The sequence below is a fragment of the Streptomyces sp. NPDC127114 genome (assembly GCF_042677525.1).
GTDB lineage: Bacteria > Actinomycetota > Actinomycetes > Streptomycetales > Streptomycetaceae > Streptomyces.
In genome coordinates this window covers 1-55,893 of record NZ_JBHXTJ010000003.1, presented here as the reverse complement: position 1 = coordinate 55,893, position 55,893 = coordinate 1, and the positions used below count along the sequence as shown (strand labels likewise).

Annotated in this window: 54 protein-coding genes (1 of these 54 only partly in view); 33 read left to right on the top strand and 21 right to left on the bottom strand. The window is 73.1% G+C overall.

The window, feature by feature from the left end; genetic code table 11:
* The 3 genes in view from ACFVGS_RS04070 to ACFVGS_RS04060 are tightly spaced (at most 53 nt apart) and all read left to right on the top strand, a layout consistent with a single transcriptional unit that may run on beyond the window.
* Positions 1–748: the 3' portion of an MFS transporter gene (locus tag ACFVGS_RS04070; protein WP_385690153.1), read on the top strand. Its footprint begins 656 nt before the window's first position; the window shows 748 of its 1,404 coding nt (coding positions 657–1,404); the start codon falls outside the window, past its left edge; the stop codon is at positions 746–748.
* The gene (locus tag ACFVGS_RS04065) at positions 729–1,649 is read left to right on the top strand and encodes a 4'-phosphopantetheinyl transferase family protein (RefSeq protein ID WP_385690150.1); all 921 of its coding nucleotides are present in this window, start codon (positions 729–731) and stop codon (positions 1,647–1,649) included. The genes ACFVGS_RS04070 and ACFVGS_RS04065 overlap by 20 nt, the downstream gene beginning before the upstream one ends.
* A 53-nt stretch (positions 1,650–1,702) precedes the next feature.
* The gene (locus tag ACFVGS_RS04060; RefSeq protein WP_384408552.1) at positions 1,703–2,392 is read left to right on the top strand and encodes a pyridoxamine 5'-phosphate oxidase family protein; all 690 of its coding nucleotides are present in this window, start codon (positions 1,703–1,705) and stop codon (positions 2,390–2,392) included.
* Between the two features lie 65 nt (positions 2,393–2,457).
* On the opposite strand, the gene ACFVGS_RS04055 is transcribed toward ACFVGS_RS04060, so the two are convergent.
* Together ACFVGS_RS04055 and ACFVGS_RS04050 are read right to left on the bottom strand one after the other, a co-directional pair.
* Positions 2,458–3,309, bottom strand: a complete 852-nt coding sequence (locus ACFVGS_RS04055; protein ID WP_385690147.1) for a sigma factor-like helix-turn-helix DNA-binding protein — start codon at positions 3,307–3,309, stop codon at positions 2,458–2,460.
* A gap of 4 nt (positions 3,310–3,313) precedes the next feature.
* Positions 3,314–3,715: a DUF6479 family protein gene (locus tag ACFVGS_RS04050; RefSeq protein WP_385690144.1), complete on the bottom strand. Its 402-nt coding sequence runs from the start codon at positions 3,713–3,715 to the stop codon at positions 3,314–3,316.
* A 156-nt stretch (positions 3,716–3,871) separates the two neighbouring features.
* Between ACFVGS_RS04050 and ACFVGS_RS04045 the strand changes: the two genes are divergently transcribed.
* Together ACFVGS_RS04045 and ACFVGS_RS04040 are read left to right on the top strand one after the other, a co-directional pair.
* Complete coding sequence (locus ACFVGS_RS04045) at positions 3,872–4,381, top strand: SigE family RNA polymerase sigma factor (protein WP_384408548.1); 510 nt, start codon at positions 3,872–3,874, stop codon at positions 4,379–4,381.
* 67 nt (positions 4,382–4,448) lie between these two features.
* A complete protein-coding gene (locus tag ACFVGS_RS04040; RefSeq protein WP_385690141.1) occupies positions 4,449–5,732 on the top strand; it encodes a hypothetical protein in 1,284 nt (427 codons plus the stop codon).
* Between the two features lie 60 nt (positions 5,733–5,792).
* On the opposite strand, the gene ACFVGS_RS04035 is transcribed toward ACFVGS_RS04040, so the two are convergent.
* The gene (locus ACFVGS_RS04035; protein WP_384408544.1) at positions 5,793–7,517 is read right to left on the bottom strand and encodes a bifunctional 3'-5' exonuclease/DNA polymerase; all 1,725 of its coding nucleotides are present in this window, start codon (positions 7,515–7,517) and stop codon (positions 5,793–5,795) included.
* A gap of 163 nt (positions 7,518–7,680) precedes the next feature.
* Positions 7,681–8,952 (bottom strand): LuxR C-terminal-related transcriptional regulator, encoded by a 1,272-nt coding sequence (locus ACFVGS_RS04030; protein WP_385690138.1) that lies wholly within the window; start codon positions 8,950–8,952, stop codon positions 7,681–7,683.
* Positions 8,953–9,121: 169 nt separating this feature from the next.
* Here ACFVGS_RS04030 and ACFVGS_RS04025 point away from each other — a divergent pair, with 169 nt between their 5' ends.
* Both ACFVGS_RS04025 and ACFVGS_RS04020 read left to right on the top strand, forming a co-directional pair.
* Complete coding sequence (locus ACFVGS_RS04025; protein WP_385690135.1) at positions 9,122–10,045, top strand: NADP-dependent oxidoreductase; 924 nt, start codon at positions 9,122–9,124, stop codon at positions 10,043–10,045.
* Positions 10,046–10,417: 372 nt separating this feature from the next.
* Entirely contained in the window at positions 10,418–10,873 is a 456-nt protein-coding gene (locus tag ACFVGS_RS04020) for a DUF4265 domain-containing protein (protein WP_385690616.1), read from the top strand.
* A 69-nt stretch (positions 10,874–10,942) separates the two neighbouring features.
* On the opposite strand, the gene ACFVGS_RS04015 is transcribed toward ACFVGS_RS04020, so the two are convergent.
* The 4 genes from ACFVGS_RS04015 to ACFVGS_RS04000 form a co-directional block, all read right to left on the bottom strand.
* Positions 10,943–11,431, bottom strand: a complete 489-nt coding sequence (locus ACFVGS_RS04015) for a DUF1877 family protein (RefSeq protein ID WP_385690132.1) — start codon at positions 11,429–11,431, stop codon at positions 10,943–10,945.
* Between the two features lie 210 nt (positions 11,432–11,641).
* Positions 11,642–13,702 (bottom strand): FtsX-like permease family protein, encoded by a 2,061-nt coding sequence (locus ACFVGS_RS04010; protein WP_385690129.1) that lies wholly within the window; start codon positions 13,700–13,702, stop codon positions 11,642–11,644.
* A complete protein-coding gene (locus tag ACFVGS_RS04005; protein ID WP_385690613.1) occupies positions 13,696–14,481 on the bottom strand; it encodes an ABC transporter ATP-binding protein in 786 nt (261 codons plus the stop codon). Before ACFVGS_RS04005 ends, ACFVGS_RS04010 begins: the two co-directional genes overlap by 7 nt.
* 373 nt (positions 14,482–14,854) lie before the next feature.
* Positions 14,855–15,667, bottom strand: coding sequence for an NAD(P)H-binding protein (locus ACFVGS_RS04000; RefSeq protein WP_385690126.1), 813 nt, complete (start codon positions 15,665–15,667; stop codon positions 14,855–14,857).
* Positions 15,668–15,759: 92 nt separating this feature from the next.
* Between ACFVGS_RS04000 and ACFVGS_RS03995 the strand changes: the two genes are divergently transcribed.
* From ACFVGS_RS03995 to ACFVGS_RS03965, 7 genes are all read left to right on the top strand, one after another.
* Positions 15,760–16,164, top strand: a complete 405-nt coding sequence (locus ACFVGS_RS03995) for a winged helix-turn-helix transcriptional regulator (protein WP_384408530.1) — start codon at positions 15,760–15,762, stop codon at positions 16,162–16,164.
* The gene (locus tag ACFVGS_RS03990) at positions 16,161–17,384 is read left to right on the top strand and encodes a DUF2786 domain-containing protein (RefSeq protein WP_385690123.1); all 1,224 of its coding nucleotides are present in this window, start codon (positions 16,161–16,163) and stop codon (positions 17,382–17,384) included. The genes ACFVGS_RS03995 and ACFVGS_RS03990 overlap by 4 nt, the downstream gene beginning before the upstream one ends.
* Positions 17,385–17,601: 217 nt before the next feature.
* On the top strand, positions 17,602–19,647 hold the full coding sequence (locus ACFVGS_RS03985) for an FUSC family protein (protein ID WP_385690120.1): 2,046 nt from the start codon (positions 17,602–17,604) through the stop codon (positions 19,645–19,647).
* A gap of 87 nt (positions 19,648–19,734) precedes the next feature.
* Positions 19,735–20,307 (top strand): hypothetical protein, encoded by a 573-nt coding sequence (locus tag ACFVGS_RS03980; protein ID WP_385690117.1) that lies wholly within the window; start codon positions 19,735–19,737, stop codon positions 20,305–20,307.
* Between the two features lie 84 nt (positions 20,308–20,391).
* Positions 20,392–21,006, top strand: a complete 615-nt coding sequence (locus tag ACFVGS_RS03975; protein ID WP_385690114.1) for a SigE family RNA polymerase sigma factor — start codon at positions 20,392–20,394, stop codon at positions 21,004–21,006.
* Positions 21,003–21,830: a hypothetical protein gene (locus tag ACFVGS_RS03970; protein WP_385690112.1), complete on the top strand. Its 828-nt coding sequence runs from the start codon at positions 21,003–21,005 to the stop codon at positions 21,828–21,830. Before ACFVGS_RS03975 ends, ACFVGS_RS03970 begins: the two co-directional genes overlap by 4 nt.
* A 206-nt stretch (positions 21,831–22,036) precedes the next feature.
* Complete coding sequence (locus tag ACFVGS_RS03965; protein WP_384408877.1) at positions 22,037–22,249, top strand: DUF397 domain-containing protein; 213 nt, start codon at positions 22,037–22,039, stop codon at positions 22,247–22,249.
* Between the two features lie 167 nt (positions 22,250–22,416).
* On the opposite strand, the gene ACFVGS_RS03960 is transcribed toward ACFVGS_RS03965, so the two are convergent.
* Positions 22,417–22,932 carry an ATP-binding protein gene (locus ACFVGS_RS03960; RefSeq protein ID WP_385690109.1) on the bottom strand — a complete coding sequence of 172 codons (516 nt, stop codon included), beginning with the start codon at positions 22,930–22,932 and terminating at the stop codon, positions 22,417–22,419.
* Positions 22,933–23,258: 326 nt separating this feature from the next.
* On the opposite strand from ACFVGS_RS03960, the gene ACFVGS_RS03955 reads away from it, so the two are divergent.
* The 7 genes from ACFVGS_RS03955 (at position 23,259) to ACFVGS_RS03925 (ending at position 30,291) form a co-directional block, all read left to right on the top strand.
* A complete protein-coding gene (locus ACFVGS_RS03955; protein ID WP_384408516.1) occupies positions 23,259–24,131 on the top strand; it encodes a helix-turn-helix domain-containing protein in 873 nt (290 codons plus the stop codon).
* A gap of 93 nt (positions 24,132–24,224) precedes the next feature.
* Positions 24,225–25,721, top strand: coding sequence for an aldehyde dehydrogenase family protein (locus tag ACFVGS_RS03950; RefSeq protein ID WP_385690106.1), 1,497 nt, complete (start codon positions 24,225–24,227; stop codon positions 25,719–25,721).
* Between the two features lie 131 nt (positions 25,722–25,852).
* Positions 25,853–26,416: a DinB family protein gene (locus ACFVGS_RS03945; RefSeq protein ID WP_384408512.1), complete on the top strand. Its 564-nt coding sequence runs from the start codon at positions 25,853–25,855 to the stop codon at positions 26,414–26,416.
* Between the two features lie 34 nt (positions 26,417–26,450).
* Positions 26,451–27,095: a PadR family transcriptional regulator gene (locus ACFVGS_RS03940; protein ID WP_385690103.1), complete on the top strand. Its 645-nt coding sequence runs from the start codon at positions 26,451–26,453 to the stop codon at positions 27,093–27,095.
* Between the two features lie 97 nt (positions 27,096–27,192).
* On the top strand, positions 27,193–28,170 hold the full coding sequence (locus tag ACFVGS_RS03935; RefSeq protein WP_385690100.1) for an ATP-binding cassette domain-containing protein: 978 nt from the start codon (positions 27,193–27,195) through the stop codon (positions 28,168–28,170).
* Entirely contained in the window at positions 28,167–28,931 is a 765-nt protein-coding gene (locus ACFVGS_RS03930; protein WP_385690097.1) for an ABC transporter permease, read from the top strand. Before ACFVGS_RS03935 ends, ACFVGS_RS03930 begins: the two co-directional genes overlap by 4 nt.
* Before the next feature lie 271 nt (positions 28,932–29,202).
* Positions 29,203–30,291: a WD40/YVTN/BNR-like repeat-containing protein gene (locus tag ACFVGS_RS03925; protein WP_385690094.1), complete on the top strand. Its 1,089-nt coding sequence runs from the start codon at positions 29,203–29,205 to the stop codon at positions 30,289–30,291.
* A 129-nt stretch (positions 30,292–30,420) separates the two neighbouring features.
* On the opposite strand, the gene ACFVGS_RS03920 is transcribed toward ACFVGS_RS03925, so the two are convergent.
* The 3 genes from ACFVGS_RS03920 to ACFVGS_RS03910 all read right to left on the bottom strand — a co-directional run bounded on the left by ACFVGS_RS03920 (position 30,421) and on the right by ACFVGS_RS03910 (position 33,653).
* The gene (locus tag ACFVGS_RS03920) at positions 30,421–31,833 is read right to left on the bottom strand and encodes a glutamate decarboxylase (protein ID WP_384408504.1); all 1,413 of its coding nucleotides are present in this window, start codon (positions 31,831–31,833) and stop codon (positions 30,421–30,423) included.
* A 57-nt stretch (positions 31,834–31,890) separates the two neighbouring features.
* The gene (locus ACFVGS_RS03915; RefSeq protein ID WP_384408502.1) at positions 31,891–33,168 is read right to left on the bottom strand and encodes an ion channel protein; all 1,278 of its coding nucleotides are present in this window, start codon (positions 33,166–33,168) and stop codon (positions 31,891–31,893) included.
* A gap of 116 nt (positions 33,169–33,284) precedes the next feature.
* Entirely contained in the window at positions 33,285–33,653 is a 369-nt protein-coding gene (locus tag ACFVGS_RS03910; protein WP_384408500.1) for a YbjQ family protein, read from the bottom strand.
* Positions 33,654–33,897: 244 nt separating this feature from the next.
* Between ACFVGS_RS03910 and ACFVGS_RS03905 the strand changes: the two genes are divergently transcribed.
* Positions 33,898–34,620, top strand: a complete 723-nt coding sequence (locus tag ACFVGS_RS03905) for a DedA family protein (protein WP_385690090.1) — start codon at positions 33,898–33,900, stop codon at positions 34,618–34,620.
* 49 nt (positions 34,621–34,669) lie between these two features.
* On the opposite strand, the gene ACFVGS_RS03900 is transcribed toward ACFVGS_RS03905, so the two are convergent.
* A complete protein-coding gene (locus tag ACFVGS_RS03900; RefSeq protein ID WP_384408873.1) occupies positions 34,670–36,337 on the bottom strand; it encodes a threonine/serine exporter ThrE family protein in 1,668 nt (555 codons plus the stop codon).
* Between the two features lie 153 nt (positions 36,338–36,490).
* Positions 36,491–36,982: an inorganic diphosphatase gene (locus tag ACFVGS_RS03895; protein ID WP_384408496.1), complete on the bottom strand. Its 492-nt coding sequence runs from the start codon at positions 36,980–36,982 to the stop codon at positions 36,491–36,493.
* A 105-nt stretch (positions 36,983–37,087) separates the two neighbouring features.
* Between ACFVGS_RS03895 and dacB the strand changes: the two genes are divergently transcribed.
* The 6 genes from dacB to folE all read left to right on the top strand — a co-directional run bounded on the left by dacB (position 37,088) and on the right by folE (position 44,617).
* On the top strand, positions 37,088–38,620 hold the full coding sequence (dacB, locus tag ACFVGS_RS03890; RefSeq protein WP_385690087.1) for a D-alanyl-D-alanine carboxypeptidase/D-alanyl-D-alanine-endopeptidase: 1,533 nt from the start codon (positions 37,088–37,090) through the stop codon (positions 38,618–38,620).
* Between the two features lie 83 nt (positions 38,621–38,703).
* Entirely contained in the window at positions 38,704–39,843 is a 1,140-nt protein-coding gene (locus ACFVGS_RS03885) for a zinc-dependent metalloprotease (protein WP_385690084.1), read from the top strand.
* Positions 39,844–40,040: 197 nt separating this feature from the next.
* The gene (tilS, locus tag ACFVGS_RS03880; protein ID WP_385690081.1) at positions 40,041–41,114 is read left to right on the top strand and encodes a tRNA lysidine(34) synthetase TilS; all 1,074 of its coding nucleotides are present in this window, start codon (positions 40,041–40,043) and stop codon (positions 41,112–41,114) included.
* Positions 41,115–41,156: 42 nt separating this feature from the next.
* Positions 41,157–41,696, top strand: coding sequence for a hypoxanthine phosphoribosyltransferase (gene hpt, locus ACFVGS_RS03875; RefSeq protein WP_384408871.1), 540 nt, complete (start codon positions 41,157–41,159; stop codon positions 41,694–41,696).
* A gap of 189 nt (positions 41,697–41,885) precedes the next feature.
* Positions 41,886–43,910, top strand: a complete 2,025-nt coding sequence (ftsH, locus tag ACFVGS_RS03870) for an ATP-dependent zinc metalloprotease FtsH (protein ID WP_385690078.1) — start codon at positions 41,886–41,888, stop codon at positions 43,908–43,910.
* A 101-nt stretch (positions 43,911–44,011) separates the two neighbouring features.
* On the top strand, positions 44,012–44,617 hold the full coding sequence (gene folE, locus ACFVGS_RS03865; protein WP_385690075.1) for a GTP cyclohydrolase I FolE: 606 nt from the start codon (positions 44,012–44,014) through the stop codon (positions 44,615–44,617).
* A gap of 65 nt (positions 44,618–44,682) precedes the next feature.
* On the opposite strand, the gene ACFVGS_RS03860 is transcribed toward folE, so the two are convergent.
* The 6 genes from ACFVGS_RS03860 to ACFVGS_RS03835 form a co-directional block, all read right to left on the bottom strand.
* A complete protein-coding gene (locus ACFVGS_RS03860) occupies positions 44,683–45,168 on the bottom strand; it encodes a DUF3180 domain-containing protein (protein ID WP_385690073.1) in 486 nt (161 codons plus the stop codon).
* 92 nt (positions 45,169–45,260) lie between these two features.
* Entirely contained in the window at positions 45,261–45,860 is a 600-nt protein-coding gene (gene folK, locus ACFVGS_RS03855) for a 2-amino-4-hydroxy-6-hydroxymethyldihydropteridine diphosphokinase (protein ID WP_385690070.1), read from the bottom strand.
* Positions 45,857–46,216, bottom strand: a complete 360-nt coding sequence (gene folB / locus ACFVGS_RS03850) for a dihydroneopterin aldolase (RefSeq protein ID WP_384408479.1) — start codon at positions 46,214–46,216, stop codon at positions 45,857–45,859. Before folB ends, folK begins: the two co-directional genes overlap by 4 nt.
* Before the next feature lie 121 nt (positions 46,217–46,337).
* The gene (locus ACFVGS_RS03845) at positions 46,338–46,748 is read right to left on the bottom strand and encodes a nuclear transport factor 2 family protein (RefSeq protein WP_385690608.1); all 411 of its coding nucleotides are present in this window, start codon (positions 46,746–46,748) and stop codon (positions 46,338–46,340) included.
* 62 nt (positions 46,749–46,810) lie between these two features.
* The gene (gene folP / locus ACFVGS_RS03840; protein ID WP_384408477.1) at positions 46,811–47,671 is read right to left on the bottom strand and encodes a dihydropteroate synthase; all 861 of its coding nucleotides are present in this window, start codon (positions 47,669–47,671) and stop codon (positions 46,811–46,813) included.
* A 28-nt stretch (positions 47,672–47,699) separates the two neighbouring features.
* Positions 47,700–49,541 (bottom strand): phosphatidylglycerol lysyltransferase domain-containing protein, encoded by a 1,842-nt coding sequence (locus ACFVGS_RS03835; protein ID WP_384408476.1) that lies wholly within the window; start codon positions 49,539–49,541, stop codon positions 47,700–47,702.
* 175 nt (positions 49,542–49,716) lie between these two features.
* Here ACFVGS_RS03835 and ACFVGS_RS03830 point away from each other — a divergent pair, with 175 nt between their 5' ends.
* Positions 49,717–50,829, top strand: coding sequence for an alpha/beta hydrolase (locus ACFVGS_RS03830; RefSeq protein WP_384408474.1), 1,113 nt, complete (start codon positions 49,717–49,719; stop codon positions 50,827–50,829).
* Here ACFVGS_RS03830 and ACFVGS_RS03825 read toward each other — a convergent pair.
* Positions 50,816–51,877 carry an ABC transporter ATP-binding protein gene (locus ACFVGS_RS03825; RefSeq protein ID WP_385690062.1) on the bottom strand — a complete coding sequence of 354 codons (1,062 nt, stop codon included), beginning with the start codon at positions 51,875–51,877 and terminating at the stop codon, positions 50,816–50,818. The genes ACFVGS_RS03830 and ACFVGS_RS03825 overlap by 14 nt on opposite strands.
* Before the next feature lie 174 nt (positions 51,878–52,051).
* Between ACFVGS_RS03825 and ACFVGS_RS03820 the strand changes: the two genes are divergently transcribed.
* The 4 genes from ACFVGS_RS03820 (at position 52,052) to ACFVGS_RS03805 (ending at position 55,602) form a co-directional block, all read left to right on the top strand.
* Positions 52,052–52,747 carry an ABC transporter permease gene (locus ACFVGS_RS03820; protein WP_385690059.1) on the top strand — a complete coding sequence of 232 codons (696 nt, stop codon included), beginning with the start codon at positions 52,052–52,054 and terminating at the stop codon, positions 52,745–52,747.
* Between the two features lies 1 nt (position 52,748).
* On the top strand, positions 52,749–53,420 hold the full coding sequence (locus ACFVGS_RS03815; RefSeq protein WP_385690056.1) for an ABC transporter permease: 672 nt from the start codon (positions 52,749–52,751) through the stop codon (positions 53,418–53,420).
* Positions 53,417–54,409 carry an ABC transporter substrate-binding protein gene (locus ACFVGS_RS03810; protein ID WP_385690053.1) on the top strand — a complete coding sequence of 331 codons (993 nt, stop codon included), beginning with the start codon at positions 53,417–53,419 and terminating at the stop codon, positions 54,407–54,409. The genes ACFVGS_RS03815 and ACFVGS_RS03810 overlap by 4 nt, the downstream gene beginning before the upstream one ends.
* A 131-nt stretch (positions 54,410–54,540) precedes the next feature.
* Complete coding sequence (locus ACFVGS_RS03805) at positions 54,541–55,602, top strand: hypothetical protein (RefSeq protein ID WP_385690050.1); 1,062 nt, start codon at positions 54,541–54,543, stop codon at positions 55,600–55,602.
* The last annotated feature ends 291 nt before the right edge of the window (positions 55,603–55,893 follow it).

The window sequence follows — 55,893 nt, the reverse complement described above, 5'->3', positions numbered from 1 at the left end:
GGCGCTGGCCGGCGCCATGGTCGGCTTCGGGTCCACCGGCTGGGTCATGGTGATCTCCGCCGTCTGCTACGCCACCAGCGCGATCTGCCTGTTCGTGCTCCGGCTCGGAGTGGTGCCCGCCCCGCCGGCCGGCCAGAGCCTGTGGCGCAACCTGGTGGTCGGCTGGCAGGAGTTCCGCTCCCGCAGCTGGCTCTGGGGCGTGATCCTCATCTGGATGTTCTACGCGGTGCTCTCCTGGGGCCCGCAGCTGTCGGTGGCCGCCGGCGTCATCGTGCCCGAGCACGGGGCGAGCGCCTTCGGCGTGATCAACGCCGCGCTGGGCGCCGGCACCGTGGCCGGCGGCCTCCTCGCCATCCGCTACAAACCCGCGCGGCCGCTCGCCGCGGGGGCGGTGGCGATGATGGCGTACCCGGTCTACCCGCTCGGCATCGTGCTCGGCTGGCCGGTCTGGCTGCTGGCCGCCGCCCAGGTGCTGGTCGGCATCGGGATCGGCGTCTGGGGCGTCATGTGGGCCACCAGCGTGCAGACCCAGGTGCCGGGCGAGGTGCTCAACCGCGTCCACGCCTACGAGGTCGCGGGATCCGTCGGCATGTACCCGATCGGCAGCGCGCTGGCCGGTCCCGCCGTCGACTCGTTCGGCACCGACATGGTGCTCGTCGTGGGTGTTGTGGTCGGCTTCCTCACCTCTGCCGCCCTGCTCGCCACCCGCCCGATCCGTACGCTGCGCCGTGTCCCGGACCGCGCCTGAGCGGCGGGCCTGGCGGCCGCGCACGGCAGCTGACGGCGTGTACTACGCGGTGGCCCGGAGCGAGGAGGTCCTGGCTGCACTGCCCGTTGCCGCGGCGGACCGGGCGGCCGCGTCGGGGCTGCCGCCCTGGCGGGCGGCGGAGCACACCGCCTCGCGGACGCTGCTCCGCGCCCTGCTGCGGGAGACCGGCGAAGCCCTCACCACCGACCTCGGCGAGGCCTCCGCGGGCGACCTCGGTGAGGGCTGTGCCGCCTTCGTCGGCGAGGGCGCGGCCGCCGGCCGTGGCGGAAGCTTCGCCGCCGGCCGCGGCGAGGGGTTCGCCGCCGACCTCGGCGGAAGTTCCACGGCCGATCTCACCGGCAGCCTGGCCGGCGACCTCGGCGGGGGCCTCACCCACGGGGCCGGCGGCGACTCGGCCGCCGATCTCGTCGTCGGTCTCGCAGGGGACCTCCCCGGCGGGCCGGTCGCCGCGCGCCCCGGGGGCCGGCCGTACCTTCCCGGCCGGCCCGACCTGGGCGTGAGCCTCTCGCACTCCGCCGGCTGGGTCGCCGCGGCCGTGGGCCGGAACCGCGACGTCGGCGTCGACGTGCAGGTGCCGGCCGCCGTCGGCGACCGGCTGCTGCGGTTCTGCTGCGCGCCCGCCGACGCCGACGCGCTGACCGCCATGGCCGAGGACCGGCGCCGGTGGGAGTTCGCCTGGATCTTCACCGCCCAGGAGGCCTGCGTGAAGGCCGTCGGCGCCGGTTTCGCCGCCCGCCCCTGGACCGTCCCCGTGGCCCTCGGGCAGCGGGCGGGCACCTGGCGGCGGGTCCGCTGGAGCGCGCCTCGCGAGCGGCAGCCGGTACCGGTCGCCTGCGCGTGGACCGAGAGGGCCGGACGGGCTCGGACGCGCGTTGCCTAGGATGCGTGCGTCCGTGCGCTGCCGCGCGCGGCGAACGGGGAGGGACGCACGTGATGAGTGGGACGGCCGGGGAGTTCGAGGTCACCGAGCGGACGCGGCTGCGGCGGATGCGGCACAAGGGGAGCCACCGGCGGGCGGACCTCGACGCCGTCCTCGGGGCGGGCTTCCTCTGCCACCTCGGCGTCGTCGTCGACGGCACGCCGATGGTCGTGCCGACCGTGTACGGGGTCGACGGCGACACGCTCTACGTCCACGGGTCCGTCGCGAGCCGCAGCCTGGTGCAGGCGCCCGACGGCGTGGTGTGCGTGAGCGTGACGCACGTGGACGGGCTCGTCCTCGCGCGTTCGGTGTTCGAGCACGGGGTGAACTACCGCAGCGCCATGGTCTACGGCGTGCCGCGGACGGTGACCGACCCGGAGGAGAAGCTGCGCGGGCTGCGGGCGCTCACCGAGCAGTCCGCGCCGGGGCAGTGGGAGTACGTGCGGCAGCCGAGCCGCAAGGAGCTGGCGGCGACGGCGCTCGTGGCGCTCGAACTGACCGAGGCGTCCGTGAAGGTCGCGAGCGGGCCGCCGGACGACGGCGAGAGCCCGGACGCCGAGCTGGGACTGTGGGCCGGGGTACTGCCGGTCGTCACGCGGTTCGGCGAGCCGGAGGCCGACCCGCTGCTGCCGGCCGGGACGGAACCGCCCGCGCACATCGCCGGGCGTGCCGGACGCGTGCTCGGCGAGCACCGCGGCGACTGAGGCCGGCCCGGCACCGGGGCGGGCTTGCAGAGCAGCGGGGCCGGCGTGCGGAGGGGCCGGCTGCCTTACGGGGCGTCCAGCGGGTCCAGCTCCAGTCGGTCGAGGTGCGGCCCGTCGGCCAGCGCGTCGACGGCCGTGACGCGACCCTCCAGGACGGTGAACCGGAGCACCGCCTTCGGTTTCCCGTCCGCCGCGGCCCACATCAGGCCCGCCGCGCCGTCCACCAGTGCCAGCCGGGCCTCGTGTCCGCGCCCGGCGACGCGGTGGGCGACGGCCGGGGCGCCGTGTGCGGGCGCCGCACCGTTCCGTACGGCCTCGGCGTCGGCCCGTAGCACCGCGTCCGGGTCGAGGAGAGCGACCAGCGCCTCGACGTCGTCGGCGCGGGCCGCGGCCAGGAACGCCGCCACCACCTGCCGCTGGCGCTCCGGGTCGGGCTCGGGCATCTCCTCCGTGCCCTCGACGCGGCGCCGGGCGCGGGCCACCAGTTGCCGGGCGGCCGCGGGCGTCCGTTCGACGACCGGGGCGATGTCGTCGTACGGGACGCCGAAGTCCTCGTGCAGAACGAAGGCGAGCCGCTCGGAGGGCGTCAGGGTGTCGGGGACGTCACCGCCCGGGGCGCCCGAGGCGTCGAAAGGGTCCCGGACGGCCGGGCGCCGGGACTCGCGCGAGCGCAGCCGGTCCAGGCAGAGCCCGGCGACCTCGCTCAGCCGCCCCGCGTCCGTCGCCGTCCGCAGGACCTCCTCCGCGGCCTCGGAGGAGCCGAGCAGGCGCAGCGCGACGGTCCGGAGGGGCGCACCACGGGCCCCGCTGTCGGCGGTGCCGCCGGACGCGCTCGCGGGCCCGCTGCCGGGCGCGCCGGATCCCGCGCGGCCCGGCGCGGGATCCGTCTCGGTGCGGTCGTCCACCGGTGTGCCCACCGGCTCAGTCCCCGTGGCCCGGTCCGCCGCTGCCGAAGCCGCCGCTGGAGATGCCGCCCCACTTGCGCTTCTCCTCGCTCGGTGGCTCGGGCGAGGTCTCGGTCCCGGACGTGCCGCCGTCCTTCAGCTGGTACGGCATGAGCCGGTGCTCGCCGTCGGTCTGCGGCATCTCGGCCGGCCGACGGTACTCGGACATCTCACCGGGCGGCCGTTCGGTCTCGGGCCGGTGCGGCTGCTCCTCCGGGTCGGGAGGCGGGAGTTCCTTGTTCCTGACCCGGATACCGAGAATGAAGGCGCCGATGAGGACGGCGACCACGATCAGCCCGCCCAGCACCTGGGCGAGGCCCGACTGCCAGACACCGGCCGCCGTGGCGACCTGGGCCGACTCCACGAGGAAAGTGTTCATACTCAAGGATTACCCCGTTTCGTCTGAATTGTTCCTCCTGTTTCTCCCCGTCGGCCGGAGAACGGCCCGAGAAGGGGTGAAACATTTCCCCGGGGGCGCCGCGTCATGGAGGTGTACCGAGCAAACGGACTCGTGACAGCGACGGAGGGGAGGGACATGAGAACGTCCCGCGCGGACGAGTTCCTGGAGTTCGCCTCGGCGAGATCGGGCCATCTGTTCCGCTCGGCATGCCTGCTGACCAGCGGCGACACCCATCTCGCCGAGGACCTCGTGCAGGAGACGCTGGGACGCATGTACGCCGTGTGGGGCCGCATGGCCCGGGTCGGCAACCCGGCCGGCTACGCCCATTCCGTCCTCGTACGGACCTTCCTCAGCCATCGGAGACGCCGCTCGGCCACCGAGCGCCCCCTCGGCGAGCTGCCCGACCACGCCCCCGACACCGGCGAGGACCCGGCCCTGCGCATCGCCCTCCTCGACGCCCTGGCCGGGCTCGCGCCCAAGGACCGGGCCGTGGTGGTGCTGCGGTACTGGGAGGACCGCAGCATCGAGGAGACCGCCGACGTGATGAACACCAGCTCCGCCGCCGTGCGCACCCGCAGCACGCGGGCGCTGGCCACCCTGCGGAAGCGGCTCGGCGGCAGCATCACCGAGTTCGCCGCCCGCTGATCCCCGCCCCTCGGCCCGGGGCCCACCCCCTGTTTTCGACTCACTGACCCGGAACGGTGATCCCGCCATGCCTCAGCACGGAGAGCACGACCCGACGAACGGACGATTCGAGGAGGAACTGGGCGCGGTCCTGCGCCGCACCGGAGAGGGCTTCGCCCTCGACGACCGCCGCGAACTCGTCAACGGCGGCCTCGTCCGCGGCCGCCGCCGACTCGTGCGCCGCCGCGTCGCCGCCGTCGGCGGCGCCCTCGCCCTCGCCCTGATCGGCGTGGGCGGCGTGTACGGCGGCTCGCTGCTCGGCCCGGCCGGCGGCGCCGAGCAGGTCTCGGTCGCCGGGCCCAAGCCGCTGCCCCGGCAGCGGGACATGGCACAGATCCCGGTCGCCGACCTGGCCGCCGTGCTCAAGGCCGCGACTCCGGCCGGCGAGTGGCAGATCGACAACCCCGACGGCACCGGCCAGTCCGTCCTGGGTGTCTACGACGACGGCAAGGGCAGGGCGGCCGTCTCCGTCGGCCTGTACCGCGCCGGCACCACGCAGGAGAGCGGCCTCGGCCAGGTCACCTGCCCGGACGAGGACGCCGTCCCGTACGACGACTGCACCAGCGAGCGGATCCCCGGTGGCGGGCGGCTCATGGTCATCCAGGGATACGAGTACCCGGACAAGCGGGTGGAGACGAAGAACTGGCGGGCCGTGCTGCTCACCGCGGACGGCTTCCTCATCGACGCGAGCGAGTACAACGCGCCGAGCGAGAAGGGCTCCGCGATCAGCCGCGAGAACCCGCCGTTCGACCCGGCGCAGCTGAAGGCCCTGGTCACGGCCGAGGGCTGGCGCACGCTGCTCAAGCAGATCCCCGCCCCCAAGCCCCTGAAGTCCGCGCCCGGTGCCTCCTCCGGTGCGACGGCGCCGGAGGACGACGGCCCCGACGTCGTCGAGACGCTGCGCTCGCTCCTGTCCCCGCGGCCGGGCATGAAGATCGTCGACAAGGGCGTCGACGGCAGCGGTTACGGCTACGTCGTCCTCGACGACGGCAAGGGAAGGAGCCTGCTCCAGGTCAACGTCCAGCCGCAGATGGACGACATGCGCCTCCAGCACTTCAGCGGCGGCGACGTGACCTTCGCGGCCGACGGCACGCGCGTGAAGCTGACGAAGCAGGTCGGCGAGAAGGGCGGCTCGGGCGTCGTCTGGTGGAGCGCCGACACGCTGGCCGAGGACGGCCTCCGGGTCGTCGTCTCCTGCTTCAACACCGGCGACCAGCACAAGGCGGCCACGCGCGAGGAGCCGGCGCTGACGACGCAGCAGCTGAAGGACATCGCGCTGAGCCCGAGGTGGCGCGAGTCGTCGACGCGATAGCGCGGGACCGGCATCGAGCATGCCGGTCCACGGGCCGGGCCTCCGCCGAGGCCCGGCCCGTCACTTCGCGTCGGCGTACCGCTCGACCGTCGCCGTCGTGAACGGGAACCGCACCGGTGTGTCCCCGAACGCGATCCTCCCCGCTTCGTCGCCCGCCGCCCTGATCGCCTCCGTGACCGCCGCCGCCTCCTCCGCCGGGCAGTGCACGATCACCTCGTCGTGCTGGAAGAACACCAGCTCGGCCCGCATCCCGGCGGTGGCGCGCCGCAGCGCCGCCAGCATCAGCAGCGCCCAGTCGGCGGCGCTGCCCTGGACGACGAAGTTACGGGTGAACCGGCCCCGGGCACGGGCATCGCTCGACGCGTACCCCGGGACGTACCCCTCGGAGCTCTCCGCGCCTCCCGGTCCCGCCCCGGCGAGGCCGTCCTGCGGGATGCCCGCCTCCCCGTCCTCGTCCGCGCCCACCGCGCGCGGGCTGGTCCGGCCGAGCCAGGTGCGGACCAGCCGGCCCTCCTCGCCCGCCTTCGCCGCCTCGTCCACGTACGCCACCGCGCGCGGGAAGCGGCGGCGCAGGGCGGCCAGGTTCTTCAGGCCGTCGCCGCTGGTCTGCCCGTAGATCGCGCCGAGCAGCGCCAGTTTGGCGTGGGCGCGGTCGCCGGAGAAGGCCCGGTCGGACAGGCGGGTGTAGAGGTCGTCGGGGTGCCCGGCGACCTCCATCAGGCCCGGGTCCCGGGAGATGGCGGCGAGCACCCGCGGCTCCATCTGGTCGGCGTCGGCCACGACGAGCCGCCAGCCCTCGTCGGCGACCACGGCCTGCCGTATGACCTTCGGGATCTGCAGCGCCCCGCCGCCGTTGGTGGTCCAGCGGCCGCTGACCGTGCCCCCCGGCAGGTACTCGGGGCGGAAGCGGCCGTCGCGCACCCAGTCGGCCAGCCAGGACCAGCCGTGCGCGGTCCAGATCCGGTACAGCTTCTTGTACGCGACGAGCGGCGCGACCGCCGGGTGGTCGATCTCCTCCAGCTCCCAGCGGCGGGTCGACCGCACCCGGATCCCGGCCTGGGCGAAGGCCTTCAGCACGTCGGCGGGCAGATCGGGGCGCACCCGGCGGCCGAACGCCGCCGACACCTCGTCGGCCAGCTCCGCGAGCCGGCGCGGCTCGCCGCCGCCCGCGTACCGCTCCCCGAGGAGCTCCCGCAGCAGCTCCCGGTGCACGTCCGCCCGCCAGGGCAGCCCGGCCCGGTGCATCTCGGCGGCGACCAGCATGCCCGCCGACTCGGCGGCGGTGAGCAGCCGCATCCTGCCCGGGTGCTCGGCCCGCTCGTGCCGGCGCTGCTGCTCCGCGTACACCTGGAGCAGGGCGTCGAAGGGCGGTGCGGCGGCGGTGGTGGTCGCCGCCGGTTCGAAGAGGGAGTCCTGCGCCGTCGGCTCCGCGGCCCGCAGCGGCGGGTCGGGCGGCACCGGCGCGTTCCGCAGCCGGGCCCAGGCGGCCGCGGCCGAGCGGGGCTCGCCGAGCCGCCCCTCGTGACCGAGGAGCAGCTGCTCGGCGTCCTCCACGTCGTAACACCGCTCGACGCGCACCCCGGCCGCGAGCAGCCGCGGATACACCTCGGCGGTCGACCGCCACACCCAGCGGTCGACGTCCGGGCGCGAGCGGACCGCCGCCACCAGGTCCGGCTCGCGCCGCACCTCGCCGGCGGGCAGCCCGTCGGAGCCGAGGGGCACGAGCAGCGCCCCGTCGGCGCCCGGCTCGGGCGCGAGTGCCCACCGGCCACGGCATTCGTTCACGGGTGCGAGTCTGACACCTGCCACTGACAATCGGGCGATTCGCCCGTTATGGCGGTGCCGGTCCGTTCTCTGCCGGCCTGGCCTCCGTCCGGAGTGGGTCCGCCGCGTGGGCCCCGGCGTCGGTCCGGCCGCGTGGGCCCCGGCGTCGCCCGACCTGCCCCGTCTAGGCCGCCTTGTGGAACAGCGCCGCCGCCTCGCCCCGCGATCCGACCCCCAGCTTGTTCAGGATGTTGGCGACGTGGAACTTCACCGTGGACTCGCTGATGTGCAGCTCCTGCGCGATCTGCCGGTTGCGGTGCCCGAGCGCCAGACGGGTCAGGACCTCCACCTCGCGCTCCCCGAGCCCGCTCAGCGGGTCCATCGCGGCGACCGGGGCCTCCGGTGTGGCGAGCGGGACGACCGCCGTCATCGTCGTGCCCCAGCCCGGCACCGCGTCCATCTCCAGGTGCCCGCCGAGCACCTCGAGGCGGTCGGTGACACTGCCCGCGCCGAGCGGGCAGGCGTCGAGCAGGCCCGGACCGTCGTCGCGGACCGAGGCGCGCAGCTCGTGCTCGGTCAGCCGCCAGCCGACGTGCACGCGGGTGACCGACTCCTGCTCCAGCATCACCAACAGCAGCGCCCGCACGATCGCCCGGGCGCCGTGCGCCACGTCGCCGGGCAGGCCTCGGGCGGCGTCCGGCCCTTCCGGCGGGCCGAGTTCGAGCCGTACGGGGCTGTGCCGCAGCATCGGGCGCAGCCCGTCCGCGAGCCGGGCGAAGGCCTCGAAGGCCGGCTCCTCGGCGATCGACCTGTCCCGGTCCGACGCGGCCCGCAGCTCGATCAGCGCCGAGACCGCGAGCTCGGTCGCCGTCGCCCGCGCCGCGGAGTCGTCCAGGGAACGGCTGCGCAGCACCCCGAGCACGCCGGAGAGGGCCGCCGCGTGCGCCGTGCTCAGCTCCGCCGTCACCCGCGCCCGGGTGTCGGCCGCCGCCCGCGAACGCGCGAGCGCGCCCGGCAGCGCCTCGCGCGCGAACCGGTCGAAGTGGCTGGTCACCAGGTCCCACAGGAGCTGCGCGAGGACCAGCTCCGGTTCGCCCGCCGGTGCGGCGCCGTCCTCCCGTACGAGGACGAGGACCGAGCCTCGGGCCGTGGCGTCACTGCGCACCGCGACCACCTCCCGCGCCGCCCCGCCGACGACGGCCTGCCCCTGCCAGGGCCGGCCGGGCACGCCCTCGGCGAGCAGCGGGGCCAGCTCCGCGGCGGTGATCGGCAGCACGGGCGCGTCGGCGTCGGTCCGCTTGAAGGGCGAGTGGGCGCAGTGCGTGGACAGTTCGGCGGCGACCCGGTGCGGGATCAGCTCGTCGAGCACCTCGGAGAGGCGGGGAAGGATCGCGCCCAGCGGCTGCCGGATGACGTCGTGGGCGGCCAACAGGGCGCCGGTCGCGGTGAGTTCCATGGTCGTCAAGGGTACGGACGCGGGCGGCCGGGTGCCCGTCCTTTCGGCCAGGTGCGACTGGCCGTTCGACCGGCGGGGGAAGGGGGGTGCCGGGCGGAGGCTGGTGATCGACCGGGACGGCCGGTCGGCGACCGGATCGGCCGGTCACGACTTCTGGGGGAGCGGAACCATGGAAGCAATCGTGTACGAGGAGTTCGGCGGCACCGAGGTGCTGCGCCACCAGGCGGGCGTCGCGGTGCCGCAGCCCGGCCCGGGCGAGGTGCGGGTGAAGGTGGAGGCCGTCGGCGTCAACCCGGTGGACTGGAAGCGCCGTTACGGCTGGGTGGAGGAGTTCTACCCGACCACCTTCCCGGCCGTCCCGGGCCTGGAGTTCGCGGGTAGGGTCGACGCGCTCGGCGAGGGCGTCACCGGACTCGCCGTCGGCGACGAGGTGTTCGGCTGGACGAAGACGGGCGCGTACGCCGAGTACGCCCTCTCCGACGCCTCCGCCGTCGTCACCAAGCCCGCCGCCCTCTCCTGGGAGCTCGCCGCGAGCGTCGTGGTCGCGGGCGAGACGGCCCGCCGCGTGCTCGACCTGCTGGCCGTACGCGAGGGCGAGACCCTGCTCCTCCACGGCGCCGCCGGAGCCGTGGGGGCGGTCGCCGCGCAGTTGGCCGTCGCGTCCGGCGTGACGGTGGTGGGTACGGCGTCCGAGCGCAACCACGCCTTCCTGCGCGAGCTCGGCGTGCACCCGGTGACGTACGGGGACGGGCTCGGCGACCGGATCCGCGCCGCGGCCCCGCAGGGCGTCGACGCCGTCTTCGACGCGGCGGGACGTGACACCCTGCCCCTCTCGATCGAGCTGCTCGGCGGGGAGAAGTCCAGGATCGTCACCATCGCCGCCCCGGACGCCGCCGACCACGGCATCGTCTTCTCCGGCGTCACCGTGGAGGCGGCCCTCGCCCGCCGCTGGCTGACCGAACTCGCCGACCTCGTCGTCGAGGGCCGGCTGCGGCTGGACATCGCGGAGGTGCTGCCCCTGAAGGAGGCCGCCCGGGCACAGGAACTGAGCGAGGCGGGCCACGTACGGGGGAAGCTGGTGCTGCTGCCGTAAGGCCGGGGTCGGGCCCGGGTCGGGGCCGGGGTCGGGAGCGTGACCGGGGGCGGGTGGCGATCGGCGGACTCCGGCGGTGTGCGGCGCGGGTGCGGCGGTGGCGTTCGGCTCGCCCGGAGTACGGGGGTTTCCGGGCGGGCGACGGGGGAGGCGGAGCACGCTGCCGGCGGCCGGCGGAGGCGGGCTGCGGAGGCGGGCCGTGGAGGCGGGGGCTAACCTCGCGGGGTGAGCGACACACCGGCCAACGCCCCCGCCAACGCCAACGCCACTGCCACGGTCACCGCCGACGCCGAAACTGCGGTCATCGCCGACACCGACGTCACCGCCGACACCGGCGCCGTCCCCGGCGACTGCGACCGCGACCGCGACCGCATCAAGATCTGGTTCCGCTTCGTTCCCCGCGAGGGCTGGCTCCCGCAGGACACCGAGGGGCTGTGGGCCGTCCCGGTGGGCGCGGACACCGCCCGGGTGGCCAACGTGCCGTTCCTCCAGGACGGCGTGGCCGAGGGTGACGTCGTGCGGTACGCCACGGACGCCGAGGGCAGGCACTGGGCAACGGCCCGGGCGGAGGCGTCCGGCAACGTCACGATCCGCGTCCTGCCCGAACGCTTCGGCCCGCTCGGCGCCGACGCCCGCGCGGTGCACGAACGGTTCGCCCGCTTCGGGCTCGGCGGCGAGTCCTTCAGCGCGACACTCCCGCTGGTGGCCCTGACGGTGCCGGCCGACGCCCCGATGACGGAGATCAAGGCGCTCCTCGTACGGGGTACGGAGGACGGCTGGTGGCACTGGGAGACGGGCTGTACGACGGACACGTGGAACGCGGCGTGAGCCTGGGCCCGGCGCGCGCTCAAGCGGGCCGCTGCCAGGGCCCGGCGGATCAGGGCGGCCGGACGGGCCCTAGAACCAGCCGGCCTTGACGACGGCGTGGCCCGCGGCGGCGGCCCGGGCGTAGAAGGCCCGCAGGTCCTGGTGGTGGCCCTGGAAGATCCCGCGTATCCGCTCGGGGTCGGCGGACCGACCGGGCCCGGAGGACCTCACGATCCGCCCGCCCGCCCGTGACCAGAGGTCGTCGAACGTGACGGCGGCGAGGAAGGCCGCGGCCCGGCCGGCCTCGGCCGGGTCCATCAGCACGAGCGGCGGGTGGGGGAGCCCTCCGGCCGGCGGGTCCGCCGGCCGGCGGCCGCCGAACACCGGGAGCCAGGCGTCGGCGTCCTGGCTCCCGGCGTACATCTCGTGGAGCTGGTGGTGGTCCTTCTCGATCGAGTGGGCGATGCCCGCCGCGCACTCGACCTCGTGGTGGCCCCAGGTCACGCCCATGAACGCGGTCAGCCACGCGTGGTCGTCCCGGATGTCCGGCTCCGCCGCGGCACGCAGATGCAGATGCACGCCGGCCCCCCTTTGCCCGTCCATGCCTGTGCGGGCACGTTATCCGCCACCACTGACATCCCGCCGGGCCCGGACGGCCGGGTGGGACCCGGTCTGTGCTGGTCGGACCGGTCGTGGCCCGGCGGGAGAGGGACCACGAAGGACGGGACGGGACGAGGACCCGGCTCCGACCCCAGTCCCCGTCCCGTCCCGATTTCCCAGCCTCACCCCTCAGCGCGTCTGCCGCCACGCGGGAAGCACCGCGGCCCCCACCGCGACCACCGCGCACGTTCCCGCCGCCGCGGCCACCGTGGCCCACGGCAGGGTCAGCGCGACAGGGGCGGCGAGCGAGGCGAGTGCTGCCGTGAGGCCGCCCAGACACAGGGCGGCGACGGCCACCCCGAGGGCCGTGCCGATGCCCACCGCGAGCAGCGACTCGCCCGCGACCACGCGGAGGATCTGCGCCCGGGTGGCTCCGGCCAGCCGGAGCGAGTGCAGTTCGGGGCCGCGCACCGAGGTGGCCATGAGGAGGGTGTTGGCGAGCGCGATGACCGTGTAGACGAGCGCGATCCCGAGCACGAGCACCAGCCCGAGCCGCGTCTGTGGCGACCCGGCGTCCCAGATCTCCGCCCCCGTTCCGGCCGGCGTCTCCGCGGCGGCTCCCTGGCCGGTTGGCGCCTCTGCGCCGGCGCCCTTCGCGGCCGGTGCCTCCGCGACCGTCCCCGGCGCGTTCGCCCAGGTCACGTACGGCTCGTTGCCGCCGGCGCCCAGGGCGAGGACGGCGGCGACGCGCAGGCTGACGGGGCCCTGGCCGTTCGCGAGCCAGACGTCGACCCGGTCGCCGACCGTGTGCCGCTCGAACTCCTCGTTCACGACGATCGACCGGTCGTCCAGGTCCCGCAGGTCGCCCGCGACCACCGGCAGGCGGGCCTCCGCCGCCCAGCGGGCCGGGTCGGGGACCGCCCGGGCCGGGTACTTGACCAGGGCCTCGGCCCCGTCCCGTACGAACACCGAGGTCTCCGCGCTGCCCGTCTGCCGGCCCGCCTCCGTCGCCCGGGCGGCGCTCACCGTCGCCGCCGAGCCGAGCAGCGTGCCCGCCAGGGCGACGGTCACCAGGACCGGGGCGGCGACGGCGGCGGTACGGCGTACGGCGGCCGCGCTGTTCTCGCGCACCAGGAGCGCCGTCGCCGACGCGCCGGGGAGCCGTACCGCCCGTGCCAGCGGGCGCACCAGGGCCGGGGCCAGCAGGGCGGCGCCCGTGATCAGGAGCATCGGCTGGGTCGTGTACGTCTTGCGCTTCAGCAGCTCGGAGGGATCCGTCGCGTACGTCCACGCCAGCAGCGCGAAGCCCGTGAGCAGGAGTGCCGCGCCGCACAGCGCCCGGCCCAGCGGCAGCGCGTCGGTGTCGACGTCCGCCTCGCGCAGTGCGGCCGTCGGTCCGACCCGCCCGGCGCGCCGCGAGGCGGCGAGGGCGCCCGCCACGGCGACGGTCACGCCGGTCCAGAACGCCGCGTGGTACGGCCAGGAGACGGCGGAGGTCCCGATGGTGAACCACGACGGGGCCACCTCGCCGTCCACCAGCGCCCGGGCGAGCCGCGGCGCGCCCCACGCCCCGAGCAGACAGCCCGCCGCCGAGGCGAGCAATCCGACGGCCGCGGCCTCGGCGAGCAGCAGCCGCCGCACCTGGCCGGGCGTGGCGCCGGCCGTGCGCAGCAGCCCGTACTCGCGGCGCCGCAGTGCCACGGCGAAGGCGAAGGTGGAGGCGACGACGAAGACGGAGACGAAGGCGGTGACGCCGCCCGAGGTGCCGAGCAGGGCGTTGAGGGTGACGAGGGCGCGGGCGTCGCGGGCGGCGTCGGGGTCGACCGCCCGGCGTTCGGCCCCGGTGAGCACCCGGGCCGCCCGGTCGCCGACGGTCGCGCGGACGACGGCCCGTACCTCGTCGGCGGGCCCGTCGACCCCGACGGCGTCCGGGCCGCCGGAGGCGGTGACGGTCCAACGGGCGCGCAGCTCGCGCAGGAGTTCGGCGTCCACAGGCTGTGGACGGTCGAGCGGCGCGGTCACGACGGCCGTGTCCGGCCCGCGCCGCACCTCCACGGACAGTCGGTCCTGACCCTGGACGACGACGGGCGAGGACGCGAATCGCACCGGCGCGCGCTCCGGCGCGCCGACGGTGGCGGAGAGCCCGAGACCCATGACGGTCAGGAGCCCCACGCCGAGGGTGAGCGCGGTGAAACCTCCGAGGAAGGAGGCCCAACGGGTACGGAGCCCGGCGAGGACGACGGTCAGCACGGGGCACCGCCCGTCAGGGTGGTGGGAGCCGACGCGGGCGCCGACGAGGAGGCCGGCGCGGACACTGCCGAGGGTGCCGACGGGGACGTTTCTGCGGGTGCCGACCCGGACCCCGGTGTCGGCGTGGGCGCCGGCGCGGGCGGGCCCGTCGTTGCCCCCGCCGTTCCCGTCATGGTCTCCAGGCCTGCCATCCGGGCCGCCACCGCCTCGACCGTCGGCGCGGTCAGCTCGCCGTGGACGCGTCCGTCGACGAGGAACACCACGCGGTCGGCGCGGGCCGCCGCGACCGGGTCGTGGGTGACCATGACGATCGTCTGGCCGTCCCGGTCGACGAGTTCGCGCAGCAGGTCCAGGACCGCACGGCCGGTGGTGGAGTCGAGGGCGCCGGTCGGTTCGTCGCCGAAGAGGACGGCGGGCCGGGTGATCAAGGCGCGGGCGAGCGCCACGCGCTGCTGCTGGCCGCCGGACAGCTGGCCGGGCCGGTGTCGCTCGCGACCCGCCAGGCCCACCCGGGCGAGGGCGTCCCGCACCTCCGCGCGGGACGGGCGGCGGCCCGCGAGCCGCAGCGGCAGGGCCACGTTCTGGGCGGCGGTGAGGGCGGGCAGCAGGTTGAACGACTGGAACACGAAACCGATCCGGTCCCGCCGCAGCAGCGTCAGCCGCCGCTCGCTCAGGCCCGCCAGCGGGATGCCGTCGATCTCCACGCTGCCCGCCGTCGGCCGGTCGAGGCCGGCCGCGCACTGGAGCAGCGTGGACTTCCCCGAGCCGGAAGGGCCCATGACGGCGGTGAAGGTCCCGGCGGGGAGGTCGAGGTCGACCCCGTCGAGTGCACGGACGTCGCGGTGGAACCGCCGCAGCCCCCGCAGACGTACGGCGACGCGCACGCCGCTGCCGGCGGCGCCGACGCCCGGGAACGCGCCGGAGCCGCCGACGGGACGGGAGGCCGGGTCCGAGGACGGAGCCGAAGCCGGAGCCGGATTCGAGTGCGTGGAAGTCATGCCTCCAGCGAACCGTTTCCGCCCGCCCCGATCACGACCACCAGCGGGCGTCCGAGAGGTAGTGCCAGCCCTACCGGTGCCGGCCCTGCCTTCCGCCTACGCCCTTGGTCCCCAAGTCCCCTGGTACGTACCTGCTCCCTGGATCCCGGTGGCGCTACGCACCCCGCACCGCCGCCACGAACACCTCCAGAGCGTCCAGCGGTTCGCGCCCGAGCAGCGCGCGCAGGTCGCTCTTCACGCCGCTGCCGTCCATGAAGCCGAACGCGATCGCCGAGTACGTGCTCGCCAGCATCGGCACCTGGAACGGCTGCGCTCCCGACGCCGCGATGCCGGTACGGGCCTCCGCGAGCGTCACCGGCTCGTACGTGGCGCCCAGCGCCTCCGCCAGTTCGGCACCGCCCAGCGCGCGTTCCCCGACGAGCTCGTAGACGCGGCCCGCGTGCGGCGCCGGGTCGGTGGCGACGGAGACCGCGATGTCGGCCAGGTCGGCGCGGGCGACGACGGCGAGCCGGCCCTCGCCGAGCGGCCCGGTGATCCGGTCGTCGGCGTCCGGGGTGGCGATCCAGGTCAGGAACTCGGCGTAGAGGCCGTTGCGCAGGATCGTCCAGTTCAGCGTGGACCGCTGGAGCCGCCGCTCGGTCCAGCGGTGCGCCAGCGCGTACGTGACGTGGTCGCCGTCGCCGGAGAGGCTGGTGTAGACGACGTGGCCGACGCCGGCCGCCTCGGCGGCGGATATCGCGGCCTCGTGGCGGGCGACGACGACGTCGTCCTCCCCGTAACCGGCCGAGATCAGCAGCAGCGTGTCGATGCCGGCGAAGGCCTCGGGCAGCGTCGACGGGTCGTCGAAGTCGACGAGCCGGGTCCCCGGCAGCCCGGCCCGGGTGCCGAGGACGACGTCGTCGCGGCCGGCGACCCGCTCCGCGACGAGCGAGCCGAGGGCGCCGGAGACTCCGGTGACGAGCAGCATGGTTTCCCCCTGAGAACCGAGAATGGGTGTGCAGGCGAGGTGCCTGGGACCATCGTGTCGGTACGGGCGCGATCGTGGAAGGAGGCACATTGATGTCGGAGGGGCACACCGGTGTAACCGCCACCGGCCCGGCGGAACCGCTCGTCAGCTGCGCCGAGGAGTGCGGCGTACGGGACGTCCAGGACCGGCTCGGCGACCGGTGGACGGTCCACGTGGTCGTCGAACTGGCGGCGGGACCGCGGCGGTTCAGGGAACTGCAGCGCCTCGTCGACGGCGTCTCCCAGCGCATGCTGACCTTCACGCTGCGCCGCCTGGAACGCGACGGGCTCGTCAGGCGGGAGGTGTTCCCGACCACGCCACCGCAGGTCGAGTACTCGCTCACCGAGACCGGGCACAGCATGACGCACCTGATCAAGCAGCTGATCGACTGGTCCCTCGACCACCGCGCCACCATCACCCGGGCCCGCGCGGAGTGGGACGCGAGGCACCCCGCATGAGCGCCACGGATCCGGCGGGCACGGTGACGGAGGCGCTGAAGGCGCTGTACGACACCTCCGCCCACGCCGAGGGCGAGGCCGGCAGCGGCAAGGGCGGCAAGGGTCGCAAAGGCGGTAAGGACGCCGGGCGTCGGCGCGGCGACGCCGACCACCGGCTCGACGCCGCCGCCTCCCGCCTCGCCGCCGACCCCGCCGCCGATGCCGAACTGACCCGCCGAGGCGAGGAGTTCGTCCGCACCCTGTGGACGCGCGGCTGGCAGCCGGCCGACCTCGTGCGCATGGCCCGACGCGAACTCGCCGACGACCACGTGCGGTTGCTGATCGGCCTGATCAGGTCCGAGACCGCGAGCTACGAACGCCTTCCGCACCGCTGGCAGGCCCAGCTCGACGCGCTGGACACCGACGAGTGGACGGCACCCGACCGTTTCTCGTACGCCACGGCCGTCCTGGAGCTGTACCGGCTGCTCGTACGACTGCCCCGCCTCGACGCCGTCGGCGCCGTGCCCGGTGAGGCGCTGCCGCCCGCGACCGCGGGCGAGCCGAAGCTGCTCACCAGGATCAGGGCGCTGCTCGCGAAGGCCGAGGCGACGACGTACGCGGAGGAGGCCGAGGCCCTGACCGCGAAGGCGCAGGAGCTGATGGCCCGGCACAGCCTCGACGAGGCGAGCCTGGCGGCGGGCGCGCCGGCGCCCGAGACGCCGGGCGCGATCCGGATCGGCGTGGACCCGCCGTACGAGCAGGCGAAGGCGATCCTGCTGGACGCGGTGGCGACCGCGAACCACTGCCGGGCGGTGTGGAACGAGGCGTACGGCTTCTCCACGGTCGTCGGCTTCGAGGCGGACCTCGACCCGGTCGAACTGCTCTACACCTCGCTGCTTGTGCAGGGCACGGCGGCGATGACCCGGGCGGAGGCCGAGCAGCGGGCGGCGGGCCGCAAGCGCACCAAGTCGTTCCGCCAGTCCTTCCTGCTCGCCTACGCGAACCGCCTCGGCGCCCGCCTCGCGGCGACCTCCCGTCGCGTCGCCGCCGAGACGCCGACCCTGCTCCCGGCCCTCGCCTCGCGCGAGGTTGCGGTCTCCGCCCGTACCGACGAGCTCTTCCCGGAGACCCGCACCACCCGCGTACGCGCCGCCTGGGACGAGGCGGGCTGGACCCACGGCACCTCGGCGGCGAACCGCGCGGGCCTGGGCCCCCACCCCAGGGGCGAGATCCGGGACTGAGAACAACACCCCGTCGCCCGACCGACCCCTCGCCCCGCCCCGCCCCCCCGTGTGGGGGTTCGTCCCGCTGGGGTGGGACGGGCGGGGCCACGGGACGGCGCCCACAGCGGCGCCTCCGCGCCCGCCCCGCGCCCCGCGCCCGCCCCTGCCGCCCCCGCCGTAGCCTCACGCCGCACCAAATGACCGTTTCGCCCCATCTCGCCGTTACGCTCGGCCCATGAGCTGGCTTCGCGCGCTGAAGGAGACCGCGCGCTCCGGGCTCTCCGTCGAGCGGAGGCGGTTGGAGCCCGCCGTGGCCGGGCGGGGAGCGCTCGGGCTCGCGCTGGTCGTGGGCGTGTCGCTCGCGCTGTTCGGGCCCGCGGTCGCGGCCTCGTCCGCGTTCGGCGCGTTCCAGGCGGCGATCGCCACCTTCCAGCGCTCGTACCGCCCCCGCCCCACCCTCGCCCTCGCCTCCGGCGCGAGCCTCGCCGTGTCCACCTTCCTCGGCTATCTCACCGGTGCCCACCTCGTCCTCTTCCTGCTCCTCCTCGCCCTGTGGACCTTCGTCTCCGGCCTCGCCTGGGCCGTCGGCCCCACCGTCGGCATCATCGCCTCCTCGAACGTGGCGATCATGCTCGTCACCGTCACGCTCCCCACCTCGGTCGCGACCGCCGCCGGCCACGCCGCGATGATCGCCGTCGGCGGCCTGGTGCAGGCGGCCCTCATCGTGCTGATGCCGGTGCGCCGCTGGGGCGCGCAGCGCGACGCGCTCGCCGACGCGCTCGCCGCGGAGGCGGACTACGCCCGCCGGCTGCGGCACGACCCGACCGCGTCCTTCGACCCGGTACCGCTGATGACCGCCCGCAGCGCCGCCGCCGTCACCCCGCGCCAGGCCCGCCGCCGCCCCGCCGAGCTCCACGGCGCCCGCGGCCTCGCCGAGCGGATCCGGCCGGTGCTCGCCTCCCTCGCGGACCCGGCGGTCGGCGCGCCCGCCGAAGGGCCGCAGCGGGACCGGGTACGGGAACTGCTCGGCGCGGCCGGCGAGGTCCTGGACGCCTGCGCGCACGCCATCCGCCACGGCGAACCGGTCGAGCTGCCCCCGGCCGCCGTCGCCGCCCTCCGCACGCCCGACACCGGAGCGATCCTGTCGGGCGCGCCCCGCCGGGCCGCGACCCGGCTCGCCGCGCTGCTCGGCGACGTCGTGGAGACGGCGGAACCGCGCACGGAGACGGCGGCCGAGGCGCGCAGCCGCCCCACGCTGCTGCGGCTCCTGCCGGTCGCGCTCGGCAGGATGCGCGCCGAGCTGCGGCACGACTCGCCGGTCCTGCGCCACGCCGTCCGCGTCACCGCCGTCGCGACCGCCGGCTACCTCCTCGGCACCGCCCTGCCCTTCGGCCACGGCTACTGGGCGCCGATGGCCTCGGTGATGGTGATGCGCCCGGACTTCTCGCAGACGTACGCCCGTTCCGTCGCCCGCTTCGGCGGCACCCTCGTGGGCGTGGCCCTGGCGACGGGCATCGTGCAGACGGCGCACCCGGGCACCTGGCTCTCCGCCGGCCTCGCCGTCCTCTGCGCCTTCGGGATGTACCTGCTGATGCGCACGGGTTACGCGGCGAGCCAGGTCTTCGTCGCCGCGTACGTCGTCTTCCTGCTCGGCATGGAGGGCGTGGGCGTCACCCAGACGGTGCGCGACCGGGTGCTCCTCACCCTGCTCGGCGGGCTGCTCGCGATGCTGTCGTACGCCGTCTACCCGGCCTGGGAGACCCCGCGGCTGCGCGGCCGGCTCGCCGACTGGCTCGCGGCGGACGGGCGCTACGCGGCGACCGTCGTCGCCCGTTACGCGCAGCCGGCGGGCCCGGTCTACCCGGACGTCCGCGAGGCCCTGCTCGCCAACCGGGCGGCGAGGATCGCCTGGCAGGAGGGCGTCGCCCGGGCCGTCCACGAGCCGGTGCGGCACCGGGGCCTGTCCCACGCGGCGGCCGGCGAGGCCGAGGACGCGCTCGCCCAGTGCGGGCGGGTCGCGATGCTCCTGGAGGCACACCTCCCGGAGCGCGGCGCCCCGCCCGTACCGGAGGCCACGGCGCTCGCGGAGGCGCTGCGCCGGGCGACGGAGCGAGGCGCGAAGGCCGTACGGGAACGAAGGACGCCGCGCTGGGACGAGCTGCGCGAGACCGTCGAGGCCTGGGAACGGGGCGAGGGCGCGCCGGACCACTTCCTGCTGCGCAAGGGCGCCGTGCTGCTCCTGGCGGCCCTCGACGAGCTGTCGGCGGTCCTCGCGCGCTGAGAATTTCCCTACCGCATGTCATCCGACCGGTCAGCGGCGGGAGTTGGAAGGAGTGAGGACCGCTCACCGGAAACCAGGAGCAACCGTATGAAGAAGTACCTGCCGGCCGCGGCCGCCGTGGTGGCCGTACTCGCGGCCGCGGCCGCGTTCGCGACCCCCGCCGCCGCCACCGCCGCCGGCGCCGCGTCCTCCGCGACCGGCGTACCCCACGTGACCTCCGCGTCCACCGCGCTCACGGCCGCCCCGTCCTCCGTCCGCGTCGTCGCCTCCGGCGAGCGCGTGGACGGAGGCGACGGCTGGACGGTGTGGCTCACCGAGGAGGGCAAGTACTGGTCGGGACCCGACGGTTACGAGAACTTCCGCAGCGTCGTCGACGGCAACGTCGACCTGTCCCGGCCCGGCGTCAGCCACCAGTCGGAGGGCTCCGCGGCCGGCGTGTTCCACTCCGGCCTCTACTACGGCACCAAGAAGGTCGGAAAGGTCGTCCTGACCGGCACCGACGGGACGAAGACCACGGCGGCCCTGCTCGAACTGCCCGGCCGGCCCGGCTGGGGCGTCTGGTACGCGCACACGGGCCCGGAGAACGACGGCGGCGCCGCCGTCGCGCTCTACGACCGCAACGGGAGGCTGCTGGCCGAGCTTCCGGGCTGGAACGCCTGACCCGTCGTCGTGCGTGTTCCTCTGCAGGGCCCGGCACGGGGCGGGCCCTGCACCTCTCCCTCCGTGAGTCCGAGGTCGGTCACCGTGTCGTCGTACGAGCCCGCCGAGCCGCAGGAATCCGTCAGCGAGGACGACGGGTTCGCCGCGTTCGCCGTCGGCGCCTGGCCGCGCCTGGTCCGCACGGCCCAGCTCCTCACGGGCGACTTCCACGAGGCCGAGGACCTGGTCCAGACGACGCTGGCCAAGCTGTACGGCCGCTGGCGCCGGGTCCCGCGCGAGGAGGTCGACCTGTACGTGCGCCGCGCGCTGATCAACAACAACCTCAGCCGGCTGCGCCGCAAGCGCGTGGTCCACCTGCTGACGCCGGTGCTCCCGGAGTCGTCACGCCACGCCTCCGCGGGCCACGCGGACGCGGTCGAGCAGCGCACGGCGCTCCTCGCGGCCCTCGCCGACCTGCCCGCCCGGCAGCGCGCCGTGATGGTGCTGCGGTACTGGGAGGACCTGAGCGAGACGGAGATCGCCGCGGTGCTGGACTGCTCGATCGGTACGGTCAAGACGCACGCCCGGCGCGGTCTCGCCGCGCTGCGCTCCCATCCCGGCCTCACCCTGCCCGACCCCGCGCCGGCGTCCGGCACCGCGCCGACGCCCGGACGCTCCCGCCCCACCGCCACCACGACCACCGCCGGAGCCCGACGATGACCCCCGCATCAGACTCCGAACCCGCCACCGAGCCGGACTCGGAGCCCGGCACCGAGCCGGACCCCCTTCAGGGCTCCGATCCCGACGTCGACGGTCGTCTGCGCGCGGTCTTCGCCGAGGCCGCGCACGACGTCACGCCGAACCCGGTGCCGCTGGCGGCCGTCCGCCGCCAGGGCCGGGCGCACCGGCGTCGCCGCGCGGTGACCCTCGCGGCCCTGGCAGTGCTCTCGGTGTCCGGCGCGGCCACGGTGGCGGAGCTGTCGCTGCCCGCCGACCGCGCGGTGACCCTGGCCCCGCCCGTACCGACCGCACCGCCCGCGTCGCTCGCGCCCTCGGCCCGTACGCCCGCCGCGGTGGCCCCCAGCCGGGCCGACGCTCCCGAGGTCACCGAGGTGCGTGTGGTGCGGTCGGGGGAGCGGGTGGACGCGGGCAGGGGCTGGACGGTGTGGCTGACCGCCGAGGGCAAGCACTGGACGGGGCCGGACGGCTACGAGAACTCCCGCAGCGTGACGGACGGGAACATCGACACCGCCCAGCCGGGCGTCTCGTACCAGAAGGAGGGGGACGCCAAGGGTGCCTTCCACTCGGGGCTCTACTACGGCACGCGCTCCGTGGGCCGGGTGGAGCTGCGCGAGGCGGACGGCCGCACGGTCCTCGCGAGGCTCCTGGAGCTGCCGGGGCGTCCGGGCTGGGGCGTCTGGTACGTGTACACGCCGGTCGCCACGGGCTCCGGGGAGCAGGATCCGGGGACCGCGGACCTGTATCTGTACGACCGCTCGGGCAGGCGGCTCGCCGGGCTTCCGGGCACCTATGGCAACCGATAGCGCTCACGTGCCGTCAGAGTCCAGGGCGGCTCCGCGACCTACCCGCGAGTAGACGCTGAGTCGCGTAGTCACTACACCACCCCTCGTGCACGTGCATCTGCTCATGCATGCGCATGTGAACAGGGCTATGATCCGAGGAAGTTGACACCTGCACCAATCATCTCGGGGAGCTACCAGTGCATCACGCGCACCACGCGTACAACGGCATGGCGGCCACGGAGCTTCGTGGTGTCGTGTGGCAGAAGAGCCGGCACAGCAACTCCCAGGGCGCCTGCGTGGAGTTCGCCAAGCTGCCCGGAGGGAACGTCGCCGTGCGCAACTCGCGCCACCCCGACGGCCCCGCGCTCGTCTACACGCCCGCCGAGATCGAGGCCATGCTCCTGGGGATCAAGGCCGGGGAGTTCGACCACCTGGTGTGACCGCGGCCAACCGCGCGGGTGAACCGCGCGTGTGTGAACCGCCCGTGTGAACTGACCGCGAACGCGAACGTGAACGCGAACGTGAACCGCGGAACGGGAAGGGCCCCGGTGGCTGTCGCCACCGGGGCCCTTCCCGTTCGTCACCGCGTGCCGTACGGCACCGCGCGCTACTCCGGCCCCAGCCGGAACAGCGCCCACACCACCTTGCCCTGGAGCGTGCCCGCGAGCGGATGCCAGCCCCAGCCGTCGCTGAACGACTCCACCAGGAACAGCCCCCGGCCCGACTCCGCGGCGAAGTCCTCCTCGTCCTTGCGCGCCTCCGGGCTCGCCTGGCTGGGGTCGCGCACGGCGCAGACCAGGCGCGAGGCCCAGCGCATGAGGTGCAGCCGGACGGGCGGATTCAGGCCTTCCTCGTGCTCGGTCGTCGCGGCCGGATCCGTCCCCGCCGGCACCGCGTGCCGCAGGGCGTTCGTCACGAGTTCGGAGACGACGAGGGCGACGTCGTCGAAGCGGTCCGCGAGATCCCAGTTGCTGAGCGTCTGACTGGTGAACTTCCGTGCGCCGCGCACCGCTTCGTAGCGGGGCGGAAGGGCGCAGGAGGCCGAGTTGGACACCGTCGCGGGGTCGATCGGCGGAAGCCCCTGCCGTAACGGCTCGAGCATGGTCGATCCATTCGGTCCCATGCGAGGCACTCCCGGGAATCGCGGCGGTGGTGCGACAAAGGCGGTGCGACAACGGCGCGTCAGTCCGCGTGAGTACGCGGCTGTGCGAGCACCATGGTTCCGAATGCAACGGAGGGATGCAAGGGCAGATGCACGTGCACGCGCCGGACCTGTCCGTCCACGACCCGATTCTGTGCATAAGTCGTCCACCGGCCGTCGCGAAGGTGCCCGGAACCCGCCCTCTATCCGTAATCGAATGTGTACGCGCTGAAGCGTTTAGTGGCAGAATCCGGGGCTCGACGGGGGCTCGACAGCGAGAGCAGCACCGTGAAGGGGAGGCTGGAGCCGTGACGGCAGGCGAATCGAGCGGGGCGAGCGGGAGCGTGGTGCGCCGCATCCTGCTGGGCTCCCAGTTGAGGCGACTGCGCGAATCGCGCGGCATCACCCGGGAAGCCGCCGGTTATTCGATCCGGGCGTCCGAATCCAAGATCAGCCGTATGGAGTTGGGAAGGGTGAGCTTCAAGGCCAGGGACGTCGAGGACCTTCTCACGCTCTACGGCGTCAGCGACGAGGCCGAGCGGGGTTCGCTGCTCCGCCTGGTCCGCGAGGCCAACATCGCGGGCTGGTGGCACAGTTACGGCGACGTGCTGCCGGGCTGGTTCCAGACGTACATCGGCCTCGAAGGCGCCGCCTCGCTCATCCGCATCTACGAAGTGCAGTTCGTACACGGTCTGTTGCAGACCGAGGCCTACGCCCACGCGGTCGTCACCCGCGGCATGCCCGGCGCCCCGCACGCCGAGATCGAGCGCCGGGTAGCGCTCCGCCTGGAGCGGCAGAAGGTCCTGGTCTCGGAGAACGCCCCGCATCTCCACGCCGTCCTCGACGAGGCCGCGCTGCGCCGCCCGTACGGCGACCGTGCCGTCATGCAGGGACAGTTGAGGCACCTCATCGAGGTCTCCGAGCATCCCAACATCACGCTCCAGGTGATGCCGTTCAGCTTCGGCGGCCACGCGGGCGAGAGCGGCGCCTTCTCCATGCTCAGCTTCCCCGACGACGACCTCTCCGACATCGTCTACCTGGAGCAGCTGACCGGCGCCCTCTACCTCGACAAGCGCGAGGAGGTCGGCCAGTACGTGCGCGTGATGGAAAAGCTCCGGAAGGACAGCCCCGATCCCTCGGAAAGCCGCGATCTTCTCCGAGGACTCCTTCAACTCTCCTGATACGTCAGTACGATGACGAGACATCAGTGTGACGGCTGTGACGCGGCAGCTGTCCGTGCCGACGTCCGCCACCGCGGGTAAGGGGTCTCGTCCATGGCTTCCTCGTCTTCGCCGTCCTCGTTGTCCTCCTCTTCGGACTACTTCACCGAACTGGCGCACCAGTACATCGACGGCGAGTGGAAGCCGGGCAGCGGCTCGTGGGACATCATCGACTTCAACCCGTACACCGGAGAGAAGCTGGCGGCCATCACGGTCGCCACCGCCGCCGAGGTGGACCGCGCCTACCGGGCCGCCGAGCGCGCCCAGACCGCGTGGGCCGAGACCAACCCGTACACCCGCCGGCTCGTCTTCGAGCGCGCGCTGCGGATCGTCGAGGAGCGCGAGGAGGAGATCGCCGAGGCGATCGTCGCCGAGCTCGGCGGCACCCGCCTCAAGGCGGCGTTCGAGCTCCACCTGGCCAAGGAGTTCCTGCGCGAGGCGATCCAGCTGGCGCTGCGCCCCGAGGGCAGCATCCTGCCCTCGCCGGTGGACGGCAAGGAGAACCGGGTCTACCGCCTCCCGGTCGGCGTCGTCGGCGTCATCTCGCCCTTCAACTTCCCCTTCCTCCTCTCGATCAAGTCGGTGGCCCCGGCGCTCGCCCTCGGCAACGCCGTCGTCCTCAAGCCGCACCAGAACACGCCGGTCTGCGGCGGCACCCTGGTCGCCAAGGTCCTGGAGGACGCCGGGCTCCCGGCCGGCCTGCTCAACGTCGTCGTCACCGACATCGCCGAGATCGGCGACACGCTCCTCACCCACCCGGTCCCCAAGGTCATCTCCTTCACCGGCTCCGACCGGACCGGCCGCCACGTCGCCACCGTCTGTGCCGAGCACTTCAAGCACGCCGTCCTCGAGCTCGGCGGCAACAGCGCCCTGATCGTCCTCGACGACGCCGACGTCGACTACGCGGTGGACGCCGCCGTCTTCAGCCGCTTCGTGCACCAGGGGCAGGTCTGCATGGCCGCCAACCGGATCCTGGTGGACCGGACCCTGGAGGCGGAGTTCACCGAGAAGTTCGTCGCGAAGGTGAAGACGCTCCGGGTCGGCGACCCGGCCGACCCGGCCACCCACATCGGCCCGCTCATCAACTCCCAGCAGGCGGAAGCCGTGTCGGCGGTCGTCGAGCAGACGGTCGCGGGCGGCGCGACCGCCCTGCTGCGCGGCTCGGTCGAGGGCAGCCTGGTCTCCCCGACCGTCCTGACCGGCATCGCCGCCGACGCGCCGGTCCTCTCCCAGGAGATCTTCGGCCCGGTGGCCCTGATCGTGCCCTTCGACGGCGAGGACGAGGCCGTACGGATCGCCAACGACACCCCGTACGGCCTGAGCGGCGCCGTCCACACCGCGGACGTCGAGCGGGGCGTGCGGATCGCCAAGCGCATCCACACCGGCATGATCCACATCAACGACGGCACCGTGCACGACGAGCCGATCGTGCCGTTCGGCGGCGAGAAGCAGTCGGGCATCGGCCGGCTCAACGGCGAGGCGATGATCGAGGCGTTCACGACGCAGAAGTGGATCTCGATCCAGCACGGGCGCAGCCGCTTCCCGTTCTGATTCCACGGAGGGCGACTCACCGGCGCATTGCGGACCGTAGCTGTCCGCAAGGGTCCGTAGCGTGGCCGGTGTCGAGAAGGAAGCCCGTCCGGCAGCCACGGACGCTACGGACGCTACGGAAGGCGGCAGTCATGGTTGCTCTTGTTCCCGCGGAGAAGCCCGGCGACGAGCGCGGAGCGTTCCTCAACTTCATCGAGGCCCAGCGCGCCGCGGTCGTCCGGGCGTCCTTCGGGCTCACCGAGGAGCAGGCGGCGAGCCGCCCGAGCGCCAGTGAGCTCAGCCTCTCCGGGCTGATCAAGCACGTCGCGGAGGTCGAGCTCAACTGGCTGCGGCTCGCCCAGCAGCGGCCGAACGAGCGGCAGCGGACCCAGGAGACCTGGGGCGAGGCCTTCCGGCTCCTGGACGACGAGACCGTCGCGGAGACGGTGGCCTTCTGGCAGGGCGTCGCCAAGGAGACGGAGGAGTTCGTCCGGAACGTGCCGAGCCTGGACGACACCTTCCCGCTGCCGCCGGCGCCCTGGTTCCCGAAGGGCGGCCGGGTCTCGGTCCGCTGGATGCTGCTGCACCTGGTCCAGGAGATGGGCCGGCACGCGGGCCACGCCGACATCATCCGCGAGTCGCTCGACGGCAAGGGCTCCTTCGAGCTGATCGGGCTGGAGCAGGCCGCGGCGGCGGGCCCGGGAACCGCCTCCTAGTCAAGGTTGACGAGTGCCTCACTAGACTCGGGGCATGTCAGCGATCCGTCTTCTCGTCCTGGGTGCGGTCAAGATGCACGGCCGCGCCCACGGCTATCAGGTGCGCAACGACCTGGAGTACTGGGGCGCGCACGAGTGGTCCAACGCCAAGCCCGGCTCGATCTACCACGCGCTCAAGCAGATGGCGAAGCAGGGACTGCTGGCCGCCGACGAGATCGCGCCGAGCACGGCGGGCGGTCCGCCGCGGGTCGAGTACGAGATCACGGACGCGGGCCGGGAGGAGTACTTCCGGCTGCTGCGCGAGGCGCTGTCCACGTACGACCAGCAGATGGACGTGCTGTCCTCGGCCATCGGCTTCATCGTGGACCTGCCGCGGGCCGAGGCGGTGGAGCTGCTGCGGGCCCGGGTGCGGGGCCTGGACGCGTGGCGGGCGTCGGTCACCGAGTACTACACGCCGGAGGGCGGGCCCGGGCAGCTCGGTCACATCGGCGAGATCATGCACCTCTGGGTGCACTCGGCCGACGCCGGCCGGGAGTGGACGCTGGGCCTGATCGAGCGGATCGAGGGCGGGGCGTACGTGTTCGCCGGCGAGGGCGAGCCCTTCGTGGGCGTGCTCGCCGACGGGCAGGAGAACCCGTACGCGACCGGCCCGCACCCGGCCGACGAGAAGATGCGCTAATCAAGTTTGACTAGGTGCTCGGGAGGGCATAGCCTCCTCCGTCGCGACGGTGGTCAAATTTGACTACTACGCTTTCGGGAGAATGCGGAGGAAACGGATGTCAGTGGACGACGCGATCCTCATGGAGGGCGCGCGGAAGCGGTACGGCGACAAGCCCGCCCTGGACGGCCTCGACCTGGCCGTCCCGCGCGGGACGGTGCACGGCCTGCTCGGCCCCAACGGCGCCGGCAAGACCACGACCGTACGCGTGCTCGCCACGCTGCTCCGCCACGACGGGGGCGTGGCGCGGGTGGCGGGCCACGACGTGCGGCGACAGGCCGCCGAGGTGCGGCGGCGGATCGGGCTGCTCGGCCAGCACACGGCGCTCGACGAGGAGCTGTCCGGCCGGCAGAACCTGGAGATGTTCGGGCGGCTCCACCACCTGGGCGCGCGGGGCGCGGGGCGGCGCGCGGACGAGCTCCTGGAGCGGTTCGGGCTCGCGGACACCGGCCGCAAGCCCGTACGGCAGTTCAGCGGCGGCATGCGGCGGCGGCTCGACCTCGCCGCCTCGCTCATCGGCAACGGAGACGGCACCGATCCCGAGGTGCTCTTCCTCGACGAGCCGACCACCGGCCTCGACCCGCGCGGGCGGGGCGAGGTGTGGGAGTCCGTCCGCTCCCTGGTCGGCGGCGGCACGGCGGTGCTGCTCACCACCCAGTATCTGGAGGAGGCCGACCGGCTGGCCGACCGGATCTCGGTCGTCGACCGGGGCCGGGTGGTCGCCGACGGCACGCCCGACGAACTGAAGAGCCGGGCCGGCCGGGACCGGATCGACGTGGTGGTACGGGACGGGGCACGGCTCGACGAGGCGCTGTGGGTGCTGCCGTTCGGGCCGGGCGAGGCGGAGGTGGACCGCGACCGGCGGCGGATCAGCGCGCCCGTCGAGGACCGGATGGCCGCGCTGGCGCTGACCGTACGGGCCCTGGAGGAGGCGGGCGTCGAGGCGGAGGACATCGCGCTGCGACGCCCGACCCTGGACGAGGTGTTCCTGCGGCTGACCGGAGCACCGCGGGAGCGGACGGAGGTGGCCGCATGAGCGCGGCGTACGCGGTGAGCGACTGCTGGACCATGACCCGGCGGGAGCTGGCGCACTGGGGGCGGCAGCCGGTGCAGGTGGTGGTCGGTCTGGTCTTCCCGGTCATGATGCTGCTGATGTTCGGCTACCTGGTCGGCGGCGGCCGGGCGGTCGAGGGCGACTACGTCGACTTCCTCGTGCCGGGGATGCTGACCCTGACCATGGTCTTCGGGCTCGAAGGCACGATGACGGCGGTCACCCAGGACCTGAACAAGGGGGTGATCGACCGTTTCCGCGCCATGCCGATGACCGACGGCGCGGTGCTCGTGGGGCGCGCGGCGGCCGACATGCTCCAGTCCGCGGTGGGGCTGCTGCTGATGGTCGGGGTCGGCCACGCGATGGGCTGGCGGACGCACGGCGGGCCCGGGGCCTTCGCGGGCGCGCTGGGGCTGCTGCTCCTGCTGCGGTTCGCGATGCTGTGGGCGGGGATCTTCCTGGGCCTGGTGGCGGGGCGCGCGGAGCTGGTGCAGGCGGTGCAGATCCTGGTCTGGCCGGTCGGCTTCCTCTCCAACGCGTTCGCCACGCCCGAGGCGATGCCGGGCTGGCTGGGCGCGGCCGTGGAGTGGAACCCGATGTCGGCGACCGCCACGGCCGTGCGGGACCTGTTCGGCGGCCCGGGCGGCGAACCGGGCTGGGTGGGCGCGGCGGTGGTGTGGCCGGTGGCGCTGGTGGCGGTCTTCTTCCCGCTGGCCGTACGGAAGTTCGGGCGGCTCGGGAAATAGCGCGCGGATCATGGGAACCCGGAGGCGGCGAGCGGTGTAACAGAAGCAGAGGTAACAGAGGCAGACGTAACAGAAGCAGACGGAGAACAGGGGGAGTGCGATGCGAGGTTCCTGGACGGCTTCTCGGACGCGTGCCTGGCCGGCTTTCCGGCCGGCTGCCTGGTCGGCTGTGCTCCTGCTGGTGCTCGCGGCCTGCACGGGGTCGCCGGCGCCGAAGCCGTCGACGCCGGGGACACCGGCGCCGAGGACGTCGCCGCCGAAGTCGCCTGCGGTGGACGGGCGGTACGGGGCTCCGGCGCGGATACCGTCCGCGCCGGGGCTGCCCGGCCGGGCGCACGACGTGGGCTTCGCCGCGGACGGCAGCGGGTTCGTGCTGCTGACGCAGTGCGTGACGGACGAGGCCCGGCCGGCGAACGGCTTCTGCCGCCAGCAGGTCGCCGTGCTGGACCGCGGCGCGCGCTCCTGGGCGCTGCGGTCGACCCCGCTGCCCGAGATACCGGCGACGGGGGGCGTCTCGGCAGGGCTGACGGTGCTCGGTTCCGGGCGGGCGCTGATCGAGGACGGCGGCGGGGACGAGCCCGAGCGGACCTGGTTCACCCGCGACGGCGGCCGCAACTGGCGCGCGGTCGACCGCCGGACGGCCGGCACGGCTCCGCTGATACCCGACGGCGGGGTCCTCGCCGCCGCGTGCGCGTCGCCCGCGGGGGCCGGCCCGGACGAGTGCGCACGTGAGCGGCTGGTGGTGCTCTCGCCGGAGGACGGGCGGCGCCGGGCGCTGGCCCGGGTGCCGGAGCTCGGGGCGCACCCGCGGCCGGCGCCCGTGGCGGAGCCGGACGGTTCGTGGTGGGTGTCCGGCGTCGATCCGGAGTCGGGGCGGGCCGCGGTCGCCGTCTCCCGTGACGCGGGCCGGAGCTGGGCCGTCAGCCCGCTGCCGAGCCCTGGCGGCAGCACTTCCGGCCGGCACGTCACGGTCGCGGTGGGGCCGGACGCGGTCTACGCGGCCGAGCTGGGCGAACTGGACGGCGGCGAGCCGGTGAAGAACCCGATGCGGGCCCTGCACCGCTCGCTCGACGGCGGCCGCACCTGGACCCGGATGTGGACCACCGGCCCGGTGCGGGAGCCGCGCACGCTCATGGGCATGCCGGTGCCGGGCCCGGGCGGCCGGGTGACGGTGCCGGCCGAGCTCTCGACGTACGAGAGCACGGACGGCGGGCGCAGCTTCCGTGAGACCGGTGACGGCACGTCCTGGGTGCGGCGTACCGGGATCGGGCTGCTGCGGGAGGCGGACCGCTGTCAGTTCCGGTCGAGCCGGGACGGGGTGCGCTGGTCGGAGTTCCTGCTGGCCTGCGAGGACGACTGACGGACCGGCGGCGACTGACGGACGGGGCGGCCGGTGGCGCAGGAGGTGGCCGGCCGCGCCCGGCCGCGCCCGGCCGCGGCCGACCGCGCTCGGTGGCGCTCTTCGGCGCTCGCGGCGCTCGGGTGTCGCTCAGTGGTGGAAGGAGGTCGCGGCCTCCTTGTCGCGGGTGAACGGGTGCGGCTGGCGCCGCAGTTCGGGCAGCAGGCGGCCCAGGTCCTCCACGAGGAGGCCGGCCAGGTCGGCCGAGAAGCCGTTGCGGCACACGACGCGCAGGACCGACAGGTCCTCGCGGTGGGCCGGGAAGGTGTAGGCGGGGACGAGCCAGCCGTGTTCCCGCAGCCGGCGCGAGACGTCGAAGACGTCGAAGGAGGTGACGTCGGAGGCGGTGGTGAAGGCGAAGACGGGCAGTTGGTCGCCGCGGGTGAGGAGGCGGAAGTCGCCGAGGGCCTCGATCTTCCCGGCCAGGCTCCGGGCCACGTCGCGGCTGGTCTGCTGGACGGTCCGGTAGCCCTCACGGCCGAGTCTGAGGAACGTGTAGTACTGGGCGACGACCTGGGCGCCGGGACGGGAGAAGTTGAGGGCGAAGGTCGGCATGTCGCCGCCCAGGTAGTTGACCCTGAAGACGAGTTCCTCGGGCAGTTCGGCGGGTGAGCGCCACAGCGCCCAGCCGACGCCCGGGTAGACGAGACCGTACTTGTGGCCGGAGGTGTTGATCGAGGAGACGCGGGGGAGCCGGAAGTCCCAGACGACGTCCTCGTCGAGGAAGGGGGCGACCATGGCGCCGGAGGCGCCGTCGACGTGGACGGGGATGTCGAGGCCGGTGCGGGCCTGGAGCTCGTCGAGGGCGGCGCAGATGTCGGCGACGGGTTCGTAGGAGCCGTCGAAGGTGGAGCCCAGGACGGCGACGACGCCGATGGTGTTCTCGTCGCAGAGGGCGGCGGCGGAGGCCGCGTCGAGGTGGAAGCGGTCGCCCTCCATCGGCACGAGACGGGGTTCGACCTCCCAGAAGTTGCAGAACTTCTCCCAGCAGACCTGGACGTTGATGCCCATGACCAGGTTGGGCCGGGCGCCGGGGTAGCGGTCGGCGTTGCGGTTCGCCCAGCGGCGCTTGAGGGCCATGCCGGCCAGCATGCAGGCCTCGCTGGAGCCGGTGGTGGAGCAGCCGACGGCGCTCGAGGGGTCGGGGGCGTGCCAGAGGTCGGCGAGCATGGCGACGCAGCGGCGCTCGAGTTCGGCGGTGCGCGGGTACTCGTCCTTGTCGATCATGTTCTTGTCGCGGCACTCGCCCATGAGCACGCCGGCCTGGGGCTCCATCCAGGTGGTGACGAAGGTGGCGAGGTTGAGGCGGGAGTTGCCGTCGAGCATCAGCTCGTCGTGGACGAGCTGGTAGGCGCTCATGGGCGGCAGCGGCCCGTCGGGCAGGCGGTGGCGCGGCGGGGCCTCGGTCATGCCGCCGACCGGATTCGCCTCGCCGAAGAAGGGGTTGAAGGCGAGGCGGCGGTGTGCGGTGCCGTGGTCGTCGGGTCCCTTGTGCAGCGGCACGGGGTCTCCTTCGTCTGGGGGCCGGCCGGTTCCCCGGGGCGGGCGGGGGTGCCGGGGTCAGCGCAGGGGTTTGCCTTGTTCGTCGAGTTGCAGGAAGGGGCGGCCGGTGACGACCAGCCAGGCGGGCAGGGAGGCGAGGCACAGCAGGGCGAGCATCGCCGGCGAGGCGGCGATCACGGCGGCGACGAAGAGGCTCACCCAGCCCTGCCGGGTGGTGGCGAGCAGCACGCCGAGGACGCCGGAGGAGACCGCGACGGCCGGGTGGATCTCCGGTACGAGCGCCTGGGCGCACAGGCCGAACGCGGCGCCGATGAAGACGGCGGGGAAGACCCGGCCGCCGCGGAAGCCGCAGGCGCCGGCGACGAGCAGGGCGGCCGTCTTCACCACGGCGAGCTTGGCCAGTTCGCCCGAGCCGAGGGTGCCGACGGACTGGACGATCTCCTCGGTCTCGTGGAGCCCCTTGAACAGCGTCAGATGCCCGCCGACGGCGGCGAGGAGGCCGAGGACGAGACCGCCGGCCGGCAGGGCCAGCATCGGATGGCCCAGACGGGTGAAGGCCCGGTGGAGGTGCGGGAAGACGGAGCAGGCGAGGAGGCCGAAGGCGGCGGCCAGGCTGGCCAGGACGAGGGCCGCGAGCAGGTCCTCGAATCCGGGGGTGTCCAGCGGTGGCAGCCCCATGTCGAAGCTGGGGCTCGAGGCCAGCTGGGCGGTCATCGACCCGGCGCCGGCGGCGAGGAGCGGAGCGAAGAGCTGGTCCCACAGCGAGCCCCGGCCGGGCCTGGACGCCAGCGCCTCGGAGATGACGAGGGCGGCGGCGATCGGGCTGCCGAACAGGGCACCGAGGGTGCCGGCGATGCCGAGGGACACCCAGAAGGCGCCCGGCACGGCCGGCCGCAGCCGGTGGCCCGCCCAGTACGTGAGGGCGATGACGGAGCCGATCGTCGGGCTCTCCGGTCCGAGGCTGACGCCGCCGGCGAGGGCCAGGGCGCTGGCGAGGAGCAGGCCGGGCACCACGACGGGCGGCAGCGGCGGGCCGCCCAGCCCCTCCATGGCCGGGTCGTGCCCGGCGTGCCCGGGCGCCTTCCAGACGATCAGGCCGACCGCGATACCGGTCGCGGTGAGCATGACGATCATCCAGAGGACGGAGTAGTGACCGATGCCGAGCGCGTCCGGAAGGTCGTTCCACAGCAGTTCCTGGAGCTGGTCGGCCAGCTCGCTGACGCCGAGGAACAGCAGACCCGAGCCGACCCCGACCACGAGGGCGGGCAGGATCTGGGGCAGCAGGACCCTCAGGGGCGCCTCGGGCGGGTGTTTCGCGGGTGTCTCGGTGGCCACCGCCCCACCATAGGTGAGCAAATGCCGCATAACCTCCCGACATTCGGGGCGGCAGCTCACGCCGCGTCAGCCCGAGGACAGGGCGGCGTCTAGCCCTCGGGGCGTCCGAGGCCGGGTCAGCCGAGCGGCTCGATCACCACGGCGGTGCCGTAGGCGCACACCTCCGTGCCCACGTCGGCGGCCTCCGTGACGTCGAAGCGGAACATCAGGACCGCGTTCGCGCCGCGCGCGGCGGCCTGCTCCACCAGACGCTCCATCGCCTGGTTACGGGTCTGCACGAGCGTCTTCGTCAGACCCTTCAGCTCCCCGCCGATCATCGACTTCAGGCCCGCGCCGATCTGACTGCCCAGGTGCCGCGAGCGGACGGTCAGCCCGAAGACCTCGCCGATCACCTGCCGGACCCGGTATCCGGGCACGTCGTTCGTCGTGACGACCAGCACAGCCGCCTGCGCCGGCTGCCCGCCGCCGTACTCGTCGATGCTCATCCGCATCCACCTCCTGGTCCCTCAGCCTGGCGGCGGCCCGGCCCGCCCGCATCCGGTGCGAGGCCGGGCGGGCGCCGCGGGCGGGCGACGCGGGCGGGCGCCGGGGTGGCGACGGGCGGCCCCGGGTGGACGCGGGTGGAACCCGGGGGGTTCACTTCGCGTTGATAGCTTGGGGCGGCAGTCCTGTACGACAATCCCCCTTCACGCCCTTCTCACCCCCACCGACCGCAGGAGCCCGGAACCCGTGAACACGCTTGCCCTCGGACCGAGCTGGCTGGACCCGGACTATCTGATCCAGACCTTCGGTCTGATCGGTGTCCTCGTCATCGTCTTCGCCGAGTCCGGACTCCTCATCGGCTTCTTCCTGCCGGGCGACTCGCTGCTCTTCACGACCGGCCTGCTCGTCACCACCGGAAAGCTCGACACCCCCTTGTGGGTGGTGTGCACCCTGGTGGTCGCCGCGGCGATCATCGGCGACCAGGTGGGCTACCTCTTCGGCCGCAAGGTCGGCCCGGCGCTCTTCAAGCGCCCCGACTCCCGGCTCTTCAAGCAGGAGAACGTCGAGAAGGCCCACGAGTTCTTCGAGAAGCACGGCCCGAAGTCGCTCATCCTGGCCCGCTTCGTGCCGATCGTGCGGACCTTCACGCCGATCATCGCCGGCGTCAGCCGGATGAACTACCGCTCCTTCATCACGTTCAACATCATCGGCGGCGTGCTGTGGGGCGCCGGCGTGACGCTGCTCGGCGCCTCCCTCGGCAAGATCGACTTCGTGCACAAGCACATCGAGATGATCCTCGTCGGCATCGTGCTGATCTCGGTGGTCCCGATCGTGATCGAGTACCTGCGGGCCCGCTCCCAGTCGAAGAAGAACGCCGGCAACCACGGCGACCACGGCGACCAGGGCGGTCACGACGGCCCCGGCACCCCGAACCCGCCGGCCGAGCGCGGCCGCCACGCCAAGCGCTGAACCGGCACCCGAGGGGCTTGTGACCTGACCGCGCCACGGCGCGCGGGGGTCAGAAGCCCCTCGTCCGCTTCGCGGCACGGCGGGCCGCCGCAGCGCCCGGAGCCTGCATGAACAGGCGCGCCAGCTCGCCTCCCAGGTTCACGCCGATCGCGATCGCCAGGGCCAGGGCGGCCGCCTTCGCCAGCGAGCCGAAGCCCTGGTCCAGGTTGTTCTGCGCGATCGCCAGGACCCCGAAGTACGTCGCGGAACCCGGCAGCAGCGGGCCGATCGCCGCCGTCACGTACGGCAGCGACGACGTGTGGTGGTAGCGGGCGGCCAACTGGCCGAAGAGGCCCACCAGACCCGCCGCCACCGCCGTCGCCATCACCGCGGAGCCGTCCGCGGTGACCGCGATCGACGCGTAGACCACCCAGGCCACCCCGCCGTTCAGCGTCGCGAACAGCACCGTCCCCCGCGACTGCTGCAGCAGGATCGCGAAGGTCGCGCACAGCACCATCGACGCCGCGATCTGCACCCACGGCCGCTCGACCGGGCTCAGCACGCCCTCCGGGTTCAGCTGGGCGCCGAACTGCACCGCCAGGTACAGCACCGACAGCACGCCCACCACGATCGCCACGAAGAAGTACCCGACCTCCAGCAGCCGGGCCGACGCCGTGATGTAGAAGCCGGTCAGACCGTCCTGCACGGCCGCCACCAGCGCCCGCCCCGGGATCAGCGCGAACAGGCCACCCGTGATCACCGCCGAGGGCCGCAGATCCGCGTGCAGCAGCGTCAGCGCCACACCCAGCGCCGCCGGCGGCATCGCCGCCACCAGGAACTGGTAGAACTCCGGCAGCCCGCGCCCCGCGAACAGCCACGCGAGCCGGTCGCCCAGCATCGCGCCCAGCGCCGCCACGAAGAACACCGTCGGCCCGCCACCGAGCAGCACCGAGGCCGCGCCCGCCAGGACGCCCGCCGCCGCCGTCAGCACCCAGCCCGGATACGGGTGCCGGTTGCGCCGGATCTCCGCCAGCCGCCGGTACGCCTCCTCCGGCGACACGTCGTGGTCGGGGTCGTTGATGTCGGCGAGCAGCAGATAGACCGCCGCGAGCCGGGTGTAGTCGGTGCCCCGGCGCCGAACCGTACGGTTCGCCGTCACCGGATCGTCCACCAGCGACGGCTGGTACGTGATCGACAGCAGCGTGAACGTCACCGTCGGCTCGCAGCGGTCGAGCCCGTACGAGCGGCAGATCGCGAACATCGCCGCCTCGACGTCCTCCGCGCCCTCACCGCCCGCGAGCAGCAGCTCGCCGATGCGCAGCGTCAGGTCGAGCACGCGCGGCACCGGCGGCCCGGCCTCGTCGGCCTTCCGCGGCGCCTCCGGCACCGGCCGCTCGCCGACCGGCAGCCGCAGCATCGTCCGCATCCGGTCCTGCCACGGCGCGTCCTGCGGCAGCTTCGCCAGCGGTATGCCGTACGCCGGGGTGAAAGCCGGCGCGGAGTGCTGGGCCGAGTCCGCCGAGAACGCCGCCGGCGGAGCGAAGGCGGAACCTTCCTGCTCGGCCGGCGGCTCCGGCGCGAGACCCTCCGGCAGGGCGAACTCCGAGGTCGGATGCTCCTCCTCCGGCGGCTCCGGCGGCTCCACCCCGGCCGGCGGGACGAACGCGCTGCGCGCCTCGTCGGAAGGCGGCTTCCGGTCCTCCGGTACGTCCTCCGGCCCGTCCGGCTTCGCCACCACTCTCGTCGCCCTCATTCCGGCCTGGTACCCGCACCACCGGGCCCCATACGGGCCGGCTGAAGCCCAGTATGAACGCGCGAAGGGCGGCGCACCTCAGCAGGTGCACCGCCCTCGCACAAGACCGGATCAAGCCGATCCCGGGATCAAGCCGCCTCAGTGGCCGCCCGACTCCTTGAAGCGCTTGTACGACTTCTCGATCTCGGCCTCGGCCTCGGCGCGGCCGACCCAGTCGGCGCCCTCGACGGACTTGCCCGGCTCGAGGTCCTTGTAGACCTCGAAGAAGTGCTGGATCTCGAGGCGGTCGAACTCCGGCACGTGGTGGATGTCGCGCAGGTGCTCCATGCGCGGGTCCGTCGCCGGGACGCACAGCAGCTTGTCGTCGCCGCCGGCCTCGTCCGTCATGCGGAACATGCCGATGGCGCGGCACTTGATCAGGCAGCCCGGGAACGTCGGCTCGTCGAGGATGACGAGCGCGTCCAGCGGGTCGCCGTCCTCACCGAGGGTGTTCTCGACGAAGCCGTAGTCCGTCGGGTAGGCGGTCGAGGTGAAGAGGCGGCGGTCCAGGCGGATCCGACCGGTCTCGTGGTCGACCTCGTACTTGTTCCGCGACCCCTTGGGGATCTCGATGGTGACGTCGAACTCCACGGGTGGATCTCCTCCTGAATCAACACATGTCAATGCTCGCGACGACGCGCGGTGGTTAAGTGTCTCTCACGCACGCTCTTGATCGCGAAAGGGGCTGGTCATCACATGCCGGAGCCGAGAACCTGGCAGCTCGCGGCGGGCTCCGCCGTGCTCGGTCTCGCCCTGGCCGCCGGCGCCGCCGGCGCGGCCGGCCCGTGGGACTCCGGCCAGCGTAAGGCCGAGCGGGCCCGGGCGGTCCTCGCCGACGACCGAGGTGGCGCACATCACGCCGGCCCGCCCGCCGCCCCGCGCCGCCCCGCCCCCGCACCCAGCGCCCCCGGCGTGCTGCGCGCCCTCGACGCCGGCACCCGGCCCGCCGCCCCCGGCACCACGAAGCAGACCACCCGGACGGGCGACCTCGCCGCCGTCCTCGTCCCCCTCCTCGCCGACCCCGGCCTCGGACCCCTGCGCACCGCCTCCGTCGTCGACACCACCACTGGCCGCCAGCTGTACGGCGAAGGCGCCGCCACCCCGATGACCCCGGCGTCCACCGTCAAGATCGCCACCGCGGCCGCCGCGCTCTCCGCCCTCGGCCCCGACCACCGGATCGCCACCACGACCGTCGCCGCACCCGACGGCCGCACCGTCACCCTCGTCGGCGGCGGCGACCCCACCCTCGACCGCACCCGGCTGAAGGCCCTCGCCGACGCCACCGCCCGCGCCCTCAAGGCCCGCGGCACCACCACGCCCGTCCGCCTCACCTACGACACGAGCCTCTACACGGGACCCACGCTCCACCCGATCGGCCCCAACGAGAACCTCGCCCCCGTCACCGCCCTCATGACCGACGAAGGCCGCCTCGACGGCAGCCGCAGCGGCCCCGCACCCCGCACCGCCGACCCCGCCGGCGCCACCGCCACCGCCTTCGCCGACCTGCTGCGCAAGGCCGGCGTCACCGTCCAGGGCACTCCCGCCCCCGGCAAGGCCCCCAAGCCCCCCAAGGCCGCAGGCGCCACCGGCACCGCCGACGACAAGACCGAAGGCCACGACCAGGCAACCGGCGAAGACAGGGCCACCGCCGCCGGACCCAAGACCGCCGCGCCCCTCGCCCGCACCGAATCCGCGCCCCTCGCCGACCTCGTCGAACGCACCCTCACCCACAGCGACAACGACCTCGCCGAAGCCCTCGCCCGCCAGACCGCCCTCGCCCGCAGACAGCCCGCCAGCTTCGCCGGCGCCGGCAAGGCCGTCCACGACGAACTCGCCCGGCTCCGCCTCCCGCTCGCCGGAGCCCGCTTCGCCGACGGCAGCGGACTCGACCGCGACGACCGCGTCTCCGCCGCCCTGCTCACCGGCATCCTCACCCGAGCGGCCGACCCCGCCCGCCCCGCCCTGCGCCCCGTCCTCACCGGACTCCCCGTCGGCGGCTTCAGCGGCACCCTCGCCGGACGCTTCGACACCGGCCCCGCCGTCTCCGGCGCCGGCCTCGTCCGCGCCAAGACCGGCACCCTCACCGGCGTCAACACCCTCGCCGGCACCGTCGTCACCGCCGACGGCCGACTCCTCGCCTTCGCCTTCCTCGCCGGCCGCACCACCTCCCCCTACACCGCCCAGCCCGCCCTCGACCGGCTTTCCGCCGCCCTCGCCCCACCCCGCTGACCCGCACCGACCACCCCCGCACCACCCACGCCGAACACGCCCGAACCCTCACCAGACGGGCGCCGAGAACGTACGGTTGACGCATGACGAGCATCGGTGGTGCAGGCACATCGGGGATGGTCGACTGGAATCTCGCCGTCGCGACGGCGACCCGCCTGGTACGCCCGGGCCCCGAGGTGAGCCGCGAGGAGGCCCGCGACGTCGTCGCCGAACTCCGCCGCCACGCCCGGGCCGCCGAAGAACACGTCCGCGGCTACACCCGCATGATCCCCGAGGGCCACACACCCGACGACACACCCGTCCTCGTCGTCGACCGGACCGGCTGGATCAAGGCCAACGTCGCCGGCTTCCGCGAACTGCTCTCCCCGCTCCTCGACAAGATGAAGGAACGCCGCTCCACCAGCCCCGGCGGCACCGTCCTCAGCGCCGTCGGCGGCAAGGTCACCGGCGTCGAGCTCGGCATGCTGCTCTCCTTCCTGGCCTCCCGCATCCTCGGCCAGTACGAGACCTTCGCCCCCGCCACCCGCGAACTCCCCGCCGGCACCGACGGCGGCGGCCGCCTCCTCCTCGTCGCCCCCAACATCGTCCACGTCGAGCGCGAGCTCGACGTCGACCCCCACGACTTCCGGCTCTGGGTCTGCCTCCACGAAGAGACCCACCGCACCCAGTTCACCGGCGTCCCCTGGCTCCGCGACCACCTCCAGGGCGAGATCCAGTCATTCCTCGCCGCCACCGACGTCGACCCCGGCACCGTCGTCGAACGCCTCCGCGAAGCCGCCCAGGCCCTCGCCGGCGGCCGCCCCGAAGGCGAACGCGGCGAACCCACGCCCTCCCTCGTCGAACTCGTCCAGACCCCCGAACAACGCGAGATCCTCGGCCGCCTCACCGCCGTCATGTCCCTGCTCGAAGGCCACGCCGACTACGTCATGGACGGCGTCGGACCCGACGTCGTCCCCTCCGTCACCGAGATCCGCGAGAAGTTCCAGCAACGCCGCGCCCGCGGCGCCTCCCGCCTCGACCTCGCCCTGCGCAAGCTCCTCGGCCTCGACGCCAAACTCCGCCAGTACCGCGACGGCGAACGCTTCGTCCGCGCCGTCGTCGACCAGGTCGGCATGGACGGCTTCAACCGCGTGTGGACCTCGCCCAACACGCTCCCCACCAAAACAGAGATCGCCAGCCCCGCCGACTGGGTCGCGAGGGTGCACCGTAAGGCAGACTCATGAGACAGGTGCGTCCGATGGCGGAACAACACCCCACCAATCACCCATCCGAGGGACCCTAGACGGCGGGTAAGGCGTGCAATGCTCGGCTCACGGCCAGGTTCTGTCACCATCGACGCACTCTGAGTGACCGAACCCCCACTTCCGACCGTTAAGACTCCGACCGAGGCACTGCACTCTCTCCACGAAGGGCACCGGACATGGGTCCCCATCCTGCGGTCGCGGCGATACGCCTGGCGGTCCGCCGCGTACTCCACGACGTCCTCACCGAGCACACCACCGCACACTCCGCCCCGCACCACGACACACCGGCCGGCACCCAGCCCACCGGCCCCACCCCGGACCGGCCCACCCCACCAGGCTCCCCCCTGGTCCTCGTCGCCTGCTCCGGCGGAGCCGACTCCATGGCACTCGCCTCCGCGCTCGCCTTCGAAGCCCGCAAACTCGACCTCCGCGCCGGCGGCATCACCGTCGACCACGGCCTCCAGGCAGGCTCCGACCAGCGCGCCCACGAAGTCGCCGACCGCATGACCGCCCTCGGCCTCGACCCCGTCGAAGCCGTCGCCGTCACCGTCGGCCGCGACGGAGGACCCGAAGCCGCCGCCCGCGACGCCCGCTACGCCGCCCTCGACGCCGCCGCACAACGCCACGGAGCCACCGCCGTCCTGCTCGGACACACCCGCGACGACCAAGCCGAAACCGTCCTCCTCGGCCTCGCCCGCGGCTCCGGCATCCGCTCCCTGTCCGGCATGGCCGCCGTCTCCGGCACCGCCCGCCGCTACCGCCGCCCCTTCCTGGACCTCGACCGCCAGACCGTACGCAAGGCCTGCATCGCCCAGGAACTCGCCGTCTGGGACGACCCCCACAACAGCGACCCCGCCTACACCCGCTCCCGCCTCCGCCACGAAGGCCTCCCCGCCCTCGAAAAGGCCCTCGGCAAGGGAGTCGTCGAAGCGCTCGCCCGAACGGCCCAGCTCTCCCGCGACGACGCCGACGCCCTCGACTCCTGGGCCGCCGACGCCGAAGCCTCCGTACGCGACGAGTCCGGCCGCCTCGAATGCGCCAAACTCTTCGGCCTGCCGCCCGCCGTCCGCCGCCGCGTCCTGCGCCGCGCCGTGATCGCCGAAGGCGCACCCGCCGGCTCCCTCTTCGCCCGCCACATCGAGGAAATCGACCGGCTCATCACCGGATGGCGCGGCCAAGGGGCCATCAACCTGCCCGGCCGCGTCGAGGCACTGCGGCAGGGTGGCAGACTGGTCATTCGGCAAGGCTGACGCAAGGCTGCAACGAAAGTGACGCGGGTGAACGAGAAGGACATGGGCGGCGACCTCAAGTCGGTGCTCATCACCAAGGAAGAGATCGACGCGAAGCTGGCCGAGCTGGCCGCGAAGATCGACACGGAGTACGCGGGCAAGGACCTGCTCATCGTCGGCGTCCTCAAAGGCGCCGTGATGGTGATGGCGGACCTGGCACGCGCCCTGTCCACCCCCGTCACCATGGACTGGATGGCCGTCTCCTCCTACGGCGCCGGCACCCAGTCCTCCGGAGTCGTCCGGATCCTCAAGGACCTCGACACCGACATCAAGGGCAAGCACGTCCTCATCGTCGAGGACATCATCGACTCGGGCCTGACCCTGTCCTGGCTCCTGTCCAACCTCGGCTCCCGCGAACCGGCCTCCCTGGAGGTCTGCACCCTCCTGCGCAAGCCGGACGCCGCCAAGGTCGCGATCGACGTCAAATGGATCGGCTTCGACATCCCGAACGAGTTCGTCGTCGGATACGGCCTCGACTACGCCGAGAAGTACCGCAATCTCCCGTTCGTCGGCACCCTCGCCCCCCACGTCTACGGCGGCTGAGGGACCACGACCCACGGGAACCCGCACCGTCTTCCCTCCGTTGAACCAAGGGAAGACGGTCGCGGGTGACAATGCTGGGGTACCGTCCGAAGAACAGCTTTTTCATACCGCAGCTCCAAACAACCGCAGCTACTCAGCAGCATTCACCTACGGGCAGGAGGGACGGGGCGCCGAGCGCGCCCCGTATGGATGGACGTGAAGCGATACTTCCGCGGGCCGGTCATGTGGATCGTGCTGGCCGTCCTCGCCGTGGTCGTGCTGATGCAGGTCGTCGGCTCGTCCGAGGGCTACAAGACGGTGGACACCGGCAAGGTCGTCCAGGCGATCGACAAGAACCAGGTCAAATCCGCAAGGCTCACCACCGGTGACGAGCAGAACATCAAGATCACGCTCGTCGACGGCCAGAAGATCGACAAGAGCAGCAAGGTCCAGGCCCCGTACATCGGCACCCAGGGCGCCGACCTGGCCGACAAGCTCCAGGAGAAGTTCGAGGCCGGGCAGATCAAGGACGGCTACACCGTCTCCCCGGAGAAGCAGTCCCCGTTCGTCTCGGTCCTGTTCTCCCTGCTGCCCTTCGTCCTCATCGTGGTCGTCTTCCTCTTCCTGATGAACCAGATGCAGGGCGGCGGCTCCCGCGTCATGAACTTCGGGAAGTCCAAGGCCAAGCTCATCACCAAGGACACGCCCAAGACGACCTTCGCGGACGTCGCGGGCTCCGACGAGGCGGTCGAGGAACTCCACGAGATCAAGGAATTCCTCCAGGAACCCGCCAAGTTCCAGGCCGTCGGCGCCAAGATCCCCAAGGGCGTGCTGCTCTACGGCCCGCCCGGAACCGGCAAGACCCTCCTCGCGCGCGCCGTCGCCGGCGAAGCGGGCGTGCCGTTCTACTCGATCTCCGGCTCCGACTTCGTCGAGATGTTCGTCGGCGTCGGCGCCAGCCGCGTCCGCGACCTCTTCGAACAGGCCAAGGCCAACGCCCCGGCCATCGTCTTCGTCGACGAGATCGACGCGGTCGGCCGCCACCGCGGCGCCGGCCTCGGCGGCGGACACGACGAACGCGAGCAGACCCTCAACCAGCTGCTCGTCGAGATGGACGGCTTCGACGTCAAGGGCGGCGTCATCCTCATCGCCGCCACCAACCGCCCCGACATCCTCGACCCGGCCCTCCTGCGCCCCGGCCGCTTCGACCGGCAGATCGCCGTCGACCGCCCCGACATGCAGGGCCGACTCGAGATCCTCAAGGTCCACCAGAAGGGCAAGCCGGTCGCCCCGGACGTCGACCTCGGCGCCGTCGCCCGCCGCACCCCCGGCTTCACCGGTGCCGATCTCTCCAACGTCCTGAACGAGGCGGCCCTCCTGACCGCCCGCTCGGACAAGAAGCTGATCGACAACAAGGCCCTCGACGAGGCGATCGACCGCGTGGTCGCCGGCCCGCAGAAGCGGACCCGCATCATGTCGGACAAGGAGAAGAAGATCACCGCGTACCACGAGGGCGGTCACGCCCTGGTCGCGGCGGCCTCGCCGAACTCCGACCCGGTCCACAAGATCACCATCCTGTCCCGCGGCCGGGCCCTGGGCTACACCATGGTCCTGCCCGACGAGGACAAGTACTCGACCACGCGCAACGAGATGCTCGACCAGCTCGCCTACATGCTGGGCGGGCGCGCCGCCGAGGAACTGGTCTTCCACGACCCGACCACCGGCGCCGCGAACGACATCGAGAAGGCCACCGCCACCGCCCGCGCGATGGTCACCCAGTACGGCATGACCGAGCGGCTCGGCGCCATCAAGTTCGGCGGCGACAACACCGAGCCCTTCCTCGGCCGTGAGATGGCGCACCAGCGCGACTACTCGGAAGAGGTCGCCGCGCTGGTCGACGAAGAGGTCAAGAAGCTCATCGAGACCGCGCACAACGAGGCGTGGGAGATCCTCGTCGAGAACCGCGACGTCCTCGACAACCTCGTCCTGGCCCTCCTCGAGAAGGAGACCCTGGGCAAGGAGGAGATCGCCGAGATCTTCGCCCCCATCGTCAAGCGCCCGGCCCGCCCGGCCTGGACCGGCTCGGCCCGCCGCACGCCGTCCACCCGCCCGCCGGTCCTCTCCCCGAAGGAGCTGGCCCTGACCAACAGCGCCAACGGCTCCTCGGCGGCGACCACCCCGGTCGACACCACCAAGGCGATCGACATCGCCCCGGAGGACACCCCGGAGCCGTAACGGCTCCGCAGGCCCGGAATGGAAGCCGCGCCCCCACAGGTTCTAGCCTGTGGGGGCGCGGCTCTTTTCGCGCCATGTCAGACAGACGGAACGAGGCACAGATGACCGACCCGGTGACGCTGGACGGCGAGGGCACGATCGGCGAGTTCGACGAGAAGCGCGCCGAGAACGCCGTACGGGAGCTGCTGATCGCGGTCGGAGAGGACCCGGACCGCGAGGGGCTGCGGGAGACGCCGGCGCGGGTGGCGCGGGCGTACAAGGAGCTGTTTGCGGGGCTGTGGCAGACGCCGGAGGAGGTCCTGACGACGACGTTCGACCTCGGGCACGACGAAATGGTGCTCGTGAAAGATATCGAACTGGTGTCGCAATGTGAACATCATTTGCTGCCATTCCATGGCGTAGCGCACATTGGCTATATTCCGGCTGAATCGGGCAAAATTACCGGCCTGTCGAAACTGGCCCGCCTTGTCGACGTCTTCGCTCGCCGCCCTCAGGTGCAGGAGCGCCTGACGACCCAGATCGCCGATTCGCTGATGAGGATCCTCGACGCGCGCGGCGCGATCGTCGTGATCGAGGCCGAGCACATGTGCATGGCGCTGCGTGGCGTCCGTAAGCCGGGTGCGAAGACGACGACCTCGGCGGTACGTGGCCAGCTTCGTGACGCCACTACACGAGCCGAGGCCATGTCCCTGATACTGGCCCGTTAGCGGCGGTCTGTCCGCCTTGCTCCATACCGCCCTCGGTCAGCGAACGTGATCGCTGACCGAGGGGGTCAGGCCCGGGCCTTGCCCGGGCCGTTGTTGTCCTCGTCTTCCGGGAGTTTGCAGACGTGCTCCAGGAAGAGGGCGGCCGCGATGACGGCGATGCCGGCCAGGACCGCGAAGGCGGCGTAGATGGCCTGGTCGCGGCGGGCCGGGATGTCGAGGGAGTCGAGGAGGACGACGCCCGTGCCGCCGTACATGCCGGCGACCAGGGCGGCGACGAGGGCGCTGGCCTGGCCGAAGACGACGGCGCGGGCGGCCATCAGGGGTTCGACGCCCTTGGCGTCGGGGCGGCGCTCGCGCTGGGCCTTGAGGCGGGCGCGCAGCGAGAGGGCCGTGGCGAAGAGGACGGCCGCGATGGCCGCGAGGACGATGGGGGCGGCGAGCGGCACGCTGGGCAGCGTGCCGACCGAGTTCCACAGGCGGGCGGCGCCCCAGGAGAGGATTCCGGCGGCGAGGAACAGTCCGGCGAGCACCTTGAGCCGCAGTTGTTTCACCGGGAGTCGTCCTTCGTGTGTGCCGGGCGGGTGGGGCGGGTGCCTGGTCCGTCGGGTGTTTCAGAGTGTGGTGTCTCTGAGGAGCCTAACGACTACTCCGGGAGTCGGAGTTCCAGGTCGCTCCGTGCCGCGACGCCCTCGTGGCCGAGTGCGGTGAGGAGGTCGGCGACGGGGCCGTGGCCGGGGATGAGGGCCTCGGGGTCGACGTCGTGCCAGGGGGCGAGGACGAAGGCGCGCTGGTGGGCGCGGGGGTGCGGGAGGGTGAGGACCGGGTCGTCGGAGACGACGTCGGCGTACGTGATGATGTCGACGTCGAGGGTGCGGGAGCCCCAGCGCTCCTCGCGGACGCGGTGGAAGGCCTCTTCGACGGCGTGGGCCCGTTCCAGGAGGGAGCGGGAGTCCAGGGTGGTCTTCACGAGGACGACGGCGTTGAGGTACGAGGGCTGGGTGCCGGGGTCGACGCCCCAGGGCTCGGTCTCGTAGACGGGGGAGACGGCCTTGACGCGTACGCCGGGGGTGTCCTCGAGGGCGTCCACGGCGCCCTGGAGGGTCTCCAGGCGGTTGCCGAGGTTGGCGCCGAGGGCGATGACGGCCCATTTGGGGTTGGAGAGGGTGTGGTCGGCGGCGTCGACGGCGGCGGTGACGGCCGCGGGGACGGGCTGCACGGTGGGGTCGCTGTGCGGGGGCTTCATGCGCGGCTCCGGGTGATGGTGATGGTGACGTCGTCGAAGGGGACGGTGATCGGTGCGTCCGGCTTGTGGACGACGACCTCGACCTCCTGGACGCCGGCGTGCTTGAGGCACTGCTGGGCGATGCGTTCGGCGAGCGTCTCGATGAGGTCCACGGGTTCGCCCTGGACGACGTCGACGACCTCTTCGGCGACGACGCCGTAGTGGACGGTCTTCGTCAGGTCGTCGTCGGCGGCCGCGGCGCGGGTGTCGATGCCGAGGGTGAGGTCGACGATGAAGGTCTGCCCCTCCTCGCGCTCCTTGGGGAAGACGCCGTGGTGTCCTCGGGCCTTGAGGCCGCGCAGCGCGACACGATCCACGCGAATCACTCCTGCTGTCGTAGTTCCGGTGGCCACGCAGCCGGGTGCGGACGGCCGGGTGTCCACCACCGAATCTACCCGCGGGCACTGACAGCGGGACGACGGGCTCCTGAACGGCCGCTCAGTCGGTGGGTCGGTCGGTGGGGTCGTCGCCGTCGTCGGCGTCGGTCTCGGGGATCACGGGGGAGCCGTGGTGGGACCACACCTTCCACCCTGCCGACGTGCGGCGGAACACGTTGGTGGCGACGACGAGCTGTCCTACGAGGGGGCCGAGCTCGGCGCCGTCCTCGGCGGGTCCGCCGCTGAGGATGTTCTCGGTGCACGTGACGACCGCCACGTCGGCGGCGAGGGAGATCTCGACGTCGGTGAGGAAGAACTGGATGTAGTCGGTGTTGGCCATGATGAGCGCGTAGGAGCGCAGGACGTCGCCGCGGCCGGTGAGGACGGGCCAGCCGGGGTGGACGCAGGAGATCTCGGTGGCGCCGTCGTCGAGCCAGAGGTCGGTGATGGTGTCGAAGTCGCCTTGTTCCATCGCTTCGTAGAAGGCGGTGTTGGCGGCTTCGACGGCGGCTCGGTCGGCTTCGCGGGTGCGGGTCACCGGGCTCCTTCGACGGCTCTGGCGACGCGTACGGCGTCGGCGGTGGCGCGGACCTCGTGGACGCGGACGGCCCAGGCGCCTTCGTGGGCGGCGATGGCGGAGACGGCGGCGGTGGCGGCGTCGCGTTCGCGGGCGGGTGGCGGGGCGGCGCCGTCGTGGGCGAGTACGTGGCCGAGGAAGCGCTTGCGGGAGGCGGCGACGAGGAGGGGGCGGCCGAAGGTGCGCAGGTCGGCGAGGTGGGCGACGAGGGCGAGGTCGTGGGGGGCGAGTTTGGCGAAGCCGAGGCCGGGGTCGACGACGATGCGTTCGGGGGCGATGCCGCCGTCGATGACGGCTTCCATGCGGGTGCGGAGTTCGGTGACGACTTCGGTGACGACGTCGTCGTAGACGGCGAGGCTGTTCATGTTGTCGCTGAAGCCGCGCCAGTGCATGACGACGAAGGGGACTTCGGCGGCGGCGACGGCGGGGACCATGTCGGGGTCGGCGAGGCCGCCGCTGACGTCGTTGACGAGGGTGGCGCCGGCGGCGACGGCGCGGGCGGCGACGGTGGCGCGCATGGTGTCGACGGAGACGGTGACGCCTTCGGCGGCGAGGCCGCGGACGACGGGGATGACGCGGCGGAGTTCTTCGTCCTCGTCGACGCGGCTGGCGCCGGGGCGGGTGGATTCGCCGCCGACGTCGATGAGGTCGGCGCCTTCGGCGACGAGGTCGAGGCCGTGTTTGACGGCGGCCGTGGTGTCGAACCAGCGGCCGCCGTCGGAGAAGGAGTCGGGGGTCACGTTGACCACGCCCATGACCGCGCAGCGGTCCCACTCCGGCAGGCCGAGTGCCGTGCCCCGGTCGATCGTCGTACTCATGCGTCCAGCGTAGGGCCCGGGGGCGGGTTCAGGCCGCGCGGATCTCGTGCTCGGCCTTGCTGGGGACGATGTGGGCGCAGGGGCGGGGTGCGGGGGTGTGGGAGCGGCGGCGGAGGGGCCGGGGGAGGGTGACGTTCACGAAGCCTTCGGCCTGCATGGCGGCGAAGCCGATGCGGGGGAGGTCGCGGCTTTTGCGGTAGACGACGAAGCGGGGTTCCCAGCGGGGCTGGAACTTGGCGTTGAACTTGTAGAGGGATTCGATCTGGAACCAGCGGGAGAGGAAGACGAGGAGTCCGCGCCAGAGGCGGAGGACGGGGCCGGCGCCGATCTTCTCGCCGCGGGCGAGGGCGGCGCGGAACATGGCGAAGTTGAGGGAGACGCGCTGGATGCCGAGGCGGGGGGAGTTCTGGAGGGCGGCGACGATGAGGAGCTCGTTCATGCCGGGGTCGGCGCTGCGGTCGCGGCGCATGAGTTCGAGGGACATGCCGTCGGGGCCCCAGGGGACGAAGTGGATGATCGCCTTCAGGTCGCCGTAGGGGGAGTCGGCGTTCTCGGGGTCTTCTTTGTGGGCGGTGGCTATGACCGCCTCGCCGTCGCCGGGGTCGCCGATGCGGCCGAGGGCCATGGAGAAGCCGCGTTCGGTGTCGGTGCCGCGCCAGTCTTCGGCGGCGCGGCGGATGCGGGCGAGTTCGCCGTCGCTGAGGTCGGCGACGCGGCGGACCTTGGTGGTGTAGCCGTTGCGTTCGATGCGCTTGACCATCTGGCGGACGTTGCGCATGGCGCGGCCGGAGAGGGAGAAGTCGGCGACGTCGACGACGGCCTCGTCGCCGAGTTCGAGGGCGTCGAGTCCGGTTTCGCGGGTCCAGACCTGGCCGCCGGTCTCGGAGCAGCCCATGACGGCGGGGGTCCAGGAGTGGGCCTTGGCTTCGTCCATGAAGCGTTCGATGGCGCCGGGCCAGGCTTCGACGTCGCCGATGGGGTCGCCGCTGGCGAGCATGACGCCGGAGACGACGCGGTAGCAGACGGCGGCCTTGCCGCTGGGGGAGAAGACGACGCCCTTGTCGCGGCGGAGGGCGAAGTGGCCGAGGGAGTCGCGGGCGCCGTGCTTGTCGAGGAGGGCGCGGAGCTTGGCCTCGTCGTCCTCGGTGAGCCGGGCGGCGGGGTGTTCGGGGCGGAAGGCCAGGTAGATGGTGGTGAGGGCGGTCAGCATGCCGAGGGCGCCGAGGGAGTAGCCGACGGTCCAGTCGACGTTGCCGGTGTAGGCGACGGGGCCTTCGACGCCGAACAGGCCGTAGAGGACGTGTTCGAGGCGGTCGGTGAGGCTGGGGCTGCCGACGACGCGGCGCGGGTGGGCGCTGACGATGACGAGGCCGAGGGCGATGGAGCCGGCGCCCATGAGGACGAAGTTGGCGAGGGCGCGCCAGCGGCTGCGCGGGTCGGGGAGGGCGGCGAACTGGTCGCGGTGGCGGAGGAGGAGGGCGAGCAGCGCGAGGGAGAGCAGGGCGCCGGCGAGTGAGTGGCGCCAGACGAACTGGGCGACGGCGCCGAGGGGCAGCAGGACGACGGCGGCGCGCCAGGCGCGGCGCTTGTTGCGCTTGAGGCCGTGGGCGAGGAGCAGGAGCAGGACGCCGGCGCTGAGGGAGAGGGCCGCGGAGAGCGGCCCGAGGGTGCCGGGGAGGACCTCGGCGACGGCGTGCATGCGGCTGGCGCGGAACCGCGGGAAGACTCCCGCGGCGATGTCGATCAGGCCGATCAGGGTGCAGGCCGTACCGACGAGTGCCGGGACCTTCTCCGGTCGGGGGCCGCGAAGAATCCGGCGTACCCGATCCGGAACCGATCCGGATTTGTCCCCATCTACCGTGACAGACATCGCTTCCCGTGCTTCCCGTGGTTTCGCGAGAGATCGTTGGTCCTCCGGTCGGCCGCGCTGGTCGGGCGGGCCGTTCCGGGGGTTTGCGCCTTCTAGGACGGAGCGGCGATGGGGCGGGTTCACTCGCCGTCAGGGAAATCTCAGGGAAAATTCAGGAAGAAAGCTCGGACGTCTCATGGGTCTCACCAGCAACAAGGTTCTCGCGCTGGCGGTCGTGCTGGCCGTGGTGCTGTTCGTCGCCACGGTCTGGTTCTGGCCGCGGCTCGCGCGCGGTGGCTGGAAGTCCGTCCTGGGGCGGATCGGGCTGCTGCTCGCCACCCAGGTGGCCCTGTTCGCCTCGGTGGGTCTGGCCGCGAACAACTCGTTCCTGTTCTACGGCTCGTGGGCGGACCTCTTCGGGCAGGAGCAGGACATGGGCGTGGTCGTGGACCACTCGGCCGGCTCCAAGGACGTGAAGGTCGTCGGCACGCAGGCGATGGACGTGCCGGGCGGCGGGCGTCCGTCGGTCGGCGGGCAGATACAGAAGGTCGTCATAGCGGGCGAGAAGTCGAAGATCGACTCGCCGGCGTACGTGTACCTGCCGCCGGAGTACTTCCAGGACCGGTACGCGAAGTCGACGTTCCCGGCCTCGGTGGTGCTGACCGGTTACCCGGGCACGGCCGAGAACCTGCTGAAGGGCCTGAAGTACCCGAAGACGGCCTATCAGCAGGCCAAGGACGGGAAGATGCGGCCGATGATCCTGGTGATGCTGCGGCCGACCGTGGCGCCGCCGCGGGACACCGAGTGCGTGGACGTGCCGGGCGGTCCGCAGACCGAGACCTTCTTCGCGGAGGACCTGCCGAAGGCGATCTCCGAGACCTACCGGGTCGGGACGAAGGCGCGGAACTGGGGCTTCATGGGGAACTCGACCGGCGGCTACTGCGCGCTGAAGATCGCGCTGCACCACCCGGACCGGTTCGCGGCGGGTGCGGGTTTCTCCGCGTACTACAAGGCGGCCGAGGACGTGACGACCGGTGACCTGTTCCACGGTGACGGGGCGGCGCGCAACCGGGCCGACCTGTTGTGGAGCCTGGACCACGTGCAGCAGGGGAACTCGTCGTTCCTGGTGACGTCGTCGCGGCAGGGCGAGGGGAACCTCAAGGGGACGCAGGAGTTCATCAGGAAGGTGAAGGCCCCGGCGAAGGTCTCCTCGATCATGCTCGACAGCGGCGGCCACAACTTCAACACGTGGAACCGGGAGATCCCGCCGGGTCTGGTGTGGATGAGCGAGCGGCTCAGCGCGAGCTGACGTCCGCCGCGGCGGTACGGCGCAGGGCGCGGTGGACGCCCGCCGTGGTGAGCGAGCCGAGCACCCGGCCGGGCTCGTCGGGGGCGTGCACGGCGATGTGTCCGGCGTCGTGCTGGAGGAGGACGGCGAGGGCGTCCTTCAGGGAGGCGCCGAGCGGGACGGCGGGGGCGGGGGCCTCGCCGGGGACCTCGCCGGGGGCGGTGCCGGCGGTCTTTCCGCGGGCCTCACCGGGGGCGGCACCGCCGGCGGCGCCGGGGGCCGGGTCTCCGGCCGGCTTCTCCAGGTCGGCCTCGGTGACGGGGGTGACCGCGAGGCGCTTGAGGCCGCGGTCCGCGCCGACGAAGTCGGCGACGTACGGGGTGGCGGGCGCCGCGAGGACGGTGGCCGGGGTGTCGAACTGCTCGATGCGGCCCTGCCCGTAGACGGCGATGCGGTCGCCGAGCCGGATCGCCTCCTCCAGGTCGTGGGTGACGAGCAGCACCGTCTTCCGGACGGTGGCCTGGAGCCTGAGGAACTCGCTCTGCAGCCGCTCGCGCACCACCGGGTCGACCGCGCCGAACGGCTCGTCCATGAGCAGCACCGGCGGGTCGGCGGCGAGCGCCCGGGCCACGCCGACCCGCTGGCGCTGCCCGCCGGAGAGCTGCTCGGGATAGCGGTGGCCGTACGTGCCGGGGTCGAGGCCCACCAGGTCGAGGAGTTCGGCGGCGCGCTCGCGGGCCCTGGCCTTCTTCCAGCCGAGCAGGGCGGGGACGGTGGCCGTGTTGTCGAGGACGGTGCGGTGCGGGAAGAGGCCGACCTGCTGGATCACGTAGCCGATGGTGCGGCGCAGCCGGACCGGGTCGACGGTCGCGACGTCCTCGCCGCCGAGCAGGATCCGGCCGGCGGTCGGCTCGACGAGCCGGTTCACCATCTTCATGGTGGTGGTCTTGCCGCAGCCGGAGGGGCCGACGAGCGTGACCAGTTCGCCCTCGGCGACCTCGAAGGACAGTTCGTCGACGGCGGTCGTGCCGTCCGCGTACCGCTTGGTGACCTGCTCGAACCGGATCATGGTTCCCCATTCTGACCCTTCGCGGCCCGCATTGTGTGAAGGAAGTATTTCCACACTGTGGCGTTCGCCGGTGATTGTCAGTGGCCGGGGTTAGGGTCGCCACGCGGATGTCCGACCGGCGGCGTCCGGAAGGCCGGTGGACCGGCGAAGCGTGACGACGGGGGGTGTACGCACATGGCCGCGGCGAACTGTCTGGTGACGAACGACTGGATCTGCGGCGAGTATCTGCGCACCCGCTCCCAGGAGTTGACCGACGCCACCCTCCAGCATGTGGGAATCACCGTGGTGTCGGTGCTGATCGGTCTGGCCGTCGCCGTTCCGCTCGCCCTGCTCGTACGGGCCCGGCCGAGGCTCGCGGGCCCGGTCCTCGGGCTCACCACCCTGCTCTACACGATTCCCTCGCTGGCGATGTTCTCGCTGCTGCTGCCCTTCCTCGGACTGTCCTCGGCGCTCGTCGTGACCGGCCTCGTGCTGTACTCGCTGACGATCCTGGTCCGCGGTGTCCTGGCCGGCCTCGCGGCCGTGCCCGCCGAGACCCGGGAGGCCGCCAGAGGCATGGGCTACGGGGCGGGGCGGCTGCTCTGGCAGGTCGAACTCCCCCTCGCCCTGCCCCAGCTGATGGCCGGAATACGGATGGCGACCGTGTCGACGATCGCGCTCACCACGGTCGGCTCCATCGTCGGCCGCGGCGGCCTCGGCAATCTCATCGAGGACGCCCTGCCCACCTTCTTCAAGGCCCAGGTGCTCGCCGCCTCCGTGCTGTGCGTGCTGCTCGCGGTCGCCGCCGATCTGCTGCTCCTCGCGCTCCAGCGGCTCCTCACGCCCTGGACGCGGCGGGGCGCCGACCCGGCCCCGGCGGGAGGCGGCTGAGATGCGCGTAGTCGCGGACACCTGGAGCTGGCTCACCACCGGCGCCCACTGGTCGGGCGAGAGCGGGATCTGGCACCGGCTCGCCGAGCACCTGTACGTGAGCGGGACCGCCCTGCTCCTCGCCTGCGCCCTCGCCCTGCCCCTCGGCCTCTGGCTCGGCCACCTCGGCAGGGGCGGCACGGTCGCGGTCAACGTTTCCAACGCGGGCCGGGCCGTGCCCGTCTTCGCGGTGCTCGCGCTGTTCATGGTCTCGCCGCTGCGCAACGCCGGCTACGTGCCGACCGTCGTCGCGCTCGTCCTGTTCGCGATACCCCCGCTGCTCACCCACGCCTACGTGGGCGTGCGGGAGGTGGACCGTGCGGTCGTCGAGGCCGCCCGGGGCATGGGCATGTCCGGCGGCCAGCTCTTCCGCGGCGTCGAACTGCCGCTGGCCCGTCCCATGCTGATGACCGGTCTGCGCTCGGCGGCCGTGCAGGTGGTCGCGACCGCGACCATCGCCGCCATGGTCGGCCAGGGCGGCCTCGGCCGGATCATCACCGCCGGCTTCAACACGTACGACACACCGCAGGTGGTCGCGGGCGCCGTGCTCGTGGCCCTGCTCGCCCTCCTCGTGGAGGTGCTGCTCGTGGCAGCGGACCGGCTCGTCGGCCGCGCCGCACGACTGAAGGGATGATCTTTGTGACCAGGGCGTTGCGTGTCACGGGAGCGGCACTGGGCGCGGCTGTGCTGGCCGTCTCGCTCGCCGCGTGCGGTGGCGGAGACAGCCTGGAGAAGTCCAAGGAGGGCGGCGGCGACACCGGGAGCGGCGGAGGCGGCAAGGGGCGGCTCGTCGTCGGCGCCGCGGCCTTCACCGAGTCGAAGGTGCTCGCGGAGCTCTACGCCCAGGTGCTCGACGACGCCGGATACTCCGCGAGCGTCACCACCGTGAAGAATCGCGAGCTGTACGAACCTTCCCTGGAGAAGGGCGAGATCGACGTCGTACCGGAATACGCGGCGACGCTCGCGGAATTCCTCAACGCGAAGGTGAACGGGCCGAAGGCGCCCGAGGAGAAGCCGGTCGCCTCCGGAGACCCGGCCGCCACCACGGAAGCCCTGAAGAAGCTCGCCGAACCGCGCGGACTGAAGGTGCTGGCGTTCGGCGCGGCCGTCGACCAGAACGCCTTCGCCGTGAGCAAGGAATTCGCGGAGAAGAACAAGCTGAGCACGCTTTCCGATCTCGGCGCGGCCAAGCTGAAGGTGAAGATCGCGGCCGGCGACGAATGCGAGATCCGGCCCTTCTGCGCGCCCGGTCTGAAGAAGACGTACGGGATCGACGTGACCGGCGTCGACCCGCGGGGAGTCGGCACCCCGCAGGCCAAGCAGGCCGTCAAGGACGGCATCGACCAGCTGGTGCTCACCACCACGACGGACGCCACCGTCGAGTCCTTCGGACTGGTCTTCCTCCAGGACGACAAGAAGCTGCAGAACGCCGACAACGTGCTGCCCGTCGTCAATGCCAAGGACGCCGGTTCGCCGGAGATAGCCGCCGCCCTCGACAAGATCACCAAGGTGCTGACCACGGCGGATCTCGCCGAACTCAACCGCAAGGTGGACGCGGAGCGGGCGAAGCCCGAGGACGTCGCCAAGGCCTATCTGGAGTCGAAGGGGCTGCTCAAGAAGTAGGCACCGGGTAAGGGGAGTCGGCCGGGCCCGGCCGGGAATGGCGACGGGCCCGGCCGGCTACGGCGAGAACTCGCCAAGAGATTGCCGGGCCGACGCCCCATACGGCGCCTACGCACGGTAAATTTCAGGCCATGCCACGTGGACGTCACCGTCATTCCCCACCTCTGCACAAGCTCCTGCCGCCCTCCGCGGTCGCCGGGGCTTCGGTCGTCTGTGCCGCGGGCGCCTGGCTGTTCGGTGATCCCGTGGTCCTGCGGCTGCTCGTCGCGGCCGCCGCGGCGGCGGCGGTCACCGGCGCCGTCCTCATGCGCAGTTGGGACCGAGGCGCCGGCCGCCAGGTCGCCGAGCTGACCCGGGCCCGGGCCGCGGACCAGTGGAAGCACGAGGAGCGGGTCGCCGAACTGGAGTCCGACCTGGAGGAGTCGCGCGAGCTGCGCACCCGCCTCGACGCCAAGCTGCGCGCCAAGCGCGTCGAGCTGGCCGGCCTCCGCACCGAGCACGCCGACCTGCTGCGCCGGTACGCCACGGCCGAGACCGAGCGGGCCAGCGCGCTGGAGGGCCGCCGGGTGCTCGCCCTGGAGAGCTCCGCCGCCACCCAGGCCAAGGCCCTGCCCGCCGCCGGCTCCACGCCGACGCCGGAGGCCTACCGCCGGGCCGCCGAGGCCCTGCGGAAGCTGGCGTCCCGGTCCGAGCCGGACCCGGACCCGCAGACCACCCGGCAGCCGGAGGACGGGCCGGAGGCGACGGCGAGGACGGCTCCCGCACCGGAGACGAAGACGGCCCCCGCGCCGCAGCCGCAGGCCGAGACGGCCAGGAACGGCACGCAGGACGGCCACGACGCGCACGACGCCCACACCAAGGCGCCCGCGATGCGGCACGTCCCGGCCGCGGCCGCGATCGTCCCGTACGCCTCGCGCCGGCCGGCCCCGCGCCCGTCGGGCGGTTTCGACTACTTCGGCACGCAGGCAACGCACGGCGGTGCGCAGGCCGCGCTGGGCGCCAAGAAGGCCGCCGCCGCGATCGAGGCCGTGCAGGACACCGACCTGGCCGACGTCGTCGGCGAGGAGGTCCTGGCGGCCGCCGCCGCGCGGCCCGCGGACCGGCGGGCGATAGGCCAGGTCATCGACCTGACCGCGCACGACGAGACCGAGCAGCTCGACGTGGCGGAGCTGCGCGGAGCGGTCAACTCGTAACGAAGCCCTGCTGCCCCGAATGCACCGTCACCCCCGGCACCCCCTGCCACCAGAACGGCGAGCCCCTCGGCTACGCCCACGCCCGCCGCATCAAGGAAGCCAAGGAGGTCCAGCCGTGAGCACCATGGAACGCCTCATGCAGGAAGCCGTGCCCGTCCGCCCCGAACGCCCCGACGGCACCCACAGCCTGTGGACGCAGCAGGAGCAGGACCGGCACTGGAACGACCTGTGCGAGTCGATGGGTGTCCCCGGCCAGCAGCGGCCCGCCCGCCCCGCCGAGGCGGCCGCGTG

Coding starts and splice junctions, on each gene's coding strand:
- ACFVGS_RS03940 (WP_385690103.1), top strand. CDS start 26,451: ATGTCAGCGATCCGTCTTCTCGTCCTGGGTGCGGTCAAGATGCACGGC.
- ACFVGS_RS03935 (WP_385690100.1), top strand. CDS start 27,193: ATGTCAGTGGACGACGCGATCCTCATGGAGGGCGCGCGGAAGCGGTAC.
- ACFVGS_RS04000 (WP_385690126.1), bottom strand. CDS start 15,667: ATGCTGCTCGTCACCGGAGTCTCCGGCGCCCTCGGCTCGCTCGTCGCG.
- ACFVGS_RS03815 (WP_385690056.1), top strand. CDS start 52,749: ATGCGCGTAGTCGCGGACACCTGGAGCTGGCTCACCACCGGCGCCCAC.
- ACFVGS_RS03960 (WP_385690109.1), bottom strand. CDS start 22,932: ATGGGACCGAATGGATCGACCATGCTCGAGCCGTTACGGCAGGGGCTT.
- dacB (WP_385690087.1), top strand. CDS start 37,088: ATGCCGGAGCCGAGAACCTGGCAGCTCGCGGCGGGCTCCGCCGTGCTC.
- ACFVGS_RS03910 (WP_384408500.1), bottom strand. CDS start 33,653: ATGAGCATCGACGAGTACGGCGGCGGGCAGCCGGCGCAGGCGGCTGTG.
- ACFVGS_RS03980 (WP_385690117.1), top strand. CDS start 19,735: ATGAAGAAGTACCTGCCGGCCGCGGCCGCCGTGGTGGCCGTACTCGCG.
- ACFVGS_RS03805 (WP_385690050.1), top strand. CDS start 54,541: ATGCCACGTGGACGTCACCGTCATTCCCCACCTCTGCACAAGCTCCTG.
- ACFVGS_RS03930 (WP_385690097.1), top strand. CDS start 28,167: ATGAGCGCGGCGTACGCGGTGAGCGACTGCTGGACCATGACCCGGCGG.
- folE (WP_385690075.1), top strand. CDS start 44,012: ATGACCGACCCGGTGACGCTGGACGGCGAGGGCACGATCGGCGAGTTC.
- ACFVGS_RS03835 (WP_384408476.1), bottom strand. CDS start 49,541: ATGTCTGTCACGGTAGATGGGGACAAATCCGGATCGGTTCCGGATCGG.
- ACFVGS_RS03845 (WP_385690608.1), bottom strand. CDS start 46,748: ATGGAACAAGGCGACTTCGACACCATCACCGACCTCTGGCTCGACGAC.
- ACFVGS_RS03820 (WP_385690059.1), top strand. CDS start 52,052: ATGGCCGCGGCGAACTGTCTGGTGACGAACGACTGGATCTGCGGCGAG.
- ACFVGS_RS03990 (WP_385690123.1), top strand. CDS start 16,161: ATGAGCGCCACGGATCCGGCGGGCACGGTGACGGAGGCGCTGAAGGCG.
- folP (WP_384408477.1), bottom strand. CDS start 47,671: ATGAGTACGACGATCGACCGGGGCACGGCACTCGGCCTGCCGGAGTGG.
- ACFVGS_RS04050 (WP_385690144.1), bottom strand. CDS start 3,715: ATGAACACTTTCCTCGTGGAGTCGGCCCAGGTCGCCACGGCGGCCGGT.
- ftsH (WP_385690078.1), top strand. CDS start 41,886: ATGGACGTGAAGCGATACTTCCGCGGGCCGGTCATGTGGATCGTGCTG.
- ACFVGS_RS04060 (WP_384408552.1), top strand. CDS start 1,703: ATGAGTGGGACGGCCGGGGAGTTCGAGGTCACCGAGCGGACGCGGCTG.
- ACFVGS_RS03885 (WP_385690084.1), top strand. CDS start 38,704: ATGACGAGCATCGGTGGTGCAGGCACATCGGGGATGGTCGACTGGAAT.
- ACFVGS_RS03945 (WP_384408512.1), top strand. CDS start 25,853: ATGGTTGCTCTTGTTCCCGCGGAGAAGCCCGGCGACGAGCGCGGAGCG.
- ACFVGS_RS04025 (WP_385690135.1), top strand. CDS start 9,122: ATGGAAGCAATCGTGTACGAGGAGTTCGGCGGCACCGAGGTGCTGCGC.
- ACFVGS_RS03830 (WP_384408474.1), top strand. CDS start 49,717: ATGGGTCTCACCAGCAACAAGGTTCTCGCGCTGGCGGTCGTGCTGGCC.
- ACFVGS_RS04005 (WP_385690613.1), bottom strand. CDS start 14,481: ATGGGCCCTTCCGGCTCGGGGAAGTCCACGCTGCTCCAGTGCGCGGCC.
- ACFVGS_RS04045 (WP_384408548.1), top strand. CDS start 3,872: ATGAGAACGTCCCGCGCGGACGAGTTCCTGGAGTTCGCCTCGGCGAGA.
- tilS (WP_385690081.1), top strand. CDS start 40,041: ATGGGTCCCCATCCTGCGGTCGCGGCGATACGCCTGGCGGTCCGCCGC.
- ACFVGS_RS04030 (WP_385690138.1), bottom strand. CDS start 8,952: ATGGAACTCACCGCGACCGGCGCCCTGTTGGCCGCCCACGACGTCATC.
- ACFVGS_RS04040 (WP_385690141.1), top strand. CDS start 4,449: ATGCCTCAGCACGGAGAGCACGACCCGACGAACGGACGATTCGAGGAG.
- ACFVGS_RS03810 (WP_385690053.1), top strand. CDS start 53,417: ATGATCTTTGTGACCAGGGCGTTGCGTGTCACGGGAGCGGCACTGGGC.
- ACFVGS_RS03825 (WP_385690062.1), bottom strand. CDS start 51,877: ATGATCCGGTTCGAGCAGGTCACCAAGCGGTACGCGGACGGCACGACC.
- ACFVGS_RS03950 (WP_385690106.1), top strand. CDS start 24,225: ATGGCTTCCTCGTCTTCGCCGTCCTCGTTGTCCTCCTCTTCGGACTAC.
- ACFVGS_RS03985 (WP_385690120.1), top strand. CDS start 17,602: ATGAGCTGGCTTCGCGCGCTGAAGGAGACCGCGCGCTCCGGGCTCTCC.
- hpt (WP_384408871.1), top strand. CDS start 41,157: ATGGGCGGCGACCTCAAGTCGGTGCTCATCACCAAGGAAGAGATCGAC.
- ACFVGS_RS03965 (WP_384408877.1), top strand. CDS start 22,037: ATGGCGGCCACGGAGCTTCGTGGTGTCGTGTGGCAGAAGAGCCGGCAC.
- ACFVGS_RS03995 (WP_384408530.1), top strand. CDS start 15,760: ATGTCGGAGGGGCACACCGGTGTAACCGCCACCGGCCCGGCGGAACCG.
- ACFVGS_RS03970 (WP_385690112.1), top strand. CDS start 21,003: ATGACCCCCGCATCAGACTCCGAACCCGCCACCGAGCCGGACTCGGAG.
- folK (WP_385690070.1), bottom strand. CDS start 45,860: ATGAAGCCCCCGCACAGCGACCCCACCGTGCAGCCCGTCCCCGCGGCC.